Raw genomic sequence first — 57,671 nt, forward strand, 5'->3', positions numbered from 1 at the left:
ACGCTGGTCACGCTCCCGCCTGCCGCCGACGGGACCGAACGCCGCAGGCTGATCCTGACCATCCACCACATCCTGCTCGACGGTTGGTCGCTCGGGGTGCTGTTCACCGAGTTGCGCGCGCTGTACGCGGCGGGCGGCGCGGCCGACGCCCTGCCGCCCGCGCGGCCCTACCGCGACTACATCGGCTGGCTCGGCGCGAAGGACATGTCGGCCGCGCAGGACTGGTGGTCCGCGCGGTTGGCCGCGCTGAGCGGCCCGCTCATGGTGGCCGACGGCGGTTCCGGGATGGGCATCGCGGGCCGGGAGGACGCGGCGGCCGCCGAGGTCGCGCGGTTCGTCCTGGACCGCGCGGCCACCGCCCGCCTGCGGGACTGGGCGCGCGGACACGGTCTGACGGTGAACTCGGCCGTGCAGTTCGCGTGGACGCTTCTGCTGTCGCGGCTCACCGACCGCCTCGACGTCGTCTACGGCACCATCGTGACGGGTCGCCCGGAGTCGATCACGGGCGTGGACCGCATGATCGGCCTGTTCCTCAACACCATTCCGGTGCCGTTCCGCCTCGACCCGGAGGCGTCCGTCGTCGCCGAATGCCGTCGGTTGCAGAAGGAATCGGCGGCCATGCGTGACGTCGGGTACCTGAGTCTGTCGGCGGTGCAGCGCGCGGCCGGCCACAGTTCGCTGTTCGACACCATGTTCGTGTTCCAGAACGCGCCGATGGACGTGATCGGCGCGAATACGGTGGGGGAGATCACCTTCCGGCCGCTGATGGCCAAGAACCTCACCCACTACCCGCTGACCGTGGTCGCCTACGCCCACGAGGACGAGCTGACGGTGGTGGTGGAGGCCGTCGCCGAGGCGATACCGTACCTGTCCGACGACATCGGCGCGGCCATGCTGACCGTGTTGGAGCGGCTTCCCGACAGCGCCGACCGGCGCACCGACGACCTCGACGTGCTGCCCGAGGCGGCGCGCGGCCTGTCGACCCCGGAACCGGCCGATGGCGAGGCCGGGGCCACCCTGTTCGAGCTGTTCGAGCGCGCCGCCGCGGCCACCCCCGCTGCCGTCGCGCTCACCACCGGGACGGTCACGCTGACCTACCGCGAGCTGGCCGAGCGAGCCAAGGGGCTGGCCCACGAGCTGGTCGCGCGCGGGCTGGGCCCGGAGGACGTCGTCGCGGTGCGCGTCCCGCGCGACGAACGGGCGATCATCGCCGTGTTCGGCGTGCTCGCGGCGGGTGCGGCCTACGTCCCGCTCGATCCCGATCTGCCCGCCGAACGCGTGGCCTCGATTGTGCGCCAAGCGAATCCGGCGCTGGCCGTGGTCGCCGGGGGCGGGGCGGATCTCGGTGACATCCCGTTGCTGGACCTGACCGAGTTCGATCTGATCGCGCGGGCGAGGGCCGAATTGCCCGCCGTCGCCCGCGATCCCGCGCACGCCGCCTACGTCATCTTCACTTCGGGGTCGACCGGCGAGCCCAAGGGGGTGGTGAATTCGCACGCCGCCGTGGTGTCCTATTTCGCCGACCACCGCGCGCGGGTGTACCGGCCCGCCGCGGCCCGCCTGGGTCGGCCGCTGCGCATCGCGCACGCCTGGTCGCTGAGTTTCGACGCCTCCTGGCAGCCCATGATCGGGCTGCTCGACGGCCACGGCCTGCACCTGTTCGACGAGGTCGCCATGCGGGACGCGCGAGTGCTGGTCGAGGGCCTGCGCGCGCACGGCGTCGACATGATCGACACCACGCCGTCGATGTTCCGCCAGTTGGCGGCCGCCGGACTGCTCGAGGAGCCGCCCGCGGTGCTCGCCCTCGGTGGCGAGGCCATCGACACCGCGCTGTGGGCGCGGTTGCGCGGGCTGCGCGGCGTGGCCGTGCACAACTGCTACGGGCCGACCGAGACCACCGTCGAAGCCGTCGTCGCGGACGTCACCGCGCGGGCCGACCTGCACGAGCCCACCATCGGCGCGCCGACCGCGGGAACCTCGGCCCACGTGCTGGATTCGCGGCTTCGTCCGGTCCCGGTCGGCGTGGTCGGCGAACTGTATCTGGCGGGTCCGCAGGTGGCCCGCGGCTACCTCGGCCGTCCGGCGGGGACGGCGGGGCGGTTCGTGGCCGATCCGTTCGGCGCGGGCGGGCGGATGTACCGCACCGGCGACCTGGTGCGTCGCCTGCCGACCGGAACCCTGGGCTATCTGGGCCGCGCCGACGACCAGGTCAAGATCCGCGGCTACCGCATCGAGATCGGCGAGGTCGAGACGGCTCTGCGCGGCCTGCCCGGCGTCACGGCCGCCGCCGCGATCGTGGTGCGGCGCGGTGACGCGGTGACCCTGGTCGGATTCGTGGTGGCCGAATTCGGTCATATCGCCGACCCGGTGGCCGCGCGCACCCGATTGAGACAGCGACTGCCCTCCTACATGATTCCCGCGCGCCTGGTGGCGCTGCCCGAACTGCCGGTCAACGCCAACGGCAAGACCGACGTGCGCGCGCTGGCCGCCGCGGCCGACCGCGCGCAGGCAGGCGAGGGCTCCGCGGCCGCCGACGGTCCGCGCACCGAGACCGAGAAGACCTTGCGCACCGTGCTCACCGAGGTTTTCGACGGCCGGGCGCCCGGGATGGCGGAGGACTTCTTCGCGCTCGGCATGGACAGCATCGTGGCGATCTCGCTGGTCAACAAGGCGCGCAGGCACGGGCTCGCGCTCGAGGTGCGGATGGTCGTCACCGCGCCCACCATCCGCGACCTGGCCGCCGCGATCGACGCCGCCGATCGGATTCCGGCCGCGCCCGGTGACACCGAGGCGTACGGTCCGGTCCCGCCGCTGCCGATCGTGCGGTGGATGCTGGGCAGGCCGCACTACCGCAGGCTGGCCCAGCAGGTGCTGGTCGGCCTGCCCGAGGCGCTCACCGAACCGGATCTGGTGGCGGTGCTGCAAGCGGTGCTCGACGGTCACCCGACCCTGCGCGGTCGGCTGGCCGACACCGCGGACGGTCCGCGCCTGCACACTCGCGAACCGGGCGCGGTCACCGCGGCCCAGGTCCTGACGGTCGCCGAATACGACCCTGCCGCAGGTGAATTCGTGGATCTGCTGGCCGCGCGGGTGGCCTCCGCCGTCGACGGGCTCGATCCGCGCGGCGGTGACCTGGTCCGCGCGGTGTGGCTGCGCGGCGCGCCGGGCGGCGACCTGCTGGCCCTGGTCGTGCACCACCTCGCGGTCGACGTGGTCTCGTGGGGCATCCTGCTGGCCGACCTGGCCGCCGCCTGGGATCAGGTGGCGGCGGGTGCGGTCCCCAAGGCGGTCACCGAGACCACCTCCTACCGGCAGTGGAGTCGGCTCGTGTCCGAGCGCGCGTCGAGCGCCGAGGTGCTCGACCAGCGCGACTACTGGACCGCCCAGGTGAGCGCGCCCGACCCGGCGGTGGGCAGTCGGCTCCCGACCGACGCCGACACCTGGGCCACCCTGCGCCTCACTTCCGCGTCGGTCCCCGCCGAGCACACCGAGCGACTGCTCCGCGCGGGCGGCGTCGACGGTCCGCGCGAATTCCTCTTGGCCGCGCTGACGTTGACCCTGGCCTCCTGGCGGGTGGAACGCGGCCAAGACCACCGCGACGGCGCGCTGATCGGCCTGGAGAGCCACGGCCGCGCCGACGCGGTGGTCGGCGCGGACACCTCGGGCACCGTCGGGTGGTTCTCGGCCACCTATCCGGCGCGCCTCGGCGCGGGGCCGCTCGCCGTCGACGTGGCACGGGCCGAAGCGGAACCGGAAGCCGCGCGCGCCCTGCTGGATTCGGTGCGCGAGCACTTGGCCGCCGTCCCGGCGCGGGGCCTGGATTTCGGACTGCTCGACGCCGCGTCGGCCGTGCCCGATCGCGCCCCGCAGGTCGAATTCAACTACCTCGGCCGCGCCGACCTCGGCGGCGGCGGTGCGCGGGCCTGGTCGATGATCACCGATCCCGCCTTGGCCGCCGCGCTGCCGATCGCGCCGGAACCCGATCTGCCGCTGCGGTATTCGATCGGGCTGATCGCGGCCGTCCACCCCGGCGTCGCCGGGCCCGAACTGGTGGCCACCTGGCGCTGGAGCGCGGCCCTGTTCGACGCCGCCGACATCGACCGTCTCATCGAACTCTGGGAGCGCGGCGTCGCGGTCCTGGCGACCGTTCTCGGGGGGAGTCACGGAAGTGAGTAGCACCATGCAGCACAAACCGGGATGGATCAGGAAGTTCCACAAGCCGGATTCGCCGGATCGGCTGCCGCTGTTGATCTTTCCGCACGCGGGCGCGAGCGCCTCGGCGTTCCGGAACCTGTCCAAGGCGTTCAGCGAGCACTACGACGTCATCATCTTCCAGTACCCGGGCCGCCAGGACCGCGCCGCCGAAGCGCCGCTGAGCACCCTGCCCGATCTCGCGGCAGGCGCGTTCGCCGAATTCCGGCTCTCCCCGTACAACCGTGACGTGCCGATCGTCGTGTTCGGGCACAGCATGGGCGGGCTGGTCGCCTTCGAGTTCACGCGACTGGCGCTGGCCATGGGCCTCGACGTCCGCCAGCTCACCATCTCGGCCGCCGTCGCCCCCTCGCGCGCGGAATTCCGCGAGAAGACCCCCGAGGACGACGACGACCTGCTCGACCACCTGATCATGCTCGAGGGCATCGATTCCGACGTGCTCGCCAGCCGGGAGATCATGCGCCTGTCGCTGCCCGCTATCAAAGCCGACCACAAGGCGTCCGAGGCCTACACCTGCCCGCAGTCGGTGCGGGTGAACACCCGCATCCACGCCATCGGCGGCGACCGCGACCCCATCGTCTCCCTGGGCGACCTGCACGGCTGGCGGCACCACGGCGACGACGTGGAGATCACCCTGTTCGAGGGCGGGCACTTCTACTTGAACGACAACATCGGCGAACTCGCGGACATCGTCGCCGAGCAGGCGTATTCCGGGCCGACGGCATGAGCGGGCGAGGACCTGCGGTGACATCTTCGACAACAGCGTCGACGCCCGACGTCGACCACATCGTCATCTCCGGGATGGCCGTGGAGGCCCCCGGCGGCATCGACACCACCGCCGCCTACTGGGCGGCTCTGGAATCAGCGGTCGAACTGGTCGGGCCGTTCCCGCGCGACCGCGGCTGGCCGATCGAGGAGATGCTCGGCTTCGCCGAGCGCGACGGCTGGCCCGCGGTGCGCGACGCGGGCGGATTCCTGGAGCGCGCGGCCCATTTCGATCCCGCCTTCTTCGGCATCGGCCAGCGCGAGGCCATCGCCACCGATCCGCAGCAGCGGGTCGCCATGCGGGTGGCCTGGCGCGCGCTCGAGGACGCGGGCATGAATCCGGCCGCGCTGGTCGACGAGGACGCGGGCTGTTTCCTCGGCTGCTCCCCGATGGAGTACGGCCCCTCCGGCGCGCAGGTCAACGACTACAACGGTGTTCGCGTCATCGGTTACGGCCTGCTCAGCGCGGGTGGGCGGGTGTCGCATCTGCTCGGTCTGCAAGGCCCGTCGATGACGCTGGACTCGGCGTGCGCGTCCTCGCTGTCGGCGCTGCACCTGGCCGCGGCCGCGGTGCGCGACGGCGACTGCGAATGGGCGCTGGCGGGCGCGGTCTGCGTGATGGGCGCGCCCGTGGCGTTCTACGAGTTCGCCAAGCAGAACGCGCTGTCCACCGACGGCCACTGCCGGTCCTACTCCGACGAGGCTTCCGGAACCCTGTGGGGTGAGGGCGCGGGCGTGGTCGTGGTGGAGCGCGAATCGCGCGCCCGCAGGCTCGGCCACCGGGTCTACGGACGCATCCTGGCCTCCAACCACAACCACAACGGCAAGGGCAGGCCGATCCTGGCCCCGCGCACCGACGCCCAGGAACGCCTGATCCGCAAGACCCTCGCGCAGGCGGGCATCGACGCGGCCGACGTCGGCATGATCGAAGGACACGGCACCGCGACCCGCGCGGGCGACCCGGTCGAGTTGATCGCCTTGCAGAACACCTACGGCTCGGCCGAAGGGTCGGCGCCGCTGCTGGGTTCGGTGAAATCCAACGCCGGTCACGCCCAGGCCGCCGCGGGCATGCTCGGCCTGATCAAACTGCTGCTCGCGGGCCGCCACGGTCGGATACCGGCGACGCTGTTCGCCGACAACCCCACCACCCGCGTGGACTGGGAACGGTCGAGTCTGCGGCTGGCCACGAAATTGCGACCGTGGGAGGCGAAGAACGGCGTGCGCCGCGGCGCGGTGTCCTCCTTCGGCGCCACCGGCTCCAACGCGCACGCGATCATCGAGATGCCCGTCCGTGAGGAACACGATGTCTAGTTATCGACTGCCCGACGGGTCGATTCCGGTCCTGCTCTCGGCCGACACCCCCGCGGCGCTGCACGCCGAAGTCGCCGCACTGACCGCCTACCTCGCCGAACGGCCCGCGATCGGGCCGGAGCGGGTGGCGGACATGCTGTTCCGCACGCGCGCCGCGCGCAGGCACCGCGCGCTGCTCGCGGTCACCGACCGCGCGGGTCTGGACGCCGCGCTGGCCGCGGTGCGCGCCGGCCGCGACCATCCGGGCGTCTTCACCTCAACGGAGCCCGCGGCGGCGCGCAAGGTCGCCTACGTACTACCCGGACAGGGCGGTCAGCGTCCCGGGATGGGCGCGCTGTTCTACGAGCGGGTACCGGCCTACCGGGCCGAGGCGGACCGCTTCGACGCGATCTTCCGCGATCTGTTCGGCGCGTCCCCGCTGCCCTATCTGCTCGACCCCGAGACGGCCGCCGAGAACGACGCCACCACCGTGCAACCCGCGCTGTTCACGCAGATGGCCGGCCTGGGCGCGATGTGGAAGCACTACGGCGTCCCGCCCGCGCTGACCGTCGGGCACAGCCAGGGCGAGATCGCCGCCGCCTATCTGGCCGGGGTGATCTCCGATGTGGACGCCGCGCTCGTGGTGGGCTCGCGGGCGCGCGCCGTGGACGGCTTCGCCTCCGATCGCTACGCGATGGCCGTGCTGGCCGCCGATCGCGAGGAATGCGAGGACGTGCTGGCCCGTCGCTCCGGGTGGGCCCAGGTGTCGGTGGTGAATTCCCCGACGATGGTCGGCATCTCCGGCGACCGCGACACCGTCGCGGAGGTGGTCGCGGAATTCGCCGCGCGCGGACGCTTCGCCCGCGTCATCAAGGTGCGCTACCCGGCCCACACCGCCGCGCTCGCCGAATTCCGGGACGTGCTGCGCGAGGCGGTGCGCGACCGGTCGGCCGACGCGCGCTTCGCCGCATCCGAGATCGCCTGCGTCGGTGCGACACTCGGCGACCTGATCACCCCCGATCTGCCCGTCGAGGACTACTGGTTCTGGAACCTGCGCAACCCGGTGCGCTTCGATCGCGCGATCGAGGTCGCGGTGGCGCGCGAGGCCGACACTTTCGTCGAACTCGCCGAACACCCGACTCTGCGCCTGGCGGTCGAGGAGAATCTGGCCGCGCTGCGCGGCGAGCGGGCGCTGTCGGTGCACGACACCTCCGCGCGCACCGCCGTCGACCTCGCCGAGTTCACGGCGAATCTGGCGACGCTGGCGGTCGGCCACCTCGACTACCGCTGGGACGGCCTGCGGGTCGCCTCCGACGCGCCCCCGCCGCTGCCGCTGGCGGACTTCCCGCATTCGCGGATGAACGAGATCCCGCTCTACATCCCCTGGAACGAGACCAGGGGCGAAGCAGGCACGCTCGGGACCGCCGCGACGGTGGGGTCCTCAGTCGACGTGGCGGCCGGCGCCGCCGCACAGCCCGCCGCCACGGGACCGGTTGTGCAAGTGCTGGTGGAGCGGTGGTCGCGGCTGACGCGCCGCTCGATGACCGCGCCGAAGAGTCTGGGCGTGGTCGACCACACCGGCGAAGCCGCCGACTTGGCCGCCGCGCTGGTCGAGCACGGCGTCCGGCAAGGACTGGAGGTCCGGGCGCTGGACCTCGAATCCGGCGGCGTCGACGGCGCGGTGGACACCGTCGTGGTGCTGCTGCCCGCCCTGCCCGCGCTCGACGGCGACGCGGCGGCCGAGCAGGTCGCCGAATTCCTGGCGGGCCGTCGCTGGCTGTCCAAGCCCGAGAGCGGCGTCACCGAGTACTGGCTGCTCACCGTCGGCGGTGAAGCGGTGCTCCCCGAGGACGCCGCGCTGCATCCCGTGCCCGCGGCGGCCGCCGCCGGATTCCGGGTCGTGGGCGCCGAATTCCCCGGCGTCGCCTTCCGGCACCTGGATCTGGCGCCCGACGGCGCGGACCCTGCCGCGGTGGCGTCCATCGTCACCGCGCTGCACACCGCCGAGGAGACCGAACTCGCGCTGCGCGCGGGGAATCTGTACGTCAAGCGGCTCGTGGAAGCGGGACCGGACCTGTCGGCGGGGGCGTCCGCGCCCGCACACGTCCTGATCACCGGCGGCACCGGCAGTCTCGGACTCGAGTTCTGCGACCACGCGGTGCGCGGCGGCGCCCGGCGCGTCACGTTGCTCAGCCGATCCGGGGAGACCGAGCGGGTCGCCGCGCGGCTGCGGGCCGCGCGCGCCCTCGGTGACGCCGAGATCGACGTTCTGGCCTGCGATATCGGCGACCGGGACGCCGTGGCGCGGGTGGCCGAACACCTGTGCGGGGCTCCCGCCGACCTGATCGTGCACGCCGCGGCCGACAACGCCGCCATCGGCGCGCTCGAGATCACCGAGATCACCCACGCCCAGGTGCGTCGGGCGCTGTCGGGCAAGGTCGTCGGCGTCGACGCCGTCCTGGACCTGATCCCGCGCTCGGCCGACTGCGAGATCGTGCTGTGCTCGTCGCTGGCCGCCACCCTCGGCGGGCGCGGCACCATCGTCTACGCCGCCGCCAACCGCATGGTCGACGCCCTCGCCCGGCGTCGCAGGGCCGAAGGGCTGCGGTGCGTGTCGGTGCAGTGGGGGCAGTGGGCGGTCTTCGAGGGCGACGGCGGCGGCGCGGACATCGCGCAGTTGGCGCAGGTCGGCTACCTGCCGATGGCCTCGGCCGACGCGATCGCGCGCGGACTGGGCGGCCTGCGCGACAACGCCGTGGTCGCGGCGTTCGACTGGGAGCGGGGCCGCACCGTCCTCGGCGCGTTCGGCTACGGGCCGGTGCTCTCGGAACTGACCAACCCGCCGGACGTCGACCGGCCTTCCGCCTCGGGACCCGCGCGGGTCGCCGCACGCGCGGTCCCGGCCGGTGACGTGCCGGGCCGGGTGCGTCGACTGCTCGCCGAGATCATCGGCGCGGACGACGTCGACACCATCGACAGCACCAAGCCGCTGGTCGCCATCGGCCTGGACTCCTTGCAGGCGTTGAACCTGCGCAAGAAGGTGCGCGGCGCCTTCGACACCGACGTTCCGGTGGCCGATCTCATCGGCGGTGCTTGTCTGGACGACGTCATCCGGTTGATCAACGGCGGAGGGTCGGCGGCGACCGAGCCGCCGCCGTTCCCGGTGAGCGGCGTCGGGGAGTCGAGACGGTCCGACATCGCGAGCGTGGTAATCGGGTCCGGCGATTCGGCGCAGGCTCCGGTGAAAACCGGCGTCGCACCCTTGACCCGCACGGCTCCGGCGCTGCCCGCGCTGCCCACGGGAGCCACCGTCGCCGACCGCCTGGCTCGCGCGAAACAGGCCGCGCAGCACGCCGTTCCGGCCGATTTCGACGAGGGCCGGTTCCGCTCGGCGCGGCGCGACGCCGACCTGTTCGGCGCGCGCGCCATGCTCGCCGCGGTGCGACCGGCGCTGTCGGACACCGAGATCCGCGCCGTGGACGACATCGCCGAGCGGATGGCCTTCGCGCCGCGACACCGCTGGCTGCTGCGCCAGTGGTTGCGGGCACTCGCGCTGGAGGGCGCGGTCGAGGGCGACCTCGGGCGCGGCTTCCGTTACGCCGGGCCGGTGCCCGCGCCCGTCCGCGCCGACCTGTTCGAGGTCTGCGCCGATCTCGGCTATCCCGCGGCGGTGGCCGAATTCTTCCGCGCCTCCGACGAACACCTGGTCGACCTGGTCCGCGACGAGATGCGGTTGCAGGAGTTGCTGTTCCCCAACGGCGACATGGCCACCGCGGAGGGCGCCTACCGCGACAACCTGTCCAGCCGCTACCTGAATCTGGCGGCGGGGCGCGCGGTGGCGGACGTGGTGGCCGAACTGCGCGCCGACCGCGCGCCGGTACGGGTACTGGAGTTGGGCGCGGGGATCGGCGGCACCACCGACGACGTCACCGCGGCCCTGGTCGACCTGCCGGTGGACTACCACTTCACCGACGTGTCGGACTTCTTCCTGACGGCGGCCCGCGAACGCTTCGCCGACTACCCGTGGATGCGCTACGGCCTGCTGGACATGAACGCCGACCTCGGCGACCAGCCCGCCCGCGATCTCGTGATCGCGGCGAACGTCCTGCACAACGCCTTCGACATCGGGGTGACGCTGCGGCGCCTGCGCGACCTGTTGAACCCGGGTGGCGCGGTGGTGATCGTGGAGACCTGTCACGCGCACAACGAGCAGTTGACCTCGGTCCACCTGCTGATGTCGCCGGGCCGGGACCAGCCGCACGCCGGTCTGACCGATGTGCGCGCGGGCACCGACCGCATCTTCCTCACCGAGGACGAGTGGCGGCGCGAACTGGCCGCCGCGGGCTTGCGGCCCGAACTGGTGCTGCCCGCGGGCGAGCACCCGGTGGCCGCGCTGGACCAACGGGTGTTCGTGGCCCGCCGCGACCACGAGTAGTCGAGCATGTCGGATCAGCCAAGGAGTGCACTCGCGATGCCCGCGACCCACCAGCCCGTGACCCAACAGCCCGCGACCCACCAGCCCGCGACCGAACGGATCACCCGCGACGAGATCAGGGCCGCGGTCGCCGATCAACTGGGTGTCGACAGCGGCGCGGTCGCCGACCACGACGACCTCATCCAATTGGGTCTGGACTCGATCAGGACGATGAAATTGGCGGGGCGGTGGCGCAAACGCGGCAAGGACGTCAACTTCGCGCGGCTGGCCGCCGAACCCACCGTCGAGTCCTGGCACGCCTTGCTCGCCGGTGGTGACGCGCGCGCCGAAGCCGCTGTCCCCGAACCCGTTCCGGCGGACGAGGACGGCGACGACGAGCCGTTCCCGCTCGCCACGATGCAGCACGCCTACTGGATCGGCCGCTCCGAGGAACAGGAACTCGGCGGCGTGGCCGCGCACCTGTACGTCGAATTCGACGGCGGCGCGATCGATCCGGACCGGCTCGGGCGCGCGGTGGCCGACCTGGTCGCCGCGCATCCGATGCTGCGCACCCGGTTCCTGCCCGACGGACGTCAGCAGACCGTGCCGGAACCCGGTCGCCCGGTGTTCTCGGTGGTCGACCTGCGCGACCACACCCAGGAGGCCGCCGAGGCGGAACTGGCGCGACTGCGCGAGACCAAGACCCATCAGCGCCTGGCCATCGAGGACGGGCAGGTCATCGATGTGACCGTGACACTGCTCGGTCCCGACCGCGCGCGCCTGCACCTGGATGTCGACATGCTGGCGGGCGACGCGATGAGCTACCGGGTGCTGATCGGCGAACTCGCCGACCTCTACCACGGCGCGAAGGTCACCGCGCCCGGCTACACCTATCGGCGCTACCGGGCCGAACGTCCGGTCGACACCGCCGCCAGGGACCGCGACCGCGCCTGGTGGGGCGAGCGCCTGCCGGATCTGCCCGGCGCACCGGAACTCCCCACCGTCCCGGTCGCCGAACGCGTCGATCCCGAGCGGACCGTGCGCTACGACCACTGGCTCGCGCCCGAGGCCAAACAGCGGCTGATCGCGGCGGCCCACCGGCGCGGCATCACCCCGGCGATGGCGTTGGCGGCGGTGTTCGCCGAGACCATCGGCGGTTGGTCGGCGCGCACCCGATTCCTGCTCAACGTGCCGCTGTTCCACCGGGAACCGGTACATCCCGAGATCGACCGGGTGATCGGCGATTTCACCTCCTCGATCATGCTCGAGGTCGATGTCACCGAGAACCTGTCGGTCGCCGACCGCGCGCGGGCACTGCAACGCGGGATGCACGAGAGCGGCGCGCACAGCGCCTATTCCGGCCTGGAGGTGCTGCGCGACCTGGGCAGGCGGCGCGGTGAACCGGTGCTGGCCCCCGTGGTGTACACCAGCGCGCTGAACCTGGGCGAACTGTTCGCCGACCGCGTCACCGAGACCTTCGGCGAACCGGTGTGGATCATCTCGCAGGGCCCGCAGGTCCTGCTCGACGCGCAGGTCACCGAGGTGCGCGGCGGTCTGCTGCTGAACTGGGACGTGCGCGAGTCGGCGTTTCCCGCCGGGCTGATCGACGCCATGTTCGCCCACTACACCCGGGCCGTCGCGCGCCTCGGCGACGGCGACGCGGGCTGGGACGCCGAAGCGGCGGTACGACTTCCGTCCGAACAGGCCGCGGTGCGCGCCGCCGTCAACGCCACCGACGGACCGGTCAGCGGACGCTGCCTGCACCAGGGCTTCTTCGAGCACGCGGCCCGCGCGCCCGAAGCGCCCGCGGTGCTGTGGGGGCTGGGGGAGCGGGCAGGCCACTGGACCTACGGCGACCTCGCCGCCGCAGCGCTCGCCGTCGCGGGCGCGCTGCGCGAGTCGGGGGTCCGGGCGGGCGACGCGGTCGCCGTGCAATTGCCCAAGGGGCCCGATCAGGTGTTGGCGGTCCTGGGTGTGCTGGCCGCGGGCGCGACCTACGTGCCGATCGGTTTCGACCAGCCGACCGGCCGGCGCGCGGAGATCCTGCGCACCGGCGCGATCGTCGCCGCGCTCACCGTCGCGGGGGCCGACCTCGGTACGCCGATCCCGTGCCTGGACATCGACGCGGTCCGGGCGCACCCGCGTCCGCTGGCCGCACCGGAACTGCCCGACACCGAAGCCGTCGCTTACGTCATCTTCACCTCCGGGTCGACCGGGACGCCCAAGGGCGTCGACGTCCCGCACCGGGGGGCGATGAACACCATCGACGCGGTCAACGACTGGTTCGAGGTGGGCGCGGGCGACCGGGTGCTCGCGCTGTCGGCGCTGGAGTTCGACGCCTCCGTCTACGACGTCTTCGGGCTGTTCTCCGTGGGCGGGTCGCTGGTCGCGCTCGACCCCGACCAGCGCGCCGAGGCCACGACCTGGGTGGAACTGCTGCGCGAACACCGGGTCACGCTGCTCAACTGCGTGCCCAGCATGCTCGACATGATCCTGGAGATGGGCGGGGACCGGCTGGGCGATTCGCTGCGCGCGGTCACCCTGGGCGGTGACTGGGTCGGTGCGGACCTGGCTCGCCGACTGGCCGCGCAGGTTCCCGGCGCGCGGTTCGCCGGACTCGGCGGCGCGACCGAGACCTCCATCCACAACACCATCTGCGAGGTCGTCGGCGCACCGCCCGCGCACTGGACGACCGTGCCGTTCGGCGTGCCGCTGCGCAACGTCCGCTGTCGGGTGGTGTCCCCGGCGGGGCGCGACTGTCCCGACTGGGTGCCCGGGGAGTTCTGGGTCGGCGGCGCGAACGTCGCCGCGGGCTACCGCAACGACCCCGAGCGCACCGCCGAACGGTTCGTCGAGCACGAGGGCCTGCGCTGGTATCGCACCGGCGACACGGCCCGCTACTGGCCCGACGGCACCATCGAATTCCTCGGCCGCGCCGACCACCAGGTCCAGATCCGCGGCTATCGGGTGGAATTGGGCGAGGTGGAGAGCGCGTTGCGGGCCGTTCCCGGGGTGCGGCACGCCGTGGCGGCGGTGGTCGGCGGGGGCGCGCCGAAACTGGTCGCCGCCGTCGCGGGCGAGCGCATCGAGGATTTCACCGCCGTGCTCGCGGACCTGTTGCCCGCCTACATGATTCCGACCCGGGTGCGGGTGCTGGACCGGATGCCGCTGACCGACAACGGCAAACTCGACCGTCGCGCGGTGATCGCCCTGCTCGAACCGGAGACGGACGAGACCGCCGACAGCGCACCGCGCGACGATCTCGAGGCGGCGCTGATCGACCTGGTCACCGGCGTCCTCGGCGCGCGGCGGGTCGGCGTGCACGACGACTTCTTCGGCCTCGGCGGCGATTCGGTGCTGGCCACCACCTTCGTCGCGCACGTGCGCGAATGGCTGGAGGTGGACGCGCTGGTCGCCGACGTCTTCGCCAGCCGCAATGTCGCCGCGCTGGCGCGACGCCTGACCGCGCGCGAGGTCGACCGCGGGACACCGGACCGGCTCGCCACCGTCGCCAAGCTGTACCTGGAGGTCGCGACGATGACCGATGAGGAGATCCTCACCCAGGCATGACTGCGGCACCTGCTCGGCTTGGCGGCGCGGTGGCCGCAGGTCCGCGGCGAGTACGCGCCCAGGGACGGCGACCGTGCGGCGCGGACCGGCGAATTCGCGCAGGCGTGACCGGGAACCGACCGGGCGAGTGGCGTCGCCCCGTAGCCGGCCCCTAGGGTCGACCCATGATCGTGAGCGCGGGTAATCATCGTCGGGGGGCGTCGGCGCGCCGGGCCGGGCGGTCATGACGGCGCTCCCGGCGACGCCGGTGCTGGTCATCACCGTGTTCGCCTGCCTGGTGACGGCGTTGCGCATGGTGTTCGTCCGCGACAGCGTCGCCGACCGGCTGATCAACCGCGCGTTGGGGTTCGCCTCCGTGGGCATGGTCTTCCTGCTGGTGACCGCCGGATCGACGCTGCCCGTGCTGCTCACCTTGGTGGGCGCGGCACTGCGTTTCCTGACGGCGGCCGGCGTGTACGGGGTGGCGCGGGTGCTCGACGGGGCCGACCCGAAACAGGCGGGTCGCAGGCAGCGGCGCTACGACCGGATCGCGTGGAGCGTGATCGGCGGCACGGCCGCCCTCGACGTCGCCTACTTCCTCGGCTTCGTGCCGGAATCGGCGCCGCAGACCTGGTACGTCGCCTCCGGCATCCTGGCCTGTCTGCCGGTGGCGGTGGCCGGATTCCTGCTCGTGCGCGCCGGACTGCGCGAGATCCGGGCCGCCCGGACGCCGTGGGGGCACCGAGTGACCTTCTCCGCGCTCATCGGCGTCGCCGGATTCTGGATCGGCTACACCGTGCTGCTGTTCGTCCGCTATCTCGCGGGCATGCCGCCCTCGGACCCCGGAAAGTACGGGGCCACGGCCGGATTCACCTTCTTCGGCATCCTCACCGGACTGCTGGCCATCCCCTTGGCGCGCATGGCGCTGGTCCGAGCGGGCTTGGACCGCGACAGTCGCGACTGCCGCCGCCTGCGCCCCCTCTGGGCCGATCTGACCGCCGCCGTCCCACACGTCGCGCTGGCGCCCGACGAGGCCGACGTCCGCTCGGCGGCGCTGCGCCGCTACCGGATGACCGTCGAGATCCGCGACGCCCTGCTGCAACTGCGCCGGCACGCCGGAGACCTCCCGCCGCACGACCCGCGCGCGTACGCGCTGCGCGTCGTGCGCGCCGCCGAAGCCGGACTGACCGCCGCCGAGCCCGGCCACGATTCCGAACTGCGGCACCTGCTCGGCCTCGCCGACCGCTGGCCGCGCGTCAAACGCGACCACGCCGCGTTCGCGGACGGGCTCAGCGCGGTGCGGGCGTCCCGATGATGACGCTGCCCACGCTGCACTCCTCGAGTTCGTCGACGCCCGCCGCGGTGACGAACGCCGCGGTGTCGCCGAAACCCTGCGCGCACGCGCCCAACCCCATCGCGGTCGCCGCGAGGTAGAGGGTCTGCATGAGCACGCCGACGTGCTTGAGGATGACCGCGTAGGAGACCTGCTCGTAGGTCCACATGATCCGGCCCGACCGCGCGCCGAGGACCAGCAGCACCTGCGGTTCCGCGCCGTCGGACAATGTCGCCGAGGTGGATTTCACCAGGGTCGCGATCGCCGGGTCGTCGGCCGCGGCCACGGGGCGCAGCACGTGGTCGTAGGAGTCGTAGTGGTACATGCCGGGCGCGAGTCCGGCGACGTTGCGCACCACCGGATAGATCTCGAGTTCGTACACGCTGCCGCCGCTGGGATAGGGCCGCGACACCAGCACCTCGCCCTCGACCTCCGAGCGGGTGCCGCGGGTGCGGGCCGTGCGGTAGAGCAGTTCGCCCAACTGCGCCAGCGTGATCGGCGCGGCGTCGTCGAACGCGCGCGTGGACACCCGATCTTCCAGCACGGCCGTCAGCGACGGATCGCCGACCCGCAGCGCCGCCAGGTCGGGAGTCGGTAACGCGATCGGCTCGCCGGGATAGGCGGCCTTGCGGTCCGGTGGCTGCGGGTAGTGGCCCTTGGCCCATTTGGTCGGACCGAAATGCTCCCAGGTGACAACCCGCTCGCCCAGCGTGCTGCGCCGGTGGAACCACAGATCCGGCGTACTCCAACTGCGCGCGGAGAACTCCTTCTCCTCGATCTCCGGGTCGGCGACCAGGAAACCGAGGCGCAGCAGATCCTCGGTGAATCGCGTCCGCACCTCGGCGGACAGCCCCGAATCGGCCGCGTCCGGCCCGTCCAGCAGCGCCAGCAGTCGCGCGTCGTGGACGCGCACATCACACCAGGACAGCGGATGCTCCAGGACGAAGCCGTCCCGGTCACGGTGCAGCACCGCGAATTTCGACAGCGTTCCCGACCCGGCCGCGACGGTAGGTGCGTCCGGCTTCGGCCGGGCGAAGGGCGCCACGCTGTAGAGGTCGCGGCCCGACTCGCGGACCGTCACCGCCAACCAGCCCTCGGTGACCAGGCGGTCCAGCAGCGCGGTGACCGGCGCGCCGCCCGCCGCCTCGGTGAGTTCGGCGATCGTCGCGGGTCCTTTGTTCAAGGTGCGCAACGTCAGCAGTTCGCCCTTGCTCAGACCCGCCAGCTTCTGTTTGGCGGGCGGGTCGAGCAGGACCGCGGCGACGGGCGTGGTGACGCAGGTCGCCCCCGCGCGCAACGCGAGTCGGGTCTGGTCGGCGGTGATCGGAGTGGACACGGTGACGCTCTCCGCTCGCGACTACTTGGCGATCGAGACCAGCGCCGGGGTGAGCTTGTCGATGATGTAGGGCACCGACAGCGCCGTCGGCTGGTTGACCGCGGTGATCTCCAGCGTGGTCAGGAAGACCGCGGCGTTGTTCTTCACGGCGGGCAGTTCACCGAAACCGGGCAGCTGCCGGTACTTCTCGTCCATGCCGGGGGAGTAACCCGCCAACAGCAGGTCCGCGGTGATCTCGTTGAGCTTCTCGGTCGAGAGCGAGAGCCTGCCGCCGGTGGCGGGCTGGTCGCGCAGGCTCTGCGGGATGCCCATGCCCAACTGCTCGAAGACGCGCGCCGAACCGTCGTTGGGGTCGGTGAGCACCATCAGTTGCGACGGGCTGCCCAGCCAGGTGCTGGCGAAGGTCTTGCCCTTCAGGCCCGGATTGGCGGCGACGATGCCGGCGATCTTGTCGTCCACGCCTTTGACGACCGCCGCCGCCGCTTCGTCCTTGCCCAGGATCTTGCCCAGTGTCGTGACCTGGTCCTGCCACTTGCCCACGGTGTCCTTGGACAGACCCGGCACGGTCGGGGCGACCTTGGACAGGTCGTCGTAGGTCTTCTGGTCGGCGATGAACGGGTCGACCAGGATCAGGTCGGGTTCGAGCGAGGCGACCTGCTCGGAGATGTTGGCGACACTGCTGATCGAGGTGGCCGAGCCCAACTTGTTCGGCTGCCACGGCGGGGTGGCCTTCGAGGCGATCGCGACGTTGTCGATGTAGCCGACGGGTACGGTGTCCAGCGCCAGCATGGTGTCGAGCCACTGGTTGCCCAGCGCCACGATGCGCTTCGGGGCGCCCGCCACGGTGGTCTCGCCGCGCGCGTGGGTCACGGTGACCGACTCGCCGCCCGAACCGCCCTCGTCGGAGTCGGACCCGCAGCCCACCAGCCCGAGGGCCAGCGCCCCCGCCACGGCGGCCACCGCCACGCGGGCGAACCCGCGTCGGTTCCGAACAGCCTTCATCGTCGCACCCTCCTTCGTCGAGGAACGCCCTCGAACGGCCCTGCACAAGTCAGCCAAGGCTAACCTATTCGCGCGGTCGCCGGCCCGGGAGACCGCCGTTCCGCCGGGGCCTGATCAGACGGTGACCCGCTGGTCGGGCGGCAGGAACAGCGCGTCGGCGGGCGTCACGCCGAACGCGTCGTAGAACTCCGCCAGGTTGCGCACCACCTGGTTGCAGCGGAACTCGTTGGGCGCGTGCGAGTCCTGGAGTCGCTCGATCGTGGTCGCCTTCGTCTGCTTCTGCCGCCACGCCCTGGCGTGGGCGAAGAACATCTCGCGCAGATCCGGCTCGACCCCGTCGCGGCGCGCGGCGATCCGGTAGGCGGCCAGCGCGATCCGCAGTCCGCGCAGATCCGCCAGATTCTCCCCGACCGTCAACGCCCCGTCCACGTGATAGACCGCAGGGTCCAGACCCTCCGGGGTCAACTGGTCGTACTGACCGACCAGACGCGCCGTCCGCTCCTGGAACGCGCGCAGATCCTCCTCGGTCCACCAGTCGCGGCGATTGCCGTCCCCGTCGAATTTCGCGCCCTGATCATCGAAGCCGTGCCCGATCTCGTGACCGATCGTCGCGCCGACCGCGCCGAAATTCACCGCGGCCGTGGCGTCCTTGTCGAAGAACGGCGGTTGCAGATAGGCGGCGGGGAAGACGATCTCGTTGTTGGGCGGCGAATAGTAGGCGTTCACCGTCTGCGGCGACATCACCCACTCCTTCTTGTCGACCGGCGTGCCCAGGCGGGCGAACGCGCGGGCGTTCTCGAAACGGGTGATCGCGTACAGGGATTCGATCAGCTTCCCGCGCGTCACCGTGAGCCCCGAATAGTCGCGCCACACATCGGGATACCCGATCTTGACCGTCATCCGGTCGAGTTTGGCCAGTGCCGCCGCCCGCGTCGGCGGCGACATCCACGACGAGTCGGTGAAATCCTGACGATAGGCGGACAGCAGATCGTCCACCATCGCCCGGGCGCGCTGTTTCGCCTCCGGCGGGAAGTACTCGGCCACATACAGTTCGCCGAGTTCCTCGCCGAGATTCTGGTCCACCACACCGACCGCCGACTGCCACATCGGCGGCTTCTCCCGTAGTCCGCCCAGCGTTCGACCGAAGAAATCGAAGCGCGCGTCGGCGAACCGCGGCGGCAGGAACCGCGCGTAGGCGTCGGTGACGTGCAGTTTCAGGTACTCCCGCCACACCGCGATATCCACCTCGGCCCACAGCGCGCTCGCCGCGGTGACGAACGAGGGCTGCTCCACCACGATCCGCGCGAACAACTCCTGCGGCCGGTCGGTGCTGCCCGCCAGCCACCGGTCCCAGTCGAAACCCGGTGCGCTGTGGATCAATTCGGTCCAGCTCATCGGGTTGTCGGTGGCGTCGGCGTCGCGCGACCGCACGTTGTCCCAGTGCGCGGCGGCGATCCTGGTCTCCAGATCCACCACCCGCCGCGCCACCCCGGCCGGATCGGCCAGACCGACGCCCTCCGCCAGCCGCTCCAGATACGTCGTATAGGCCGCCACCTGCGGGGCGTACTCCGGCCTGCGGTAGTACTGCTCGCCCAGCCCGATGCCGGACTGGCCGATCGAGGGCACATAGGCCGAGGAATCGCGCCGGTCCACGCCCACCCCGATCGCCATCAGCCCGTCGATCGGCAGCCCCGCCATCACCCCGGCCAGCGCCGACTTGTCCGCGGCCCCGTCCACGGCGGAGTAGAAACCGGTCATCGGCGTCAGCCCCAGCCTTTCGATCTCCGCGAGGTCCAGGCGCGCGTCGTAGAGGTCGCGGATCCGCTGCCCGTTCGTCCCCGGCGCCGGGTCCTCGATTCCCTCGATGATGCCCCGCAACCGCTCCAGCGTCCGGTCGTCGGCGTCGGTGATCGCGCCCACAGCGGATTTGTCCGGCGGCAACTGGTAATCGCGCAACCAGGCCCCGTTCACGTGCCGATACAAGTCGTCCTGCGGCCGGATCGCCGGGTCCGCGCCGCCCAGATCCGCACCGGTCAGGCGCACCGGCGGCGTCGAATCGGCGGAGCACGAACCGAGCAGGGCCGCCGCCGGGGCGGCCAGGCCGAGGGCGATCAGGAATCCGCGGCGATCCAAGCGGAACGGACGACCCGGTGACGTCAACAGCGATCCTCTCCCGAGGCGCGGCGCGCGGCCGCGCATACGTGATATGACAGCTACAGCGCCACGAGGCTACCGGCGGCCAGGCCGTCGGCACGCGAGCCCGACCCCCGATTTGGGAAGGACCTGGGCGTTCACCTATGCTTGACCGGTTGCCTGCGGGAGCTGTGCCCGCGATCCGGCCGCGAACCCCCAGTGGTTCGGTACTCGAATTTCCGTTCGGACCGAAGAAACCGCTGGCAGGCGCGCGTTCGGGTGGTGACATGACCATGCCCGTCGGGTCGGCAATCCGGCGTGCTTATACGTCCAGGTCAAGGAGGCTGAAGTGATTCAGCAGGAGTCGCGACTGCGCGTCGCCGACAACACGGGCGCGAAGGAAATCCTTTGCATCCGCGTTCTCGGTGGTTCGTCGCGTCGCTATGCCGGAATCGGCGACGTCATCGTCGCCACCGTCAAGGACGCCATCCCCGGCGGCAACGTCAAGCGGGGTGACGTGGTCAAGGCCGTCGTCGTGCGCACCGTCAAGGAGCGCCGCCGTCCGGACGGTTCCTACATCAAGTTCGACGAGAACGCCGCGGTGCTGATCAAGCCGGACAACGATCCGCGCGGCACCCGCATCTTCGGCCCCGTCGGCCGTGAACTGCGCGACAAGCGCTTCATGAAGATCGTCTCGCTCGCCCCGGAGGTGCTCTGACATGAAGGTGCACAAGGGTGACACCGTGCTCGTCATCTCGGGCAAGGACAAGGGTGCCAAGGGCAAGGTCATCCAGGCCTACCCGCAGCAGAACCGGGTCCTGGTCGAAGGCGTGAACCGGATCAAGAAGCACGTCGCGAACTCCGCCAACCAGCGCGGCGCCTCCTCGGGCGGCATCGTGACCCAGGAAGCCCCCATCCACGTCTCCAACGTGATGGTCGTCGACTCCGATGGCAACCCGACCCGCGTCGGCTACCGGACCGACGAGGAGAGCGGCAAGCGGGTCCGGATCTCCCGTAAGAGCGGGAAGGACATCTGATCATGACCACCACCGAAAAAGTCCAGCCCCGGCTGAAGCAGCGCTACCGCGAGGAAATCAAGGACGCGCTGAACAACGAGTTCAACTACGCCAACGTCATGCAGATCCCCGGCGTGGTGAAGGTCGTCGTCAACATGGGTGTCGGCGACGCCGCCCGCGACGCCAAGCTGATCAACGGCGCGGTCGCCGACCTGGCGCTGATCACCGGCCAGAAGCCGGAGATCCGCAAGGCGACCAAGTCCATCGCGCAGTTCAAGCTGCGTGAAGGCATGCCGATCGGCGCGAAGGTCACCCTGCGCGGCGACCGCATGTGGGAGTTCCTGGATCGCCTGGTCTCCATCGCGCTGCCCCGTATCCGCGACTTCCGCGGCCTGTCGCCGAAGCAGTTCGACGGCAACGGCAACTACACGTTCGGCCTGAGCGAGCAGTCGATGTTCCACGAGATCGACGTCGACAAGATCGACCGCCCGCGCGGTATGGACATCACCGTGGTCACCACCGCGACCAACAACGACGAAGGCCGTGCCCTGCTCAAGCACCTCGGCTTCCCGTTCAAGGAGAACTGAGCACATGGCCAAGAAAGCACTGGTCAACAAGGCCAACGCCAAGCCGAAGTTCGCGGTCCGCGCCTACACCCGCTGCCAGCGGTGCGGTCGCCCCCACGCGGTCTACCGCAAGTTCGGCCTGTGCCGCGTGTGCCTGCGCGAAATGGCCCACCGCGGCGAACTCCCCGGCGTGCACAAGAGCTCCTGGTGAGCTGAAGCCCGGCCCCGCCGAGCACAACCGAACACCCCGAAAGCACGGACTCCCCGAGTCCGTGCTTTCGCACGTCCGGAGATCGTCGGCGGTCACTTGCGCCGCCATCCAGTCGGGTTCCCGCCGGGCGGGAATATCGTACTGGCCGCCGTCCAGACGACGCCGGGTGCGTTCCTGGATGGATGTTGGGCGAATGTGCGCAACATGGAAGGGAATTGGACCACCGGCAGCAAGGGGCTCACGCAGGTGTTCCCTTGGGTGTATCAAGCATCGTTCGGCGGATTGCCCCCGGGACGGTACGAGATCATCCAGCGGTGCGGCGACGGAACCAGCCTGCTGCGGGACCGTCAGGCCTATGTCGACATCGACGGCGGGCAGGCCGTCACCCCGGAGCAGGAGAAGCCGTTCGATCCGGGCAATCGCTCCGAGGGGACGTGCAGCGAGGAGATCGATCGGATTTTCGATGACGCGCAGATCCCCGGTGAATTGGTCGATCTGGTGGTGGGGCAGTTCAAACGGAGCATCCCGGTCGAATCCGGCTTCCAGACGCTGTGCGGTGTCATCGGCAACGACCCGGCCGCATTCTGCCGCGCCGCCCAGGCATATCTGCCGGTGGACAGCGCCATAGCCGTGGTGCGCGGAATCTTCGACGGCATCGATCGCGCACTCGGCCAACAGAATTCCGCCGGCCGCGACTGGCTGATCACCCAATGGGAAGGCGCCTGCGGACACCTCTGATCCCGGCTCAGTGGTCACCCCTGGTAGACAGACCGTGGGCGCGGAACAGATTCCGCGCCCACGGTCCATTCTCGGCTCGGCCGACGTCAGAATTCGAGGGTGGACCAGGGGATGTCGATGGGGAACGGGTGGTCGGTGCGGATCGCGGGGGAGTCCTTGGGGGACCATTTTCCGGTCAGGAGATAGTTGGCCGGATAGAGGGGGTGTACGCCCTCGGGGAGTGGGCCGTGGGTGGTTTCGAGGGCGAAGGCGCGGACCATCGCTATGGCGCTGGTTTCTCGTTCCAGGGTGACTTCCCAGTACCAGGGGATTCCCGCTCTCGCGTATCGGAACTTCTTCTCATCGATATCGGTCTGCGAGTTGGACGGGGACAGGACCTCGCCGGCCAGGAGGACATCATCGGCGCGCACGTCCTGGTAGGGGCGGGACAGGCAGCGGTGGATCAGGAAGTCCGGGGTGACGAAATCCGATTTGCCGGTGGGGCCGAAGAAGATGTTCGTTTCGGTGTGGACGCGCCAACACTGCTCCGGGTGCTGACCCATGTCGTCGCGGGCGCATCGCCGCAGGCCGCTCCACATCAGGTTGGTGAACTCCTGATGTTCTGCCGGGCCGCGCCGGACCCAGACGACTCTGCCGTCCCAGAGTTCGATGTGCTGCGCGATTTCCTCGGGCAGCTGTTCGAGCTGTTCCCAAGTCATGTGTTCGGGCAGGTCGGGACGGTCGGCTCCTGGGCGCGCCATGGACCCATGGTAGCCCTGACCATACGAGTATTTGCCGGCTCGCGCCGTCATCGTTTCGCCTTCGCGTGATGCGATCGTTCGATCGCGAAATGGACGGAGTCGTGTGATTGCGAGATGCCGGACTGTCGACGAGCGACGGTCCGGGTGCGGACGTGGGTCCGCACCCGGGGTGCGCTATTGCGAGTTCGGCGTGCAGAGGACGTAGCCGACGGCGGCGGGCAGGGGGATCAGGCCCGGGGTGCCGACGGCCTTCTCCACGGCGATGGCGCCGTATTCGTCGCCCGCGGCGTGCGCGGCCTGCGCGCCGACGACGGTCAGTGATGCCGCGGTGAGCGCGGCGAAGACGAGTGTGCGTGTGACAGACATGTATTCCTCCCCGGGCGACCGTTATCGCTGGTCAGCGCTCCCTTTGGTCCCCCGCGGAAGAATCTGGGCAACACGGCCGCGGAAGTCAAAGCCGGACGATGATGGTTCGCGGGGACGGGATCACGCCCACGATCCCCCTCGCGCGCAGTACGTTTCGGGTTACGGAGACGATTTCGCGGACGCTGTTCGGTGTCCGCGCGCGTGGTCGTGCCGCGATGTCTCCTCGACCGCGGCCCTCGGTTCCCCTTCGATCGGACCGCGAGACTTCGTGTCCGTTCTGGTCCGTTTTCGCCCGGCCCGGGCCTACCGAGCGCCGGTGCGGATATCCGATGGACGCCCCCGGGGTGCAAGTCCCGAGGGCCAGCCCCCGAAGAGACAGAGCTTCAGAAGAGACAGCCCAGAACAGAAGAGGTGACCATGACCGGTTCCGTTCTTCCCCGCCGCCGATTGGGCCGTCGGTTGCGTGAGTCGCGCTGCGCGGCGGGTCTGACCATCGCCGAGGCCGCCGAACGCATGCAGTGGAGTTTCACGATGTTGCAGCGTGTGGAGAAAGGGCAGGTGGACAAGGTCCGCGACGTCGATGTCCGGGAATTGTGTCGTATCTACGAGGTCGACCCCGACGATCTGATCGGTTTGTCCCACGAGGAAAATGCGCCGGCGTGGTGGCGGGATTTCGCGGATCTGCTGCCCGAGCGGTTCGACCTGTATCTGGGGCTGGAGTCCGCCGCCGACCGATTGGCGATCCATCAGTCGGAGGTGGTTCCCGAAGTATTGCGGACCGCTCGCTACGAGCGCACGCTCGCCCACGGGGTCCGGCCCGCCGAGTCGGCGGCGGATCTTCGCAGGTGGATGCGGCTCCGGGGATTGCGCCGCGAGCCGTTCTTCCGCGAAACAGATCCGGTGCGCGCGGAATTCGTGCTGGACGAGGCGGTATTGCGCCGGGTGGTCGGTTCGCGCGCTGTCATGGCGGCGCAATGCTCCGCGCTCGCGGAGTTTTCGTCGCGGACCAACCTGTCGATCAAGGTGTTGCCGTTCACGGCGGGGTTCCCGGCGAATCATCCGGTCGGGTCGTTCACGATTCTCGATTTCGGCAAGGACAGCGAGGACCGGCGCGTGGAGCCGACGGTGGTCCGTCTGGAGACGTTCACCACCGCCACCCTCCTCGACAAACCAAGTGCGGTCGCAGCGTACGAGAACGCCTTCGCGACAGTGGAAGCCGCCGCGCTGGACGCCGAAGCCAGTCGGGAACGCCTGGCGGAATTCGCGCGTGAATTCGCGAACGATTCCTAGCCGGCGCGCGCCTGGAGTCGTCCGGCGAAGACGGCGCACAGATCGTCACCCGTGCGCACGGGAGCCAGGTCGTCGTTGTCGAGCACCACTTTCCAGTGGCGTTCGCAGGCGACGACCGTGTTGATCAGGCGGATCGATTCGACGCCGGGCAGTTCGGTGAGCGGAAGACTGAGATCGACGTGCTCGACCGGGCATTCGAGGTTGTCCGCGAGTTTTTCCCGGACCACCGCCGCGATGTCGGAGGCGTTGGGTGCTGTCATGGATCAGACTCCTGGCGAGGACATTTCGGTGGACAGGGTGAGTTCGGCGATGGCCGAACGCCGCCATTTGCCGCTGGTGGTGCGCGGGAGCGTCGCGGGCGGTACGAGTCGCACCGTCACCACCGCCAGCGACAGCGCGCGCGACACCGCGCCGCGGATGGCCGAGACGAGCGCGGCGGCTTCGGGGCTCGCCGGGGCGTGTGCGGTCTCGGCGACGATCAGGATGCGTTCGGCCTCGGTGTCGGCGACCGCGACGCAGTGTCCGCGATGGATGCCCGCGACGTCGCGGGCGGCTTCCTCCACGTCCTCGGGAAAGAAGTTGCGGCCCTGCACGACGATCATCTCCTTGAGTCTGCCGACGATCACCAGTTCACCCGCGTCGAGCAGTCCGAGGTCACCGGTGCGCAGCCAGCCCTCGGCGTCCCGGGCGGCGACGAGTTCGCCCGCGCGCAGGTAGCCGGTGGTGACGGCCTCACCGCGCAGGCGGATCTCCCCGACGTGACCGTCCGGCAGGGGCGTGCCGTCGAGGTCGGTGATCCGCAGGTCGAGTCCCGGCACGGGAACGCCGACCGCGAAAAGTTCCCGCGCGCGCGGCGCGTCGGCGGCGACGGGGACAGCGGGCAGGCCGGGGACCAACGCGTCGCGGTCGAGGGTGATCGAGCGCGGTCGGTCCCCGGGGCGGGGAGGGTGACGGCGAGCGTCGCCTCGGCCATGCCGTAGCAGGGGGCCATGGTGGACGCGGGGACGCCGAGCGGGCCGAAGACGCGCGCGAATTCGCGGACGGTCTCCGGGCGGACCGCCTCGGCCCCGTTGAGCGCGAGTCGCCAGTGCGTCAACGGTCTTGCACCGGGCTCGAAGGCGTGGGGCGCCGCCGCGATCAAGCGGTCGAAGGAGAAGTTCGGGCCGTCGGTGACCGTGCCGCGCGCTTCGGCGAGATGGCGCAGGATCGCCTCCGGCGTCTTGACGAAGGTGAGTGGGTCGAAGACGTGGGTGTCGTTGGGTGTGAGCAGTCCGGTCATCAGGGTGACCAGGCCCATGTCGTGGAACAGCGGCACCCACTGCACCATCACGTCCGCGGGTGTCAACGCGATGTGGTCGACGATCGCGGCCACGCCGGCGAGGAACTGCCGGTGGGTGAGCGTCACGCCTTTGGGGGCGGCGGTGCTGCCACTGCTGAACTGCACGACCGCGAGGGAATCGGGGTCGACCGGGCTCGGGTCCGCGGCGGTGTCGCCGGGCGCGGCGAGATCGAGGACGGTGAGCGCCGGTACGCGTTCGGCCAGCGCGGTCGCGATCCGCAGGGCGGGTCCGCTCGCCGCCACCACCTCGACGCCACCGGTTCGGACGATCGGGACCAGTCGGTCGGCGAGGGTCTCCGCATCGAGGACCAGCGGTGGCGCGGGCAGCGTGGCGACCGCCGCGCCGGCGCCGATCGCGCCGAAGAATCCGGCGAGCCAGTGCGGTCCGGGCGGGGCCAGCAACCCGACCACCGCGCCGGAACCGACGCCGCGCGCCGCCAGCGCGCCGGTGACCGGACGCGCGAGATCGGGCAGATCACGATGCGCCACAGTGCGTCCCGACTCCACGAAGGTGACGCCGTGCGCGCTCGAGCGCAGTGCTTCCAACACGTCGACCAGGGTCCGTGCCCGCACGATCCAGGTGCTCCTCTCCGGCCGGTCCGCCGCGGACGCCGAGATGCGCTGGGCCGCAGCGGGAACACGACGCGACGCCGATTCGGTCCGGCGGTTCCACCGAAGAACATCTCACGACCTCGAACCCCGCGCGAACGGACGGGCGCGCGCACCGGGACGGACGGTGAACGCGGAGCGCCGGAGCCGGGCGGGTCGCGAGGCGGCCCTGTCGCGGGCGGCTACGCTACCGGGCACGAGCGTCACCCTGGAGAGAGAGGGTAGGCATGGCGGGGCTGTTCTTCTACAACGCGCGGGTGGTGGACGGGACCGGGCGGGAGGCTTTGCGGGACGGGGCGGTGCTGGTCACCGATGATCGGATCACCTGGGTGGGGGAGCGTTCGAAAGCCCCCGACATCGGGGAAGCGGTGTCGGTGGATCTGCGCGACAACACGATCTGCCCCGGATTCTTCGACTGCCACGTGCATTTCGCGTTGCCGGGCGGGTCGGGCAATCCCTACGACCTGATCGCGGTGCCCGCGTCCTATCGGACGCTGGCGGTGTTGGAGCGGTTGCGGGTCACGCTGCACAACGGGGTCACCAGCGCCCGGGATCTGATGGGGCTGGACGCGGGCTACCGGATGGCGATCGCGCAGGGGCTGATCGAGGGGCCGCGCCTGCAGGTGGCGCTGACCATGCTCAGCCAGACCGCCGGGCACGCCGACCTCACCCAACTGTCCGGCTTCGACCCGATGTCGTATCTGCACGGGCCGGAGACGCCGTCGCCGCTGGTCGACAGTGTGGACGAGGCGCGCAAGCGGGCCAGGCAGTTGATCGCGCTGGGCGCGGACCTGATCAAGGTGGCCTCCAGCGGCGGGGTGGCCTCGCCCAACGATCAGCCGGACTGGTTGGGGATGCGCACGGAGATAGTGCGCGCGGTGGTCGAGGAGTGCCGCGACTACGGCGGCAAACCGGTCGCGGCGCACGCCATCGGGTATTCGGGGGTGAAAGCAGCCGTCGAGGGCGGGGTCCGCAGCGTCGAGCACGGCTACGAACTCGACGACGAACTGCGCCGCCGCATGGTGGACGAGGACATCTTCCTGGTCCCGACCCTGTTGGAGACGGTGCAGGACCTCGACCCGGCCAAGACCTCGCCCGCGGCGCACGCCAAGAGCGTCACCTGGCATCGCGTCGCCCAGGAGGCCGTCGGCCGTTCCGCGGCGGCGGGCGTGCGGATCGCCGTCGGCACCGACGCGGGCCTGTCGCCCGACCACGGCACCAACCTGCGCGAACTCGGCTTGCTGGTGAAATTCGGCGGCCTCACCCCCATGGAGGCGATCGTCGCCGCCACCCGCGACAGCGCCGCCCTGTGCGGGGTGTCCGACACCCTCGGCACCCTCGAGTCGGGCAAACTCGCCGACCTCGTCGTCGTCCGCGGCGACCCCTTGCACGACATCGACTCGGTCGGCGACCCTGACAACATCCTGCTGGTCCTCCAAGGCGGCGCCCCCGCCAAGGACCGCGCGGGCTTCCTCCCCACCCCCGACTGAGCAGCGGCCTGCCTCAGAATTCGAGGTCGGCCCAGGGAATGCGGATGGGGAACGGGAAATCGATATCGATCGACGCGGAGTCCTTCGGCGTCCACTCGCCCGCCACGAGATAGTTGGCCCGGCGCAGCGGGCGGACGCCTTCGGGCAGCGTTCCGTGGGTGGTCTCCAGGACGTAGGCGCGGATGACCGCGATCGCGCTCCGCTCGCGTTCCAGGGTGACCTCCCAGTACCAAGGGATCCCCGCGCCCGCGTAGCGCGCCTTCTTCGCCTCCATGTCGGTCTGCGAGTTGGACGGGGACAGCACTTCGCCCGCCAGCAGCGTGTCGGCGGCGCGGATGTCCTGGTAGGGCGCGTCCAGGCAGCGGTAGACCAGGAAATCCGGGGTCATGAAATCGGACTTGCCGGTCGGGCCGAAGAACACGTTCGTCTCGAAGTCGACTCGCCAGCAGCGTTCGGGATGGTCGATCATGCCCGAGCGCGCGGCCCGTTTCAGGGCGCTGGTCAGGGCGAAGGTGAAGGCTTGGTGTTCGGCGGGACCGCGGCGCAGCCACACGACCCGCCCCTCCCACAGTTCGATCTGGCGCGCGATGTCCTCGGGCAGTTGTTCGAGTTGTTCCCACGTCATACGGTCGGGAAGATCAGGACGGGGGATCCGCGCGCTGGCCATGGGGTCATGGTAGCCGGGGCGAGGGGGCGGATTTGGTGGTGAGCTGGGGTTTGTCTACACTAGGGCGGTTGCCTGGGCACATCTGTGTCCGCATGTCCCTGTCGTGACGGCTTCGCGCGGTCGCGGCGGTGGGGTGGACGGCCCGGGCACGTGAGCTCTTTTGAGAACTCATTCCGGTCGGCAAGAGTCGGCCGGACCGCCGAATTGCTGTAGGCCCACGATTCGCGCCGCCGTGCTCCTCGCACGCGGGGTACGCGGATGTTGTATGGGAACCGCAGCGAGAAAGGTGTCAGGGTCGAACCATGACCATGACTGATCCGATCGCAGACTTCCTGACGCGTCTGCGCAACGCCAACTCGGCGTACCACGATCAGGTGAAGGCTCCGCATTCGAAGCTCAAGGCGAACATCGCCGAGATCCTCAAGCGCGAGGGCTACATCGCCGACTACCGCACCGAGGACGCGACCGTGGGCAAGGCCCTGGTCGTCGACCTCAAGTACGGCCCGAGCCGTGAGCGCAGCCTGCAGGGCCTGCGCCGCGTCTCCAAGCCCGGTCTGCGTGTGTACGCGAAGTCCACCAACTTGCCCAAGGTCCTCGGCGGCCTCGGCGTGGCGATCATCTCCACGTCGACCGGCCTGCTGACCGACCGACAGGCGGCCAAAGCCGGCGTGGGCGGCGAAGTCCTCGCCTACGTCTGGTAAGGGAGGACAGGACACATGTCGCGTATCGGCAAGAAGCCCATCGCAATTCCGTCCGGCGTCGAGGTGACCATCGACGGGCAGAACGTGTCGGTGAAGGGCCCCAAGGGTTCCCTGTCCCACACCGTCGCCGAGCCGATCGTCGTCGCCAAGGGCGAGGACGGCCAGCTCGAGGTCCAGCGGCCCAACGACGAGCGGCAGAACCGTGCGCTGCACGGCCTGACCCGCACCCTGGTCTCGAACATGATCGAGGGAGTCACCAAGGGCTACGAGAAGAAGATGGAGATCTTCGGCGTCGGCTACCGCGTGGCGGCCAAGGGCTCGAACCTGGAGTTCGCGCTCGGCTACAGCCACCCGGTCCCGATCGAGGCTCCCGAGGGCATCACCTTCGCGGTGGAATCGCCCACCAAGTTCTCCGTGTCCGGCATCGACAAGCAGAAGGTCGGCCAGATCTCCGCTGTCATCCACGGACTGCGTAAGCCCGACCCCTACAAGGGCAAGGGCATCCGCTACGCCGGCGAGGTCGTTCGCCGCAAGGTCGGAAAGACGGGTAAGTGATCATGGCGCAAACCGAAAACCAGATCGCCAAGCGCAAGCCGCGCGGCAAGGACGCGTCCACCACGCGTCGTCTGTCGAAGACCCGCCGTCACTTCCGTCTGCGCAAGAAGATCGCGGGCACCACCGAGCGTCCGCGCCTGGTCGTGAACCGGTCCTCGCGCCACCTGCACGCGCAGTTGGTCGACGACTCGGTCGGCAGGACCATCGCCGCCGCCTCCACCATCGAGGCCGACGTGCGTGCTTTCGAGGGCGACAAGTCCGCCAAGAGCGCCAAGGTCGGCGAGCTGCTGGCCGCGCGTGCCAAGGCCGTGGGCGTCGAGGCCGTCGTGTTCGACCGTGGTGGTCACGACTACCACGGCCGGATCGCCGCGCTGGCCGATGCCGCTCGTGAAGGTGGGTTGAAATTCTAATGAGCGCAGCTTGCGGAGCGAATCGTGAACACAGCTCTCGATTCGATGTCATCAACGGAAGGACGGTCTGATGCCGGGACGTCAGAGGCGTGACGGCGGCAACGGACCCGCCGGACAGAACGGAAACGCCCCCGAGGGCGGCCGCGACAACCGTCGCGGTGGCAACGATCGCCGCGGTGGCGGCGACCGTCGCGACAACGCGGCGGAGAAGAACCAGCTCGAGCGCGTGGTCGCGATCAACCGCGTCTCCAAGGTCGTGAAGGGTGGTCGTCGCTTCAGCTTCACCGCCCTGGTGATCGTCGGTGACGGCAACGGTCTGGTCGGCGTCGGCTACGGCAAGGCCAAGGAAGTTCCCGCGGCCATCCAGAAGGGTGTCGAGGAGGCTCGCAAGGGCTTCTTCCGCGTCCCGATGATCGGCTCCACCATCACCCACCCGGTTCAGGGTGAGGCGGCGGCCGGTGTGGTCATGCTGCGTCCGGCCTCGCCGGGTACCGGTGTGATCGCCGGTGGCGCGGCGCGTGCCGTGCTGGAGTGCGCGGGCATCCACGACATCCTGGCCAAGTCGCTCGGCAGCGACAACGCGATCAACGTCGTGCACGCCACGGTCGAGGCGCTCAAGCAGTTGCAGCGTCCCGAAGAGGTCGCGGCCCGCCGCGGTCTGCCGCTCGAGGATGTCGCTCCGGCCGGCATGCTGCGTGCGCGCGCCCAAGCAGCGGGAGGTGTCCGGTAATGGCGGACCTTAAGGTGACCCAGATCAAGAGTTCGATCGGCGCCAAGCAGAATCAGCGGGACAGCCTGCGCACCCTCGGTCTGCGGGGCATCCGCAAGTCGGTGGTCCGTCAGGACAATGCCCAGAACCGTGGGCTGATCAACGTCGTGCGCCACCTCGTGACCGTTGAGGAGGTCTGAGAAGCATGACTGTCATCAAACTGCACCACCTGCGTCCCGCCCCGGGATCCAAGACCGAGAAGACCCGTGTGGGTCGCGGTGAGGGTTCCAAGGGCAAGACCGCGGGCCGCGGTACCAAGGGCACCAAGGCGCGCAAGAACGTGCCCGCCGCCTTCGAGGGCGGGCAGATGCCGCTGCACATGCGGCTGCCCAAGCTCAAGGGCTTCACGAACCGGTTCCGCGTGGAATACCAGGTCGTGAACGTCGGCCGGATCGCCGAGCTGTTCCCGGAGGGTGGCGAGATCGGCAAGGCCGAACTGGTCGCCTCGGGCGCGGTTCGCAAGAACCAGCTGGTCAAGGTCCTCGGTGACGGGGAGATCGGCGTCGCGGTCCAGGTGACCGCCGACAAGGTGACGGGCTCCGCCAAGGAGAAGATCACCGCGGCCGGTGGCACCGTCACCGAGCTGGGCTGACGGTACTCTCGACTCGAGTGGCACCGGACGGGTGAAGGCCCGTCCGGTGCCACTGTTAGAGTTCAACTGTTGTCTGCCAAGCCACGTCATGGTTTTCGCGTCTCCAGAGTTGGACATCGCTGAAACAACCATGTCGTCATGACCATGTCGTTCGCGCCAGGAGGATCTGTGCTTTCCGCCTTCGTATCGGCCTTCCGGACTCCGGACTTACGGCGGAAGATTCTCTTCACGCTGGGGTTGGTCGCGCTGTACCGCATGGGTGCCTCGCTGCCGTCTCCCGGCGTCGACTACAAGGCGGTGCAGGAATGTATCGACCTGGTCTCCGGTGGTGATTCGCAGGGCATCTACCAGCTCATCAACCTGTTCTCCGGTGGTGCGCTGCTCCAGTTGTCGGTCTTCGCGATCGGCATCATGCCCTATATCACCGCCAGCATCATCATCCAGCTGCTGACGGTCGTCATCCCGCGGTTCGAGGAACTGCGCAAGGAAGGCCAGTCCGGCCAGACCAAGATGACGCAGTACACGCGCTACCTGTCGATCGCGCTCGCGGTGCTCCAGGCCACCGGCCTGGTCGCGCTGGCGGCGCGAGGTCAGCTGTTGCAGGGCTGCCAGCAGGACATCCTGGCCGACACCAGCGTCTTCGGCATGATCATCATCGTGCTGGTCATGACGGCGGGCGCGGCGCTGGTCATGTGGTTCGGCGAGCAGATCACCGAGCGCGGCGTCGGCAACGGCATGTCGCTGCTGATCTTCGCCGGTATCGCGGCCCGTATCCCGACCGAGGGCAAGAACATCCTGGACAGCCGCGGCGGCCTGGTCTTCGGCCTGGTGTGTGTGGCGGCGTTCGCGATCATCGTCGCGGTCATCTTCGTCGAGCAGGGCCAGCGCCGGATCCCGGTCCAGTACGCCAAGCGCGTGGTGGGTCGCAAGATGTACGGCGGCTCTTCGACCTATCTCCCGTTGAAGGTCAACCAGGCCGGTGTCATCCCGGTGATCTTCGCGTCCTCGCTGCTGTACCTGCCGAACCTGATCTCGCAGTTGACGGGGTCGGCGAGCGCGACGGATCCGAACTGGTGGCAGGAGATCATCCAGAAGTACCTGGTGAATCCCGGCAACCCGGTCTACATCGCGATCTACTTCGGTCTGATCGTGTTCTTCACCTACTTCTACGTCGCGATCACCTTCAACCCGGAGGAACGCGCGGACGAGATGAAGAAGTTCGGCGGCTTCATCCCGGGCTACCGCCCCGGTAAGCCGACGGCCGATTACCTGAATTTCGTCCTGAGCCGCATCACCCTCCCCGGCTCGATCTACCTCGGTCTCGTGGCAGTGTTGCCCAATCTGTTCCTCGACATCGGTTCCTCCGGCGGTACCCAGAACCTTCCGTTCGGCGGTACCGCGGTGCTCATCATGGTGAGCGTCGGTCTCGACACGGTGAAACAGATCGAGAGCCAGCTGATGAATCGAAATTACGAAGGGTTCCTCAAGTGAGAGTCGTTCTGCTAGGTCCGCCGGGAGCGGGCAAAGGCACCCAGGCCGTCCTGCTGTCGGAGAAGTTGGGCGTCCCGCACATCTCCACCGGGGATCTCTTCCGCGCGAACATCGGGCAGCAGACCCCGCTGGGTCGCGAGGCGCAGAAGTACATGGACGCGGGCGATCTGGTGCCCAGCGACGTGACCAACCGCATGGTCGAGGCCAGGGTGGCCGAACCGGACGCGGTGAACGGCTTCGTGCTCGACGGCTACCCGCGCACCGTGGATCAGGCCGACGCCTTGGAGAAGATCCTGGGCGATCTGGACAAGAAGCTCGACGCGGTCCTGTGCTTCGTCGTGGCCGAGGACACCGTGGTGCGGCGCATGCTGGCCCGCGGTCGCGCCGACGACAACGAGGACGTGATCCGCAACCGGCTCCGGGTCTACCGCGAGGAGACCGAGCCGCTGTTGCAGCACTACGACGGTCTGGTCGTCACCGTGGACGGCGTCGGCGAGGTGGACGAGGTCAACGCCCGCGCCCTCGCCGCGTTGGGACAGTGATGCCGCGGACCGGACAGCGCTGAGCGGCGATGGTATTCGGCCGCGGCAGGAACAAGAAGGTGGTGCCGTTCCGCACCGCCGGTGAACTCGACGCGATGGCGGCGGCGGGCGAGGTCGTCGGCCGCGCCTTGGTCGCGGTGCGCGCGGCGGCCGCTCCCGGCGTGTCGACGCTGGATCTGGACGAGGTCGCCGAACAGGTGATCCGCGAGGCGGGGGCGGTGCCCTCGTTCAAGGGCTACCACGGTTTCCCGGCCTCGATCTGCGCGTCGGTGAACGACCGGGTCGTGCACGGCATCCCGACGGCGGGCGAGGTGCTCGCCGAAGGTGATCTGGTGTCGATCGACTGCGGCGCGATCCTGGACGGCTGGCACGGCGATTCGGCGTGGACCTTCGGGGTCGGCGCGATCATCGAGGCCGACCGTCTGCTGAGCGAGGCCACGAAGCTGTCGATGGAGGCCGGGATCGCGGCGATGCTGCCAGACAACCGGCTCAGCGATGTCTCGCACGCCATCGAACTGGGCACCCGGGCCGCCGAGGAGCGGCACGGCCGCTCCTACGGCATCGTCGACGGCTACGGCGGGCACGCCATCGGCCGCGAGATGCACATGGACCCGTTCCTGGCCAACGAGGGCGCGCCGGGCAAGGGGCCGCGTCTGGTGGTGGGGTCGGTGCTGGCGATCGAGCCGATGCTGACCTTGGGCACCGTGGACACCAAGATCCTCGACGACGACTGGACGGTGGTGACCATCGACGGCAGTCGCGCCGCGCACTGGGAGCACACGGTCGCGGTCACCGAGGACGGCCCGCGGATTCTCACGCTCCGTCCGGAGTGATCCGGGCCGGCCGGTGTTCAGGGTCGGCCGGTCTTGCGGAAGAACAGCACGTGGTCGTGGTCGATGAGCGGCATGGTCTTGCGGACCTGGCGGATGCCGCCGCTCGGTAGGTAGGTCAGGTTCGCGAAGCCCTGGGTGTTGCCGAAGGCCGAGCGCACCTTCGTCTCGGTGGCGAAGTGCGCGCCGTAGGCGGCGAGCATGCCGAAATCCAGGGGAGCCAACGGTTCGTCGGTGCCGACCTGGCCCGCCGGGCGGCCGAGCGCGGCGTACTGGGTGGCCTTGCCGTCGTCGTAGCGGCACAGTTCGTAGGACATGTTCGCGGTCGCGGTCACGGTGAACACCGGCCAGCGGGCCGAGAGTCGACGGGCCAGCGGGTGCCGTCCGGTCGGCGACAGTTCCCAGTTCATGCTCATCACGGTGACCCAGCCGCCGTAGGACAGTTCGATGAGCACCACGTCGTCGCCGAGGGTGGCCGAGGTGTTGAGTTCGGCGTCGCCGATCACCCAGTCGTCCTCGTCGGCGGTGAGATAGGTGCCGCTGTCGACCAGTTCGATGTCGTCGGCGGCGTAGGCGGCCACGATGGCCGCGCGGACCAGGTTGATGGCGTCCTTGTCGGCGCAGCGCACGCCGAGCGCGCCGAAGGTGGTGCCGATCTCCACCGGCGCCGAGGGCGGGTCCGGGTCCTCGCCTGCCACCAACGGGCGCAGGCCGACGAGCGCGAGTCGCCAGTTGATCTCCTCGACCGTGGACAGGTCGCCGGACTTGTGCATGATCTGCTGCTGGGTGAGCCTGCCCGCCTGTTCCAAGGTCCGGCATTCCAGTTCGACCAGTGCGTTGTAGGACTTCGGGGTGAGGTCGAGGTCGCGGATTCCGCAGGCGCGCAGGCGGATCGCCATCGCCGTGGAGGTGAAGGCGGCATAGCGTTCGCGATACATCGAGATCGCCTGCTTGCGGGAGCGCCCGACCATCAGCGTGCGCAGCAGGGTGCTCAGGCTCTGAAGGTATTTGCCCGCCAGTTCCGGGTTGGCGGCGGCGAGTTCGCCGCGGATGCGGGCGGCGTCCTCGGTGGCGGCGACGGCCGCTTTCTGGTCCAGTCTGCCCAACCACACGCCGCATTTGCCGAGGCAGTCCGCGCACATTCCGGCCACGGCCGGGTCACTCTGGGCCGCGCGCAGGTAGACCGAGCAGGCGCCGCGGATGGTGCTCGCGGCCAGTTCCCGGCGATTGGTCAGCCGGGTGGCCTGCTCGAAGATCCGCAGCGCTTCCTGGAGTTCACCGGCCGAGCGGGCCGAGACGTTGCCGTTGGCGAACCAGTGCAGTCGCAGTCCGACCGCTTCCTGCGCGGGGGCCAGCGACTCCAAGGTCCGGTCGCGGCGGGCGGCGGCGTCCGTCTTGGTGGCGATCAGGGCTTTGGCCAGCTCGACCAAGGTGGCGGCCAGCGTCAGCTCGTCTTCGATCGTGCGGCTTCTGGCCACGCTGCGATCCGCCGCCACTTGCCGCTCGAGCGCGCTCAGTTCCATCGCGAACCCAACTCCCGCATCACCTTCCACATACGGTCGTCGAGCGGCCGCATTCGTGCTCCGGCCGAGTCTGCCATATCGGGCGGCCACACGCCCACGGCTCGGGCGAGCGGACGCCTCAGTTCTCCAGTAGCAGGGTGACCGGTCCGTCGTTGACGAGTTCGACGTGCATGTGCGCGCCGAACCGGCCGGTCGCCACCCGCGCGCCGAGTTCGCGCAGACTCGTGACGAACAGGTCCATCAGCGGGTCGGCGACGGCGCCGGGCGCGGCTTTCGACCAGGAGGGCCGCCGCCCCTTGGCGGTGTCGCCGTAGAGGGTGAACTGACTGACCGCGAGGATCGGCGCTCCGGTGTCGGCGGCGCTGCGCTCCCCGTCCAGGACGCGCAACCGCCACAGTTTGTCGGCCAGCGCGCGGACGCCCGCCTCGGTGTCGGTGTGGGTGAAGCCCACCAGCGCGAGCAGACCTTGCGGATCGGGATCGATGCGACCGACCTCGTCCCCGTCGACGGTGACCCGGGCGGCCGTGACGCGTTGGACGAGTATGCGCATCCGGTGATGGTCGCACGCGGGCCGCGGGATTTCGGTCGCGGGCGGTGTGCTCGCCCTTCCGCGTGCCCCGGTGACAGCGCTGTCCGGTACATGCGGTGCGCGGATATGAGTCCTCACAGCCGATTGCGGTGCGTGTACCGATCGGAAAAAGTACGCTCGGGTACGGTGCGGGGAGGTGGAACTCGGGTCACGTTGCGTCGAATTTGCCTGTGCGACATGTGGTATTCATCCTGGTACGGTGTCGTTGACCGACGAGTCGGGAGGTTCGATGGTCAACGAGCGGCTGAACGCCGACATGCTGACGATGCTCGACGGACTGAACGCGCAGATGCGCGGTATCGCCGAGCTGCAATTGAAGCGGTCCAAGTTGACCGCCACCGCGGACGCGTGCGAGCAGCGCATCACGGTCACGGTCAACGCCGACGGCTTGTTGATCGAGACGAAGTTCGCCGACGACATCGCCGAGTTGACCTACGACGAGATCGCCGAGGGCATGACGGCGGCGGTCCAGCAGGCCGCCGCCGAGGTGATGCGGCGCGGCAAGGAGTTGATGGAGCCGCTGCGCACGGAGCGCACCCGTCTGCCGAAACTGTCCGACATCATCGAGGGCGCACCGGATCTCGGCTCGCTGATGCCCAAGACGCCGCCCACACCGACCAACCGTCGCGATATCGACGCGGTCGACGTCGGGGAATCCGATGGTTCCCGGCGTTCGATGATCTCCGACGACGACTGATCGGTTCGGGCATGGTTTTCTCCGCGGGGGCACTGGTTCGGAATACGCACGATGAGGTCGAACACGCCATGACACAAGCACTGTCGACGCGGCACGCCACCGCTGGGAGCACACGATGAGCACCGATACCGCCGCCCCGCCCGAAACCCCTCCCGAGACTCCCGCCGACACCACGGTGACCTCGGACTGGCCGCCGTTGCTGGAGGCGGCCAACACCGGTCTGCTGAAGTTCGACGAGCAGGTCGTCAAGGACGCGACCGCGGCGGCGGCCCAGTTGATCGTCAACTTGGAGGCGCTGGCGGAGGAGGTGTACACCAACGGGTTGCACCGCATGGGCGCGTTCTCGTTGTTGCAGTCCTCGCGAGAGCTGGCCCAGGGGTACAGCAAACACGGCGCGGCCCTCTACGACGGCCTCATCGCGCACCGGGACATGGTCCAGGAGCAGTACGAGACGTTCGTCGCGGCGGGCAAGGCGTTCAGTGCCGCCGAGGTCGACAGCTCGGTGAATTTCGACAAGTTGAATCCCGACTACGCGGCGCGCCCCGCGGATTCGACCACGGTCGAGGCGCATTCGGGCGGCAAGAGCTACGGGGTGCTGCCCGCCTTCCCGGGCCAGTCGTTCGGTGGCGCCACCGACACGATCACCGTGACCATCGAGAATGCCGAGAATCTGAGTTTCGAGCAGCTCAAGGACTTCGGCATTTCGATCAACGCCGCGCCCGCGCTCACCGCCGCCGGAACCTGGCAGTGGATCGCCCGCGAACTCACGACGAGTCTGCAGGAGTACGCCGACAAGATCTTCGAGTTGCGCAACGAGTGGGAGGGCGACAGCGCGGATCAGGCGGTCGAGGCGGTGAAGAAGTACAAGCACGACTCCTCGGATTTCATCGAGGCCGTCGACGCCACCGGTCTGAGCCTGGACTACACCTCCCAGTGGTTGCAGATCACCAAGTGGGAGATGCCGCCGATCCACGTGTCGAAGAAGCCGACGGCGTGCAGCGACCGGACCGGCAAGTACCGGCAGCGGTTCAAGAACTACTACGAAGAGGGCATGAAGCGGACGCTGACGGCGATTCCGGCGATCGTGCTCCCGGGGACGAAGACCGCCTCCGACGTGAACGCGCCGGGCGGTGATCAGGACGGCGGCATCGGGACGACCAACAATCCCAACGATCCGAGCTCGCACATCTGGTCGCCCTACGATCCGGCCAATCCCAACGGCTACAACTACGACCCGAATTACAACCCCTTCGGGAACCAGAACGGCGGCTACGACCCGTATGGCCAATACGGCGACCCGTACGGGCTGACCCAGCCCGCCTTGCCGGGCGGTTACAGTCCGGGCGAGATCCCGCGCAGTCCGAACGAGGACGTCACCGGTGGCGGCCCGGGTTCACCCGGCGGCGGCGAACAGGGCGGCGCGGGCGATCAAGCGGGACTCGAGCAGGCTTACCAGCAGGGTTACGACGCCGGCTACCAGGAAGGTTCGACCTCGCAACTGGCGTCGGCGGGCCAGGAAGCCTTGCAGGGCCTGGGCGGGTTGACCGACCCCGGCGGTGCGTCAGGGGGGCTGGGCGGCGGTGACTCGGCGCTGGGCGGCGGCGATCCCGGCGCGGCGGCAGGCGGTCTGCCGGGTCTGGGCGGTGGCGGCCTCGGCGGCGGTTCCCAGGGCGGTGGCGGCGGCGGACGCTCGCCGGGCCAGAGCGGCGGGCAGAGCGCGCAGCAGCCGAATCTGGGCGACTTGCTGGGCGGTGCGCTCGGCGGGCAGGAGAGCGACACCGGGGGCGCCGCCATGCCGGGCATGCCGGTCTCGAGTCTGGATCCGCGCGGTTCGCTGGGCGGCGGTGCCGGCGGCGGTCTGGGCGGCGGCAAGCCGTCCGCGGGCGCGGCCGGTCAGAACGGCCAGAAGACGCCCTCGCTGAACGATCTGCTGGGCTCGCTCGGCGGTTTGCAGGACGCCGAGGTGCCGGGTTCGCCGGGCGAGACCTTGGGCGAGCGCCTGCGCAGCGTGCTCGACCCCACCGGCGCGCACAGCGGGGACCCGCTCAACCCCTCGGACGGCGGTCTGCTGGACGCGCTGGGTAACCCGATCGGGGGTCAAGGCGGCGCGCCGTCCCTGCTCGATCTGCTGACCTCGGCGGGCCAGGACGCGTTGCAGTCGTTGGGCGACGCCATCGGCAACGGACTCGAGGCGTTCGGCGACTTCACCGAGGCGCTGACCGGTGTCGATCCCGTCGAGGGCTTGGCCTCGCAGTTGCGGGACCTGAGCCAGACGCCCGGACTCGAGGGCTTGGGCGCGTTGGCCGATCAGATCGACCCCGAGGGCGCGCTCGCCGCGCTCGAAGGCGGGGGCGGTGGCGGTGGTGGCGGCGGTGGCGACCTCAGCAGCGCGGCGCTCGCAGGCGGCGTCGGCGACGGCGGCCCGGCACTGGATCAGCCGCGTCAGCCGGACCGCTTCCCGCGCGCCGCGCTGCCCGCCGAGGCGGCGGCCTACGGCATGCCGATGGATGCGGCCTCCGCGGCGACGCAGGGCCAGCCCGGCCAGCCCGGCATGGCCGGATCTCCCGGCGCGGGGGCCGGGCAGGGCGCGGCCGGTGGCGCGGGCGGTTACAAGCGGCCGAAGTTCCTGACCTCCTCGGATTTCATCGACGAGGCGCTGGGCGACACCCCGTTCCGCGTGAAGCCGGTGATCGAGCCGTGAGCGCGGTGTCGTGAGCTCCTGGAGTTTCACCGACCTGGAGTTCAAGGTGCTCTGCGATCTGCGCCGGGAGGGCGAACTGCCCGTTCCGTTCGTCTGGACCAGCGACATCCCGGGCCTGGACGAATACGAACGACAGTGGCGGGAGGTCAGCGCCGAGTTGACCTACCGCATCGACAGCGCACTCGAAGCGTTGCTCGACGCCTTCACCCACCCCGATGTGGTGGTGGGCGCGCAGGTCTGGTCGGACACCGATTTCGACAACCCGGACAAGCGCATCCGGGTGCACGCGGGCACCCGCGGTTCCCGCGCCTACCTCATCGAACAACTCCCGGGCCGGACCGTCCAGCACGCGGGCGGATTCACCATCCGGCCGGTTCAGCCGCGCGGTATCGGCGAGGCCATCGCCGCCCTGCTGCCCTCGGCGCCCGCGGGCAAGCGCGGGCCGGTGGTCATCGACCTGGACGAACCGCGGCCGACGGACAGTTTCGGCTTCGGTTCCGGTTCGCTGATCGCCGACGAGGACGAGGTCGGGTTCAGCAGCAAGCGGTTCTTCGACATCGACGCGGTGTCGACGGGATCGGTCCAGGTCGTGCAGGGGCGTTCGAAATACGGTCCGCGTGGGATCAATCGGGCGGGCCGGGTCTGGCGCGACCTCGCGGGCGACGGCCGCTACGTGATGCCGCTGCATCATCCCGCACCGGAGGCGGTCGGCATGAGTTCGGTCGCGATGACCGACTGGATCGACGGCGAGATCGCGAGCATCCTCGAACGTATGGACACCTTCGAGGAAGTCGACCAGTGATCCGCGGGCCGATCGGCGCGCGATGACCAACGAGCACACCAAAGCCGAGCTGACCTCGATCCTGAGCGAGGTCAAGGACCAGTTCCGCACCATCGCGCGGATCCAGTCCGAGCGCGCCGATCTCGTCGGCACCGGGTCGGTGCTGCGCAACAGGGTCACGGTGACGGTGAACGCGGACGGCACGGTCATCGAGACGAAATTCGGTGTCGGCATCGAGGATCTGAGCTATTCGGAGATCGCCAGGGCGGTCACCGATGCCGCGCAGCGCGCCTCGGAGGATCTGGCGCGGCGGAACGCGGAACTCATGGAACCGATGCAGAACCGGCGCGCCCGACTGCCGAAACTGTCGGATCTGATCGAGGACATGCCCGATCTGCGGCTGCCCGACCCGCCGAAACCCTCGCTGGCGCCGCCGGGTTCGGTCGATCGGGCGGCGACCGGGCCGGCCGAGGAGATGCGCTACGACGACGTGGAGGACATCTCCGCGCAACCGGAACGTCGCATCACCGACACCGGATGGTGAGCTGAGCGCGGTGGCGGCGCGGATCGTGATGCCGAACAATGCGGTAGGTCCGCTGGTTTCGAGTGGATGAACAACGCGTGGTCCGGCACGGAGGAGGCGGCGGTCGGTGACGAATCCAGGGGATCGACCCGAAGGGTATCCGGGAGACCCGGTCGACGGTCGAGGTGACGGCGGGCTCGCGGGTGCGGCCGATCCGGCGTCGACGCCGGACGTCGGGTTCACCCTGGGCGGACCGAGTTCGCGCGACACCGCCGGACCCGCCTCGCCCGTCGAAGGAGCAGCGACAGCCCCCGAATCCCCGGACGCCGAATCCCCCGTCGACATCCAGGACGTGGTGCGCGAACTGGGGCGAAGTCTCGCGCGTGAACTGGCCGCGGCGGCCCCGGCGGGCTGGGTGCGACTGTCCGCGGTGTTCGCGGTGACGGTCGTGGCAGGCGGCGGACAGGTGCTGCTGGTCGACGAGAACGAGCAACTGCTGCGCCTGGACGCGCCGCAGAGCGCGCTGGACCTGGTCGCCCGATTGCGGGACGTGTCCGCCGAATTCGGTGACGGGCCGTGGTGGCGACTGCTGCTCGAACTGCGGGTCGACGGTCGCCTCGAGATCGACTACGACTACGGCGACGAACCGTTCCCCGATGACCAGTTGTTCCCGCCGGAGGCGTATCTGGCGGATCTGCGAGCCTATCCGCGTGATCGGGTGCCGTTGTGGCTGGCCGCCTATGTCGGACACGACGAACGTCAGTCCCGGCCCGCGAGCGAGGCGGCGGTCCGGGCGCGCGCCGATCGCGCGGCGGGGGTGCGCGCCGTGCGGTCCGACCAGGATTTCCCCGATCTGGTGACGTTGTGGGCGCGCTGGGCGGTGATGTCGGCGGCTTTCGTCGCGGCCGGGTCGGAGTGGGGTCCGCGCCTGCTGCCGTCGCTGGGGTGGTTCGAGGGCGCGCGACGGTCCGGTTCGACGCTGTACCTGCTGCCCGGTGACCGCGCGGTGCTGTCCGGCGGCGTCTGGAACGCCCCGGAGTTGGAGGCCGCCTACCACGACGAGCGGCCGATGCCCGCGCTGTACACGGGAGCGCCCGCGTGGGTGGCCAACCCGGTGCTGAATCCGCGGGCGGGCAGCGGTCTGCTCTCGTTCTGCTACTGGTGGGAGGGCGGGCGCTGGTATCGCGGCGAATCACCCGCGGGCCACGAGATCAGCGACGCCGTCCCCGGCATCTGGTCCGCGCGCACCGTGGAACAGGTGATCGGCAGTCTGGTGGAGAACGACGCCGGGCGAAGCGCCGCCGTCGCGGAGTTGGTGGCGGCGGCCGAAGCCGGTCTCGTGGGTCGGGACCATCTGGCCGCCGTGTTCGGGAACCGGCTGTCCACCTCGGCCGACCAGGGTGCGGACGCGGCGTCCTCCGGCGACACCGACGCGGAAGAGGCCATCGACGCCGCCCTGTACCAACTGACGTTGGCGGGTGTGGCCGCGCCCGATCCGATCCCGATCCCCGACCGCGATGCCGTCGAACTCGTCCGCGCCCACCTGCGCGAATCCGAGGCCGACGGTGCGGGCTACCCGTCGGAGTCGTTGCGCGCCGACCGCATTCCCTTCGGCTGGGTGGTGTACGCGCCGACCGGGCCGGAGGAGCTCGCGGTCGGCCGCGCGCTGTTCTACGTCGCCGACGACGGTGTGCTGGAACGTTCTTCGTCCTCGATCGCGCCGTCGGTGTACGCGCGCGGCTTCGAGGAGCGCTATCTGGCCAGAGCGGGGTCCGGCGCGCGGTGAGCGCGAGCCGGGGGTAACCCGTGGTTAAAGCAGCGTTCACATCCGCGCCGTCCAGTGGCCGCCGCGCCGCCGCGATCGCTTGCGCGGCAGCGCGATCGGCAACCGATCGACATAGTGCGCCCCCCGCGTCGGCGGTAGAGTCGAACTGCGCGGAATGTGATGTTCCCGGTGTTGTCGTATTCGATCAGGAGCGCGACCGATGAACCCAGGCCCACCGCCCGGCAACCCGTTTCCTTCGCTGAAGGACTACACCAAGGGGCACCCGGAGGGATCGAAGGACGCCTTGGAGTTCCAGCCCGATGTGGCGCTGCGACTGGGGGCCGCGGCCGAACAGGTGATCATGGGCATCGGCGCGCTCAAGCAGTACGTCGCGGACATGACCGCCGGGTCTCCCGTGTCCCATCTCGGTTCGGGTACGGCGTTGGGGCGCAAATTCGGCGCGCAGGCCGGTGATCTGGACAAGATCCTCGACGACCACAAGAAGATCCTCGCCGACATGATCGACACGTTCATCGCGGCCGGAAAAGCCTACGGCGACATGGACGGCTTCAACGCGGCGCTGCTGGACAACGTGAGCAGCAATCCGAAGGACATCTGGGAGATGGGCGAGCACCAACCGCCGCCGACCACGCCGAAACCGGCGTTCTCGACCGATCCGAACAAGAAGTTCGCCGACATCAACGGTGAACTGTTGGGACTGGGCGCCTTCCACCCCTCGACGATCATGGGGGAGAGCGCCGACGGCATGAGTTGGCTGGACCTGTACCAGGTGGGCAACTCGATCCGGCTGAACAAGTCCGTGCAGACGCTGTCCGATCAGGGGGGTACCTGGCGGTGGATGGCCGGCGAAGTCGATCGCGTCTTCGTGGATTTCGTCAACAACGTCGATTCGGTGACGGTCGACCAGTGGAAAGGGCCTGGCCGTGAGGTCGCGGTCGCGGCCGTGAAGTCCTACGCCGCCTCCGTGCCCAAGTTGTCGGCCGCGGTCAAGGGCTTCGGCGACCTGCTGACCTACACCTCGGGCTGGCTGGACGCCACCCAGGTGTCGATGCCGTATTCGGCGGAGAATCCCGCGGGCACCCTGTACGCGAGCGGCGTGAGCATGTACAGCGGCTACGTCTCGACCAACTACTCGGTCGCGCAGGACCAGACGCCGACCTACCGGGAGAACTTCCGCAAGACCTATCTCACCGGCCTGCCGCAGACGGCCTCGCACGTGCCGGTGCTGCCGCCCGCCGCGGGCGCGTTCGGTCAGATCCCGTCCGACCCCTACAAGCCGGCGGGCGGCGACCAGGGCGGCGGCGGCAATCAGGGCGGCAACCAGGGCGGGGGCGGCCCGGGCGGCGGCAGCCCGTACCAGGGCGGCGCTCCGGGCGGCGCACCCGACGGGCAACAGTTGGCGGCGGCGCACCAGGAGAATCCGGCCACGGCGCAGTGGGCCGAGGAGATCGCCCAATTGGATTCGTCCACCACCCAGGACGGTCAGCCCGTGGTCCCCGGGGCGCTCGATCCCGCGGGTCAGCAGGGCGGCGGTGGTGGCGGTGGCGGTGGTCTGCCCGGCTCGTTGTCGCAGTTGGCGGGCATGCCGGGGCAGTTGGCCGGTCTGCCGGGCCAGATCTCGCAGGCCCAACTCGCCGGGGAGCAGGTCGGGACGCCCGAGCAGCAGATCATCTCCTCGGCCGCGCAGCAGTTGTCGGCGGCCGCGCAGCAAGGGCTTCCGCAGTTGTTGCAGACGCTGCAACAGCTCGCGCAGACCCTCTCGCCGGCCCAGTTGCAGGAGGCGTTGAAGCGCGCCGGATTGTCGGACATCCCCGGGCTCGACCTGTCGGACCCCGCGAAACTAGACGAGCTCATGGCCGCGGCCGGACTCGAGGGCGCGGGCGTTCCCGGCGGTGGCGGCGGGGGTGGCGGCCTCCCGGGTGGCGGTGGCGGCGGTATCGGCGGCGGCACGTCGCAACTGCCGAACGCCCCGCAGGCCTCGAAGCTGTTCCCCCGGGTGGCGGCGCTCGCGCCGATCACCGCCGAGGGCCAGTTCGAGGGCAGTCGTGCGGGGCTGGCCACCGCGGGCACGCCGGGAACCCCCGGCACACCGGGCGCTCCGGCGGCAGGCGCGGGCGCCGGGGCACAGGGCGGACGCGGCGGTGAACATCGACGGCCCACCTACCTGGAGTCGTCCGAACATCTCGAGGACGCGCTCGGTGACGCGCCGGTGGTGGTCCGCCCGGTCGTCGAACGATGACGCGGAGTTGGACGTTCACCGACCTCGAGTTCGTGGTCCTGTGGGATCGCCTGCGCGAGGACCGGTTGCCGCATCCTTTCGTCTACACCACCGACATCCCGTACGAGGACGATTTCCAGCGCGAATTCGTGCGGGTGCGGGATCGACTGCTGTCCGTGCCCGATCCGGCCCTGGACGAGGCGCTGCGCGACATCGCCCGCCCGGACATCGCGATCCGGGTGCTCGGGGTCTCCGGCACGACGCCCGACGATCCGGCGGGCGGTCTGCGACTGTTGGCGACCAGGCGGGAGAGCCGCGGTCACCTGCTGACGCAGTTGCCCGGCCGGACCCTGGAGCACAGCGGCGGCTTCACCATCGTGGAGTGCGACGCGCTGCGCCTGGCCGACGTGGTGGCCGACGCGTTGCCGGAATGCCCGGCGGGTCAAGGCCCGCCGCTGAGCCTGTCGGCCCCGGCCGAGCCGGACGAGGAATCCGATGTGCGACTGTGGGACAGCCACGACGAACCGGTCGACGCGCGGGCGAACGCCTTCCTGAACGTCGGGCCCGAACGCGCGGGCGTGATCGAAATCGCACAGGGGATCTCCCGTTTCGGTCCGCGCGGACGTACGGTGCGCCATCTGCACTGGCGCGACCATCCCGACGACGGCCGCTATGTCATCACGCCCGGACAACCGGCGCTCGCGCGCGGAGCCGATCGCGCGGGGCTGGTCGCGGCGATCAACACCGAACTCGTCGCGGTGGTCCGGGCCATCAAAGACGAACGCGTATGAGAGGGCACGAGGTGGACACGTTCGACGCCGCTTCCAGATCCGGCGCGATCACCGTCGAGACCACCGAACGCGGTCTGCCGGTGCGCGTCACGGTGGAGCAGGACGAATTGCGCCGTGACCCGGCCGATCTCGCGGCCGAGGTGCTGCGGTTGTGTCGGCAGGCCGCGGGACGCGCGGGCGCGGCGCGACGCGCGCGGTTGGCCGAGGCCGGTGTCGGGCGCGACCTGCTCGCGCTGACCGGCCTGCCCACCTTCGAGGAGATCGAACAGCGCGAACTGCTGGACGAGCAGGATTACGAGGTCGAACCGCAGAGCTGGCTGAGGCCGCTGTGACGGGGCCCGAGCACGCGTCGTCCCTGCCGAGCGATCCCGGGGAACTGGCGAATTCCTTGATGGATCAACTGGTTGCACGCGCGCAACGCAATCTTGACCGGATGCGCGATCTCGGCGACCGGATGGCCGCGATCCGGGTGACGGAGACTTCGCCCGACGGGGCGGTGACGGTCACCGTGGACGGAACCGGAGCGTTGCTGGACCTGGAACTCGGCGCGGCGATCCGGGAGTGGACGCCCGCGCGTTTCGACGAAGTGGTCGTCGGGACCGCGCAGCGTGCCGCGGCGGCGGCATTCGCGCGGCACGCGGAACTCGTCACGGAATTCAACGAATCACTTTCCGGCAAAACCGGTGAACTGTGAGAGATTAGCGGAGAATTCGCGCGTCGCCCGCTCGTATCCGGGGTGATCGGGCGGCGCGGTGATTCTAGGTGGAACAGCTATTCTCCGCGACCGCAGCGGTTTTCGTGTCATCTCGAATTAACTTCATCATTGTGTCATCCGCTGTTAAGCTGCTGGGACGCGAAATCTCCGCCGGGTCTGGTCCAATGGATCGGAGGCTTCAGCGGCCCGGCATCATTCCCAATGCAGTTATCGTGCAGAGGTATTCATGGGCGACTTGACAGCAGTACCCGAAGCGATCCGCGCCTACGGCGACGCGTCGGCGGCGGCGGCGACGCAGACCTTGGCCGCGGCCTCGGCGAATCAGGCGGCGGCGATCGCCGCGGCGGTTCCGGTGTTCGGACTCATCGGCGGTGATTTCCTGGCGACCTACGCCTTCGCGCAGGCCACGCATCTGACCTCGGTGGGGGAGTTGGCCGCCGTGCACGCGGGCACCGCGCTCACCGCGCACGAGAGCGCGCTGACCTATCAGGCCACCGACCTGGAGAACGCCGACGAGCTGGGCGTGATCGGTAACGCCTGATGGGCTCCCCCCTGGAACAATCGATCGTCGACATGCTGCGACAGAGCGCGCTCGGCGCCGTCGTCGACCGACCGGTCGACGACGTGCTGCGCGAGATGGGGCTGCCGGGCCTGCCCCAGTTGCCGCCCATGCCGCCGCTGCCGCAACTCCCGCCGTTGCCACCCCTTGACCTGACCGCGCTGGCCAAGCCGATCACCGAACTGGCGAGCAGTTTCGGCAGCGGCAAACTCCGCGGCGGACCCGGGATCGACCCGATCCAGGTGCTCACCCAGGTCACCACCGTCCTGCAGACGGTCTCGCAGTTGAGTTCCACCGCGATGCAGGCGGTCGCGCCGCTGTGGCAGGGCGCGGGCGCGACGGCCGCGAACGCCAAAGCCGCCACGACCGCCGCCGACACGGCCGCCGTCTCGGGGCAGGGCGCGCGGATGACGGTGGGCAGCACCAGCGCCGCGGGCAGCGTCTTCACCGGCAATGTGCTGATGACGGGCGTCACCGCGAAATTCCTGGCTTCGCTGGCCGCCGCCGGGCCGTTCCTCGGCACGCCCGCGGGCCAGGCGTTCCTGGTCGCGATGACGGCCGAGACGTTGTCCGAGGCCCTGGCGATCGTGGCCAAGACACGCGCGGAACTGACCGCGCACAGCGCCGCGATGGCGCGCAACGGCGAGAAGGTCCCCGTCACCGACGCGCCCAAAGGCGTGCCGGGCACCGCCGAGAAGGTGCTGTCGATGGGCAAGACGCCGGTGCGTCAGGTCGCCTCGGCCGCGCAGTCCCCGCTGTCGGCGGCCAAGACGTTGGGCAGTCCGGCGGGCGCGACCGATCCGAGCAGTTATGTCAGTCAGGCGCTGCAACTGGTGCAGTCGCTGGTGCAGATCGGTTCCACCGGCGCGCAGGTCGCCGCGCAGGTGGCGGCCCCGCACCTGGACGCCGCGCCGGTCGCGGGTCTGCCGATCGCCGCGCCCACCCCGTCGCTGGGCGGCGTGTCCGCCGTCGCGGGCGGCGGGGCGGCCTCCGTCGGCGCGGCCCCGGCCCAGCCGATCCCGTTGCAGGAAGCCCGCACCATGACCGTGGCGACCGGCGGGCCCGCGGGCGTCACGCCCGGCGGTGTCACGACGGCCGCCGCGGGCGGTCTCGCCTCCAATCCCGGGATGATGCCGATGGCGCCGGGTGCGGCGGGCGCGGCAGCGGCCACCCGCGCGGCGGGCGCCGACGGCGTGCTGCGCACCGATCTGGTCACCGCCGAACACGGCAACGCGGTCGTCGGACCGCTGGCCGGGGTGTCGGTGCCGGTGGTCGGCGCGGCCGAGACGGTCACCGCGACACCCGACATCGACCCGGAATCTCCCGACAAGGCCCTCACCCTCTAGGAGTTCGCCATGGAATTCGATCCCGTCGAGGCGATGCGCGTCGCCACCGAACTGGACTCCCTCGCCGATCGGCTCGAGGCCGAACTGCGCTCGGGCGCCCCCGCCCGCGCGGTCGCGGCCCCGGGGCTGGACGAGGTGTCGCTGCGGGCCGCCGCCACCCTGCAAGAGGTGTCGGGCTCCTTCGACACCTCCGCGGATTCGGGCATCCTCGAATTGCGCAGGCTGGCCGCGAGTCTGCGGTCGCAGTCGCGGGAACTGTCGCTCATGGACAGCGCCAACGCGGCCGACCTCGGAGCGATGGCCTGATCCATGGTCGAACCACCTGAGGCCGGATTCACCGGTGTGGTCTGGGAGGCCAGACCACCCGAGCGGCTCGCGCACGAGCTGACCACCGGACCGGGGTCGGCGCCGTTGGGCGAGGCCGCGGCCGCGTGGGGCCGGGTGGCGGCGAGTTTCGCCGCGGCCGTGGTGGACTACGACCGGATCATGCTCGCGGTGCGGGGGCACTGGCGTTCGGGCACCAGCGACGCCGTGCTGGCCCGCATCTCGACGATGCGGGACTGGCTGGCCGAGACGGCCGCGGCCGCGGCCCGCAACGCCGAACACGCGGGCAGGCAGGCCGCCGCCTTCGAGATCGCCCGGCTGTCCATGCCGCACGTCGCCGAGATCGCGGCGCTGGAACAGGCGTTACGCACCTTGAAGGCGGTCGGGGCCTCGCTCGGTTCGCCCGTGGTCGGGGCGATCGCCGACCACGAGACCGAACAGGATCTGGCCAAGGCCACCGCGGCGCGGGTGATGCGCACCTACGAGGCGGCCACGCTGCCGTTGTCGGAGTCGTGGGGGCAGACCGACCCGCCCACCTTGTCCACCCCCGAGGCGTACGAGGCCGAACAGGCCGCCACGCGTGCCGCGACCACCGCGAGCGCGCTTCCGGCGCTGTCCGCGATGCCCGCCATGCCGGTCATCGGGCCGATCTCGGTGCCCCGGGTGCTCTCCGGCGGGCAGGTCCACAGCGTGTCGCAGACCTACATCCGCCCGGAGGTCACCCCGGTCCAAGCTCCGGTTTCCACCGGCACGTCCGCCGGACAGTCCCTACCCCCGGCGGCCGCACCGCTCGCGGCGGCGGCCGCCGCCGACGAGGAGGAGCGGCGCGCGGGCGCGGCGACTCCGCGCGTCGGCCCGGCCGCCGAACTGGATGCCGGAATGGCCGCCGCGCCCGCGGTGCTCGGCGGGCACGAAACCGCCGTGGGCACGCAACGGGCCGGGACGTAGGGGTTCGCCGTGGCTGCTGTGACGAACGACGCGGTGCTCGTCGTCTGCGATGTGCTCGGAGTGCAGACCCTGCCGACCGTCCTGGACGTCGGGCCGCGGCAGGACCGCGTGGCGGATTTCGCCGACGCCCGCGCACAGGCGTTGCTCGCCCTGCGCGACGCGGGCCTGGTCGACGCGCACGACGACGTGGACGCCGATCTCGGTGCGGCACTGTACATCCTGGCCGCACCGGAACGCGAGATCGCGGCCAGGGTCGTCACCGAGACGGGCGTCCGGCGGATCTGTCTGGCCCGCCGTGGCGCGGGGCACGCGATCGCCGTGCGCGAGGGCGACGACCTGGATATCACCACCACCTGGGCCGAGGAGGACGGCGCGGCGCTGGCCCGCCCGATCCTGGCCGCTCTCGGGGCCTGTCCGCCCGCGGACATCCCGACCTTCAGTCTTCCCGCCGACGAATTGGCCCGGCGATTCGACGGCGCGGAATCGGGACCCGACTTCACGGGGGTCCCGTACGAACTCGGTGTCACCGACAAGGCGGCGATCGAGTTCGGCATGGCCATGGCCGAGTGCCGTGCGCACGCCGAGATCGTGGCCTACCTCCACGAGGACGGGGTCACCACCAGATCCTCCGGGGCCGTGGCGGTGTTCGACACCGCGCGGGGAAGGATCGCGGCCAGTCCGGGGACGGCCGCGGACCTGCGGGTCTGGACCACCGTCACACCGGGTTCCGATCATCGTGTCGCGCAAGCGATCTCGCAGCTGGTCGGGACACTGCCCGGGGGAAGGTGGATGCCCTAGCTCGCGCGTCGGACGAGCGCTTGCGAAGTCGCCGTTCCCCCATCCACCAACGACTAATGCGATACCAGTCACGAATGAGAAAGAGGCAGATCCATGGCCCCACGCGTAAGTAATGAAGAAGCCCTCGTCAAGGGCGCAGAGAACGAGATGGCCGGTTCGGTCGCGCAGATCAAGAGCACCCTGGCCCGGGTCACCGACGCCGTGGCCTCCGCCAAGCGCGGCTGGGAAGGCACCGCCAACCTCGCTTTCGACAAGGCCTCCGACGGCTGGAACGGCGAAGCCGAGCGGCTGAACACGATCCTCGATCAGTTGACGACCCTGGTCGGCGAGGGCAACACCTCCTACCAGAACCTCGACACCACCAACGAGGGCGACATCAACGCCCTGGCCGCGCAGGGCGGCAGCCCCGCCCTGACCAACCTGGTCTGATCCGGCCCGGACTTCGACCGACCCACGAGAAAGGTCACTCATGCTTTACGACGGTTCAACCCTGGCCACCCTCTCCGAGGAACTGCGCACCCTGCGTTCGCAGTTGATCGCGGAGTCCAACAACTTGCAGGGCGCCGCGAGCCGCCTGCAGACGGCGTGGGAGGACAACGACGGTCTCGCCGAGTTCAAGCGCGTCAAGAACAACTGGGATCTCGAGTTCGGCACCGAGGGTTCCGGCGCCGCCGAGGTCGACACCACCATCGGCAAGCTCGACGCCCTGGCCCAGGCCGTCGACAGCGCGATGGCGGCGGCGCGCGGCGCCGACGGCAAGGTCGCGCAGTCCTTCGGCGGCTGATCCGCCCGACACCACGGAACGGCCCGTTCGATCCTCCGATCGGACGGGCCGTCTCGTTTCGAGGGGATCAGACCGGCGCGGGGGCCTCGGCCCCGACGTAGCGCAGTTCCTCCGGCGTCGCGACCATGTGCACGGTCGTCTCGCCGGAGGTGGTCCGCACGGTCACGCGGTTGGCGGTCTCCTCGTCCTCGACCAGCGTGACATCCGGCTCGAAGCCGGCGATCGCCGCGGAATCGTGCGCGCGCAGCACCACGACGGTCGCATCGGAATAGTGCCCGCTGGGCGGTATCCCGTCGAATACGACCATGGTCGCGAAACGGTAGGAACCGGCCTGCTGTGATCCCGCCGACCACGTGGCCAGCGTCAGAGCCTGTGGCGTGTCGACGTATTCGAGCATGGGCCGCCATTCGTCGTGGCGGGTGGTGTGCACGACCACGCTGGCGTCCAACGCGATCGCCCGCAGGATGACCTGTTTGGCGACCAGCGGCGAACCGATGATCTCGACGCGGTGCACATGCCGTCCGACCAGCGGCAACGCCACGCCCTGCCCGGATTCGTCGGCCCCGATCAACTGGCCGCAGCCCGCGATCGGCATCGGCACGTCGTCCAGCGCGTCGGGCTCGCCGAGGTAGCGCTGCAACGGCAGGGTGGGCACGCCCGCGCCCACCGGCAGACTGAACAGCAGGGCGCGGCGCTGTTTGCCGGGCAGTGGCCGCAGTCCCGCCGAACGCAGGTCGACCGGGGCGTCGCGGGTGGTGAATCGCGCGGTCGCGGTGACCGCGATCGGCGCGGGCTGCGCGGATCGGCCGTGTTCACCGTGGTCGGCGCGCTGCATCCGCACGGTGACGGTGGTCGCGACGGTGGGGGTCGACCAGATCTCGGCGATGCCGCGCGGTTCGAGCGCGGCCGGGGTCATCCGGTAGCTGGTGTGGTGGATGTCGTCGTGGACCAGACTGTGCGGCGTCTCGGTGAGTTCGTCGGTCGGGACGCCGTTGGTGAGTTGGCCGACCGCCTGGGTGATCTCGGCCGCCGAGAGCACCGCGGCCGAGAGTCCGCGCGCGGCCAACCGGTTGGCGACGCGGCGGGTGGCGACGATGGCCGCGCGCAGGGTGCCGGTGGCCCCGCCGCCGCGGCTCTCGACCGCCCCCGCGTTGGCCAGCGGGTCCAGGCGCAGCACCACCCACACCGTGCGGTGGGCGACGGCGGGCAGCGGCCCGAGGATGCTCTCGTAGGCGCGGGCGACCGCGCCGGTCCCGGAACTGCGCGATCCGGTGCTGATGACGTCGATGGCCGCGAGTCGGATGTCGAACTGGTCCAGGCAGCGCGCGATCTCGGGCAGCGGGAGCATGTCGTCGCCGAGCAACGCGGTGGGGCTGAGTCGGGCCACCGTGCGCGGTTGGGCCTCGATGCGCAGCATGGTCAGCAGGCGGGCCCCGTCCCAGCGCATTCCGTAGACGCCGCCCTCGGGCAGCGGGACGTCGAACGGCGCGTGTTGAACAACCGAGGAATTATTGCGGAACGATTGCCACCGGAACGTGAATTCGCGAGCGATCCAGGCGGCCAGATTGATTCGGCGAAATGGCGTCAGTGCCGCCGCGACCACCACGACGGCCACGATCACCGGCACATACCATTGCGCGACGAATATCCGCACGAGGAAGGCGAATACCGCCGCCACCACCAGGGACGGCACCACCAGCCGCAACGGCAGCACCCGGTCCAGCCAATAGTCGTTCGACCGTAAACGCGTTGTCGGCGCGAACGTATCGGAATTGTCGGACGGACCGCCGGATGCCCCGTGCGCGGTGGAGGTCATGCGCTCATCATGGACCGAACTCGCCGGGGTTCGCTACTCTGAGCCGAGCGTGATCGTCGGCGATCGCGTATTCGAGGTGGTTCCCGACCACCGTGAGTTCTCGAGTACGGAGGCGTGCGTGCCCGCGCAATTGACCACCCGCGCCCAGGTCAACGGTTACCGATTCCTGCTCAAGCGCTACGAGCACGCCCTGGTGCGCCGCGATGTGCGGATGCTGCACGATCCGATGCGCTCGCACGTGCGCTCCCTGGTGGTGGGCGCGGTGCTGGGCATCCTGGTGGTCGCGGGCGCGGCGATCATGGCCTTCCTGCGACCGCAGGGCGCGGTGGGCGACGCCAAGATCGTGATGGCCAAGGACTCCGGCGCGCTCTACGTCGTGGTGGGCGACACCCTGCATCCGGTGCTCAACCTGGCCTCCGCGCGGTTGATCTCCGGTTCGACGGCCTCCCCGTCCACGGTCAAGGACAGCAAGTTGACCATGCCGAGAGGTCCGCTGCTCGGCATCCCCGGCGCACCCGCCGCCCTGCCGGGTTCGGCCGACGGCGACCGGGCCGTCTGGACCTTGTGCGACAAGGTGCCCTTGTCGGCCTCGGGGACGGCAGCGGGGGCGCGCGGCGTGAGCACCACCGTCATCGCCGGTGCGTTGGACGACTCCGCGGGCAATGCCCGCCCGATCGGCGCCGACCGTGCCGCGCTGGTCACCCACGCGGGCAAGACCTACCTGGCCTACGACGGCAAACGCGCCGAACTGGACCCGAAGGATTCGGTGCTGATCCGCTCGCTCGGCCTGGCGGGCCGCACGGCCGCCCCCGTCGGGAGCGCGCTGCTCAACTCCCTGGAACCGGTGCCGCCGCTGGCCGCCCCGCGCATCGACCGACTCGGCGAACCCGGTCCCGGCAAGCTCGCGGAGATCCCGGTCGGCGGTCTGATCCGGGTGCGCGGCGTCGGGGCCGAGGAACTCTACGTCGTGCTCGCCGACGGCGTGCAGTCGGTGAGCCCGTTCGCCGCCGAGGTCATCCGCAACGCCAATTCCCAGGACATGGACGACATCAGGACGGTGCCGCCGGACCGCATCGTCGGCGTCCCGGTCGTCGCCGGACTGCCGATCCAGTCCTTCCCCGGCCCGATCCCGACGCTGCTGTCCGCCGACGAGGATCCGGTCACCTGCGTGTCCTGGTCGCGCGGCAAGGACGACGCGAGCGCCGCCGTCACGATGCTGGCGGGCCGGGAACTGCCGCTGCCCGACGGCGTGAACCCCGCGGTGCCCGCGAGCGCGGACGGGTCCGGCGACCGGATCGATGCCGTCTACGTCAAACCCAGCAGCGGCGAATTCGTGCGCTCGATCGGCATGACGCCGGGCGCGATGGCCAGCGGCCCGCTGTTCTACCTGGCCGACACCGGTATCCGCTACGGCATCCCGGACGCGGCGACCGCGCAGATCCTCGGCCTCAACGATCCGAAACCGATGCCCAAGCCGATCATCGAGGCACTGACCCCCGGCCCGACCCTGTCCAGGCAGGACGCGCTGATGAGCCACGACAGTCTGCCGCAGTGCCCCGATTCGGGCGCGCAGGCCGCGACCTGCGCGCAACAGGTGGCCGCGCCCGCCAAGTGACCGGCGCGGCCGCCGCTCAGCGCAGCGTGGCCAGCACGCCTTCCAGCGCGTTGCGCATGTCGGCGGCCTCGATGCGCATCAGCACCTCGGCGTCCACCTGCGCCAGATCGATGGATTCGTCGGTGGCCAACCGGAATTCGCGCTCCTCCTCGGCCGCCTCGATGACGTTGCGGATGAACCGGCCGTTGCCCGCGAGGTCGACGGCGCGCCGCTTCTCACCGCTCTGGTCGACCACGCTGCGCTCGTAGAGCGCGGCGCAGGCCACCTCGAGTTGACGCTGGGCGTCCGCGGAGACCTCGGAATCGCGTTTGCGCGCGATGAATTGACCGATGCGGCCCAGTTCCTCGGGGGTGTAGGAGTCGAACTTGACCCGCTTGGCGAAGCGCGAGGCCAGACCGTCGTTGGCGGCGAGGAAGCGATCGATCTCGCCGTCGTACCCGGCGATGATCACGATCAGTCGGTCGCGGTCGTTCTCCATCCGCGCCAGCAGGGTGTCCACCGCTTCGCGGCCGAACGCGTCGCCGCCGGACAGGCCGGTCTGGATCAGGGTGTAGGCCTCGTCGACGAACAGCACACCGTCCATCGCGGAATCGATCAGCGCGTTCGTCTTGATGGCCGTACTGCCCAAATGCTCGCCGACGAAATCCGCGCGCTTGGCCTCCACGAGTTTGTCGGTTTTCAATAAACCCAACCCGCAGTAAATTTTCGCCACCACGCGGGCGATCGTCGTCTTACCGGTTCCCGGCGGGCCGGTGAACGCCAGGTGTTGTCCACGTGGCGTACTGGCCATTCCCTTGTCGGCGCGAATCGTCGCCAATTGCGCGCTCGCCTGGAGTTTGGCCACCTGGGTCTTCACCCCGGCCAGGCCGATCTGCTCCTCGAGTTCGGCGCGCGCGGTCTCGAGCAGGCGCTTGGCGCGGTCGCCGCGCTCCTCGCTCTCGATCTGCTCGGCGGTGGGCGCGGAGGCCGGGTCCCAGCGGTCGGTGCGCGCGTCGATGAGTTCCTTGGAGGTCACCGTGATCCGGTACTTGCGGTCGCGCATGGCCAGGGTGTTGGCCTCGAAATCCGGCGCCTCGGAGAAGACCTTCTCGAACAGCGCCTGGGCCTCGTCCTCGCGGCCCATCTCGCGCAGGCACAGGCCGCGGCAGAACCGCGCGGTCGTCGCCGCGGTCGGGATCGGGCCCGTCTCGGCGGCCTCCATCCGCCGGATCGCCTCGCCGAACAGGCCGAGTTGCGCGCACGCGGTGCCGACCATGACGTGCGCGCCCGACGCCAGATAGTTGTCGTCCCAACCAGGCGAACCCGCCAGCACCGTCATCACATCGGGCCAGCGCTGGGTCGTGTAGTGCAGCAGGCCGCGCACGTACGCGCAGATCCGGTCGTCGATCTCCTTCTCCGCGGTCGAGACCTGACCGGCGCGGAAGGCGTCGAGTTCGTCGAGGACCCGTTCGGCCTCGTCGTATTCGCCCTCCGAGATCAACTGGCCCGCCTGGGCCAACCAGATCTCGGTGTAGGTGGCCAGCGGGTAATCGATGTACTGGCCCACCACGAACCGGCCCGACAGCGCCCGCGGGCCAAGGCCGAGGCGGCGCTGCTCGCGGTAGAGCGTGCTGGTACTGGTCTTGTACAGGTTGAAGATCACCTCGCCGGTGATCTCGCCCGCCGCGGCCCGGCCCAGCCAGGCGTCGCACATGCCGGGGTCCCACTCCGTCGCGCGCTGGAAGGCGAGCTTGGCGTAGTCCAGGTCCCGCACCGACTCCTGGCCATCGATAGCCATGCCCAATGACAAGACGCCCGCGTCGAAGGCACGCTGTGCTTGGCGGTTACCGCTCATGCAGGTGAACCCCTAAAACCTGTGAATTGTGCTATTTCTCGCTCAGCATACCGGCTGCCGTGCGCACGATTCTTCGATAAATTGTGACCGCCGCAGTACACCGAGAGCTGTGATCGTAGGGAGTTCTGCAACCCGTGACGGAATCGTCCACCGCCGGCCCCGTGGCCGTCGACCCCGAATTGTGCCGCGTCTCGGTGATCGGAGGGAACACCCAACTCGACGTCGGCCTGCCGGCGACCGTGCCGATCGTGGCGTACATCACCGATCTCGTCCGGTTGATCGATTCCCGCAACCCGGATCTGTCCGAGAACGACGACGGCGCCCCGCCGACCACCCAGCACTGGACCCTCGCCCGGGTCGGCCGCGA

Annotated in this window: 52 protein-coding genes and 2 pseudogenes (2 of these 54 running past the window's edge); 40 read left to right on the plus strand and 14 right to left on the minus strand. The window is 70.0% G+C overall.

Going from position 1 to position 57,671, the window contains the following annotated elements; all coding sequences use genetic code 11:
* From ON30_RS04410 to ON30_RS04435, 6 genes are all read left to right on the plus strand, one after another.
* On the plus strand, window positions 1–4,176 hold the 3' portion of the coding sequence (locus ON30_RS04410) for a non-ribosomal peptide synthetase (protein WP_040704386.1). The gene continues 354 nt to the left of window position 1, outside the view; only the last 4,176 of its 4,530 coding nucleotides appear in the window; its start codon lies beyond the left edge, outside the window; it ends in the stop codon at window positions 4,174–4,176.
* A gap of 4 nt (window positions 4,177–4,180) precedes the next feature.
* Entirely contained in the window at window positions 4,181–4,939 is a 759-nt protein-coding gene (locus ON30_RS04415; RefSeq protein ID WP_040704387.1) for a thioesterase II family protein, read from the plus strand.
* The gene (locus ON30_RS04420; protein ID WP_051028927.1) at window positions 4,936–6,288 is read left to right on the plus strand and encodes a beta-ketoacyl [acyl carrier protein] synthase domain-containing protein; all 1,353 of its coding nucleotides are present in this window, start codon (window positions 4,936–4,938) and stop codon (window positions 6,286–6,288) included. Before ON30_RS04415 ends, ON30_RS04420 begins: the two co-directional genes overlap by 4 nt.
* Window positions 6,281–10,702: a nocobactin polyketide synthase NbtC gene (nbtC, locus tag ON30_RS04425; protein ID WP_051028928.1), complete on the plus strand. Its 4,422-nt coding sequence runs from the start codon at window positions 6,281–6,283 to the stop codon at window positions 10,700–10,702. The genes ON30_RS04420 and nbtC overlap by 8 nt, the downstream gene beginning before the upstream one ends.
* A 36-nt stretch (window positions 10,703–10,738) precedes the next feature.
* Window positions 10,739–14,251, plus strand: a complete 3,513-nt coding sequence (locus ON30_RS04430) for a non-ribosomal peptide synthetase (protein ID WP_051028929.1) — start codon at window positions 10,739–10,741, stop codon at window positions 14,249–14,251.
* Window positions 14,252–14,474: 223 nt separating this feature from the next.
* Window positions 14,475–15,545 (plus strand): DUF6545 domain-containing protein, encoded by a 1,071-nt coding sequence (locus ON30_RS04435; protein ID WP_040704390.1) that lies wholly within the window; start codon window positions 14,475–14,477, stop codon window positions 15,543–15,545.
* Here ON30_RS04435 and ON30_RS04440 read toward each other — a convergent pair.
* The 3 genes from ON30_RS04440 to ON30_RS04450 all read right to left on the minus strand — a co-directional run bounded on the left by ON30_RS04440 (window position 15,520) and on the right by ON30_RS04450 (window position 20,061).
* Window positions 15,520–16,899, minus strand: coding sequence for a SagB family peptide dehydrogenase (locus tag ON30_RS04440; protein ID WP_040704392.1), 1,380 nt, complete (start codon window positions 16,897–16,899; stop codon window positions 15,520–15,522). The genes ON30_RS04435 and ON30_RS04440 overlap by 26 nt on opposite strands.
* Before the next feature lie 21 nt (window positions 16,900–16,920).
* Complete coding sequence (locus ON30_RS04445) at window positions 16,921–17,901, minus strand: ABC transporter substrate-binding protein (RefSeq protein WP_040704394.1); 981 nt, start codon at window positions 17,899–17,901, stop codon at window positions 16,921–16,923.
* A gap of 114 nt (window positions 17,902–18,015) precedes the next feature.
* A complete protein-coding gene (locus ON30_RS04450) occupies window positions 18,016–20,061 on the minus strand; it encodes a M13 family metallopeptidase (RefSeq protein ID WP_051028940.1) in 2,046 nt (681 codons plus the stop codon).
* 322 nt (window positions 20,062–20,383) lie between these two features.
* Here ON30_RS04450 and rplN point away from each other — a divergent pair, with 322 nt between their 5' ends.
* From rplN to ON30_RS04475, 5 genes are all read left to right on the plus strand, one after another.
* The gene (gene rplN / locus ON30_RS04455; protein WP_040704397.1) at window positions 20,384–20,752 is read left to right on the plus strand and encodes a 50S ribosomal protein L14; all 369 of its coding nucleotides are present in this window, start codon (window positions 20,384–20,386) and stop codon (window positions 20,750–20,752) included.
* A 1-nt stretch (window position 20,753) separates the two neighbouring features.
* Complete coding sequence (gene rplX / locus ON30_RS04460) at window positions 20,754–21,071, plus strand: 50S ribosomal protein L24 (RefSeq protein WP_040704398.1); 318 nt, start codon at window positions 20,754–20,756, stop codon at window positions 21,069–21,071.
* 2 nt (window positions 21,072–21,073) lie between these two features.
* Window positions 21,074–21,637, plus strand: a complete 564-nt coding sequence (gene rplE, locus ON30_RS04465) for a 50S ribosomal protein L5 (RefSeq protein WP_040704399.1) — start codon at window positions 21,074–21,076, stop codon at window positions 21,635–21,637.
* 4 nt (window positions 21,638–21,641) lie between these two features.
* The gene (locus tag ON30_RS04470) at window positions 21,642–21,827 is read left to right on the plus strand and encodes a type Z 30S ribosomal protein S14 (RefSeq protein WP_014981705.1); all 186 of its coding nucleotides are present in this window, start codon (window positions 21,642–21,644) and stop codon (window positions 21,825–21,827) included.
* A gap of 195 nt (window positions 21,828–22,022) precedes the next feature.
* A complete protein-coding gene (locus ON30_RS04475; RefSeq protein ID WP_040704400.1) occupies window positions 22,023–22,565 on the plus strand; it encodes a hypothetical protein in 543 nt (180 codons plus the stop codon).
* Window positions 22,566–22,651: 86 nt separating this feature from the next.
* On the opposite strand, the gene ON30_RS04480 is transcribed toward ON30_RS04475, so the two are convergent.
* Both ON30_RS04480 and ON30_RS04485 read right to left on the minus strand, forming a co-directional pair.
* Window positions 22,652–23,305 (minus strand): Uma2 family endonuclease, encoded by a 654-nt coding sequence (locus ON30_RS04480; protein ID WP_051028930.1) that lies wholly within the window; start codon window positions 23,303–23,305, stop codon window positions 22,652–22,654.
* Between the two features lie 174 nt (window positions 23,306–23,479).
* Entirely contained in the window at window positions 23,480–23,671 is a 192-nt protein-coding gene (locus ON30_RS04485; RefSeq protein ID WP_040704401.1) for a hypothetical protein, read from the minus strand.
* Window positions 23,672–24,088: 417 nt separating this feature from the next.
* On the opposite strand from ON30_RS04485, the gene ON30_RS04490 reads away from it, so the two are divergent.
* Window positions 24,089–24,961, plus strand: a complete 873-nt coding sequence (locus ON30_RS04490; protein ID WP_040704544.1) for a helix-turn-helix domain-containing protein — start codon at window positions 24,089–24,091, stop codon at window positions 24,959–24,961.
* On the opposite strand, the gene ON30_RS04495 is transcribed toward ON30_RS04490, so the two are convergent.
* From ON30_RS04495 to ON30_RS04500, 4 genes and pseudogenes are all read right to left on the minus strand, one after another.
* A complete protein-coding gene (locus tag ON30_RS04495) occupies window positions 24,958–25,221 on the minus strand; it encodes an acyl carrier protein (RefSeq protein WP_051028932.1) in 264 nt (87 codons plus the stop codon). The two genes, ON30_RS04490 and ON30_RS04495, sit on opposite strands and share 4 nt — an antisense overlap.
* 3 nt (window positions 25,222–25,224) lie before the next feature.
* Window positions 25,225–25,587, minus strand: a complete 363-nt coding sequence (locus tag ON30_RS37140) for a hypothetical protein (RefSeq protein ID WP_169334872.1) — start codon at window positions 25,585–25,587, stop codon at window positions 25,225–25,227.
* 135 nt (window positions 25,588–25,722) lie between these two features.
* Window positions 25,723–25,779 (minus strand): annotated as a pseudogene (locus ON30_RS42185) (hypothetical protein); the annotation flags it as partial.
* A gap of 89 nt (window positions 25,780–25,868) precedes the next feature.
* Window positions 25,869–26,873 (minus strand): annotated as a pseudogene (locus ON30_RS04500) (AMP-binding protein); the annotation flags it as partial.
* Between the two features lie 263 nt (window positions 26,874–27,136).
* Between ON30_RS04500 and ON30_RS04505 the strand changes: the two are divergent.
* Complete coding sequence (locus ON30_RS04505; protein ID WP_040704402.1) at window positions 27,137–28,399, plus strand: metal-dependent hydrolase family protein; 1,263 nt, start codon at window positions 27,137–27,139, stop codon at window positions 28,397–28,399.
* Between the two features lie 13 nt (window positions 28,400–28,412).
* On the opposite strand, the gene ON30_RS04510 is transcribed toward ON30_RS04505, so the two are convergent.
* Window positions 28,413–29,066 carry a Uma2 family endonuclease gene (locus ON30_RS04510; protein WP_040704405.1) on the minus strand — a complete coding sequence of 218 codons (654 nt, stop codon included), beginning with the start codon at window positions 29,064–29,066 and terminating at the stop codon, window positions 28,413–28,415.
* A gap of 302 nt (window positions 29,067–29,368) precedes the next feature.
* Here ON30_RS04510 and rpsH point away from each other — a divergent pair, with 302 nt between their 5' ends.
* From rpsH to map, 9 genes are all read left to right on the plus strand, one after another.
* Complete coding sequence (gene rpsH / locus ON30_RS04515; RefSeq protein ID WP_040704406.1) at window positions 29,369–29,767, plus strand: 30S ribosomal protein S8; 399 nt, start codon at window positions 29,369–29,371, stop codon at window positions 29,765–29,767.
* Window positions 29,768–29,782: 15 nt separating this feature from the next.
* Entirely contained in the window at window positions 29,783–30,322 is a 540-nt protein-coding gene (gene rplF, locus ON30_RS04520) for a 50S ribosomal protein L6 (protein WP_040704408.1), read from the plus strand.
* Between the two features lie 2 nt (window positions 30,323–30,324).
* Window positions 30,325–30,732: a 50S ribosomal protein L18 gene (gene rplR / locus ON30_RS04525; protein WP_040704547.1), complete on the plus strand. Its 408-nt coding sequence runs from the start codon at window positions 30,325–30,327 to the stop codon at window positions 30,730–30,732.
* Between the two features lie 70 nt (window positions 30,733–30,802).
* Window positions 30,803–31,462 carry a 30S ribosomal protein S5 gene (gene rpsE, locus ON30_RS04530; RefSeq protein WP_040704410.1) on the plus strand — a complete coding sequence of 220 codons (660 nt, stop codon included), beginning with the start codon at window positions 30,803–30,805 and terminating at the stop codon, window positions 31,460–31,462.
* Window positions 31,462–31,641, plus strand: a complete 180-nt coding sequence (gene rpmD / locus ON30_RS04535; RefSeq protein WP_040704412.1) for a 50S ribosomal protein L30 — start codon at window positions 31,462–31,464, stop codon at window positions 31,639–31,641. The genes rpsE and rpmD overlap by 1 nt, the downstream gene beginning before the upstream one ends.
* Before the next feature lie 5 nt (window positions 31,642–31,646).
* On the plus strand, window positions 31,647–32,093 hold the full coding sequence (gene rplO / locus ON30_RS04540; protein WP_040704413.1) for a 50S ribosomal protein L15: 447 nt from the start codon (window positions 31,647–31,649) through the stop codon (window positions 32,091–32,093).
* A gap of 168 nt (window positions 32,094–32,261) precedes the next feature.
* A complete protein-coding gene (secY, locus tag ON30_RS04545) occupies window positions 32,262–33,584 on the plus strand; it encodes a preprotein translocase subunit SecY (RefSeq protein ID WP_040704414.1) in 1,323 nt (440 codons plus the stop codon).
* On the plus strand, window positions 33,581–34,126 hold the full coding sequence (locus ON30_RS04550) for an adenylate kinase (RefSeq protein WP_040704415.1): 546 nt from the start codon (window positions 33,581–33,583) through the stop codon (window positions 34,124–34,126). Before secY ends, ON30_RS04550 begins: the two co-directional genes overlap by 4 nt.
* Window positions 34,127–34,155: 29 nt before the next feature.
* The gene (gene map, locus ON30_RS04555; RefSeq protein WP_040704416.1) at window positions 34,156–34,959 is read left to right on the plus strand and encodes a type I methionyl aminopeptidase; all 804 of its coding nucleotides are present in this window, start codon (window positions 34,156–34,158) and stop codon (window positions 34,957–34,959) included.
* A gap of 17 nt (window positions 34,960–34,976) precedes the next feature.
* Here the strand turns inward: map and ON30_RS04560 are convergent, their stop codons facing one another.
* Window positions 34,977–36,479 carry a hypothetical protein gene (locus ON30_RS04560; RefSeq protein ID WP_040704417.1) on the minus strand — a complete coding sequence of 501 codons (1,503 nt, stop codon included), beginning with the start codon at window positions 36,477–36,479 and terminating at the stop codon, window positions 34,977–34,979.
* A gap of 118 nt (window positions 36,480–36,597) precedes the next feature.
* A complete protein-coding gene (gene dtd / locus ON30_RS04565; RefSeq protein WP_040704418.1) occupies window positions 36,598–37,029 on the minus strand; it encodes a D-aminoacyl-tRNA deacylase in 432 nt (143 codons plus the stop codon).
* Window positions 37,030–37,267: 238 nt separating this feature from the next.
* Between dtd and ON30_RS04570 the strand changes: the two genes are divergently transcribed.
* The 16 genes from ON30_RS04570 to ON30_RS04645 all read left to right on the plus strand — a co-directional run bounded on the left by ON30_RS04570 (window position 37,268) and on the right by ON30_RS04645 (window position 52,039).
* Window positions 37,268–37,765, plus strand: coding sequence for a YbaB/EbfC family nucleoid-associated protein (locus ON30_RS04570; protein WP_051028934.1), 498 nt, complete (start codon window positions 37,268–37,270; stop codon window positions 37,763–37,765).
* A 115-nt stretch (window positions 37,766–37,880) separates the two neighbouring features.
* A complete protein-coding gene (locus ON30_RS04575; RefSeq protein ID WP_040704419.1) occupies window positions 37,881–40,466 on the plus strand; it encodes a PPE domain-containing protein in 2,586 nt (861 codons plus the stop codon).
* 10 nt (window positions 40,467–40,476) lie between these two features.
* Window positions 40,477–41,268 (plus strand): ESX secretion-associated protein EspG, encoded by a 792-nt coding sequence (locus ON30_RS04580; protein ID WP_040704421.1) that lies wholly within the window; start codon window positions 40,477–40,479, stop codon window positions 41,266–41,268.
* Window positions 41,269–41,290: 22 nt separating this feature from the next.
* Complete coding sequence (locus ON30_RS04585; protein WP_040704423.1) at window positions 41,291–41,791, plus strand: YbaB/EbfC family nucleoid-associated protein; 501 nt, start codon at window positions 41,291–41,293, stop codon at window positions 41,789–41,791.
* 106 nt (window positions 41,792–41,897) lie between these two features.
* The gene (locus ON30_RS04590) at window positions 41,898–43,556 is read left to right on the plus strand and encodes a hypothetical protein (protein ID WP_245553936.1); all 1,659 of its coding nucleotides are present in this window, start codon (window positions 41,898–41,900) and stop codon (window positions 43,554–43,556) included.
* Between the two features lie 199 nt (window positions 43,557–43,755).
* A complete protein-coding gene (locus ON30_RS38335; RefSeq protein ID WP_040704425.1) occupies window positions 43,756–45,795 on the plus strand; it encodes a hypothetical protein in 2,040 nt (679 codons plus the stop codon).
* On the plus strand, window positions 45,792–46,565 hold the full coding sequence (locus ON30_RS04600; RefSeq protein ID WP_040704426.1) for an ESX secretion-associated protein EspG: 774 nt from the start codon (window positions 45,792–45,794) through the stop codon (window positions 46,563–46,565). Before ON30_RS38335 ends, ON30_RS04600 begins: the two co-directional genes overlap by 4 nt.
* Window positions 46,562–46,897, plus strand: a complete 336-nt coding sequence (locus ON30_RS04605; protein WP_040704427.1) for a hypothetical protein — start codon at window positions 46,562–46,564, stop codon at window positions 46,895–46,897. Before ON30_RS04600 ends, ON30_RS04605 begins: the two co-directional genes overlap by 4 nt.
* Window positions 46,898–46,956: 59 nt before the next feature.
* Entirely contained in the window at window positions 46,957–47,259 is a 303-nt protein-coding gene (locus ON30_RS04610) for a YbaB/EbfC family nucleoid-associated protein (protein ID WP_040704551.1), read from the plus strand.
* Between the two features lie 247 nt (window positions 47,260–47,506).
* Window positions 47,507–47,821 carry a type VII secretion target gene (locus tag ON30_RS04615; protein WP_040704428.1) on the plus strand — a complete coding sequence of 105 codons (315 nt, stop codon included), beginning with the start codon at window positions 47,507–47,509 and terminating at the stop codon, window positions 47,819–47,821.
* Window positions 47,821–49,185, plus strand: coding sequence for a hypothetical protein (locus ON30_RS04620; RefSeq protein WP_040704429.1), 1,365 nt, complete (start codon window positions 47,821–47,823; stop codon window positions 49,183–49,185). The genes ON30_RS04615 and ON30_RS04620 overlap by 1 nt, the downstream gene beginning before the upstream one ends.
* Window positions 49,186–49,194: 9 nt before the next feature.
* Window positions 49,195–49,491 carry a PE family protein gene (locus ON30_RS04625; RefSeq protein WP_040704430.1) on the plus strand — a complete coding sequence of 99 codons (297 nt, stop codon included), beginning with the start codon at window positions 49,195–49,197 and terminating at the stop codon, window positions 49,489–49,491.
* Window positions 49,492–49,494: 3 nt separating this feature from the next.
* Window positions 49,495–50,457 (plus strand): PPE domain-containing protein, encoded by a 963-nt coding sequence (locus ON30_RS04630; protein WP_040704432.1) that lies wholly within the window; start codon window positions 49,495–49,497, stop codon window positions 50,455–50,457.
* Between the two features lie 9 nt (window positions 50,458–50,466).
* Complete coding sequence (locus ON30_RS04635) at window positions 50,467–51,255, plus strand: ESX secretion-associated protein EspG (RefSeq protein ID WP_040704434.1); 789 nt, start codon at window positions 50,467–50,469, stop codon at window positions 51,253–51,255.
* A gap of 93 nt (window positions 51,256–51,348) precedes the next feature.
* Window positions 51,349–51,684, plus strand: a complete 336-nt coding sequence (locus ON30_RS04640) for a WXG100 family type VII secretion target (RefSeq protein WP_083911138.1) — start codon at window positions 51,349–51,351, stop codon at window positions 51,682–51,684.
* 40 nt (window positions 51,685–51,724) lie between these two features.
* Window positions 51,725–52,039 (plus strand): hypothetical protein, encoded by a 315-nt coding sequence (locus tag ON30_RS04645; protein WP_040704436.1) that lies wholly within the window; start codon window positions 51,725–51,727, stop codon window positions 52,037–52,039.
* 67 nt (window positions 52,040–52,106) lie between these two features.
* Here the strand turns inward: ON30_RS04645 and eccE are convergent, their stop codons facing one another.
* Window positions 52,107–53,855, minus strand: a complete 1,749-nt coding sequence (gene eccE / locus ON30_RS04650; protein WP_040704438.1) for a type VII secretion protein EccE — start codon at window positions 53,853–53,855, stop codon at window positions 52,107–52,109.
* 49 nt (window positions 53,856–53,904) lie between these two features.
* Between eccE and eccB the strand changes: the two genes are divergently transcribed.
* On the plus strand, window positions 53,905–55,470 hold the full coding sequence (eccB, locus tag ON30_RS04655) for a type VII secretion protein EccB (protein ID WP_306307317.1): 1,566 nt from the start codon (window positions 53,905–53,907) through the stop codon (window positions 55,468–55,470).
* A 16-nt stretch (window positions 55,471–55,486) separates the two neighbouring features.
* On the opposite strand, the gene eccA is transcribed toward eccB, so the two are convergent.
* Entirely contained in the window at window positions 55,487–57,304 is a 1,818-nt protein-coding gene (eccA, locus tag ON30_RS04660) for a type VII secretion AAA-ATPase EccA (RefSeq protein ID WP_040704440.1), read from the minus strand.
* A 134-nt stretch (window positions 57,305–57,438) separates the two neighbouring features.
* On the opposite strand from eccA, the gene eccD reads away from it, so the two are divergent.
* A protein-coding gene (gene eccD / locus ON30_RS04665) for a type VII secretion integral membrane protein EccD (protein ID WP_040704442.1) crosses the window boundary here: on the plus strand, window positions 57,439–57,671 show its beginning. 1,243 nt of this gene lie beyond the right edge of the window; the window shows 233 of its 1,476 coding nt (coding positions 1–233); it begins with the start codon at window positions 57,439–57,441; its stop codon lies beyond the right edge, outside the window.

It is taken from the genome of Nocardia takedensis NBRC 100417 (genome assembly GCF_000308695.1).
In the GTDB taxonomy this organism is placed as follows: Bacteria; Actinomycetota; Actinomycetes; order Mycobacteriales; family Mycobacteriaceae; genus Nocardia; species Nocardia takedensis.

Coding starts and splice junctions, on each gene's coding strand:
- rpmD (WP_040704412.1), top strand. CDS start 31,462: ATGGCGGACCTTAAGGTGACCCAGATCAAGAGTTCGATCGGCGCCAAG.
- ON30_RS04505 (WP_040704402.1), top strand. CDS start 27,137: ATGGCGGGGCTGTTCTTCTACAACGCGCGGGTGGTGGACGGGACCGGG.
- ON30_RS04630 (WP_040704432.1), top strand. CDS start 49,495: ATGGTCGAACCACCTGAGGCCGGATTCACCGGTGTGGTCTGGGAGGCC.
- rplR (WP_040704547.1), top strand. CDS start 30,325: ATGGCGCAAACCGAAAACCAGATCGCCAAGCGCAAGCCGCGCGGCAAG.
- ON30_RS04620 (WP_040704429.1), top strand. CDS start 47,821: ATGGGCTCCCCCCTGGAACAATCGATCGTCGACATGCTGCGACAGAGC.
- rplF (WP_040704408.1), top strand. CDS start 29,783: ATGTCGCGTATCGGCAAGAAGCCCATCGCAATTCCGTCCGGCGTCGAG.
- map (WP_040704416.1), top strand. CDS start 34,156: ATGGTATTCGGCCGCGGCAGGAACAAGAAGGTGGTGCCGTTCCGCACC.
- ON30_RS38335 (WP_040704425.1), top strand. CDS start 43,756: ATGAACCCAGGCCCACCGCCCGGCAACCCGTTTCCTTCGCTGAAGGAC.
- eccA (WP_040704440.1), bottom strand. CDS start 57,304: ATGAGCGGTAACCGCCAAGCACAGCGTGCCTTCGACGCGGGCGTCTTG.
- ON30_RS04420 (WP_051028927.1), top strand. CDS start 4,936: ATGAGCGGGCGAGGACCTGCGGTGACATCTTCGACAACAGCGTCGACG.
- ON30_RS04625 (WP_040704430.1), top strand. CDS start 49,195: ATGGAATTCGATCCCGTCGAGGCGATGCGCGTCGCCACCGAACTGGAC.
- ON30_RS04485 (WP_040704401.1), bottom strand. CDS start 23,671: ATGTCTGTCACACGCACACTCGTCTTCGCCGCGCTCACCGCGGCATCA.
- ON30_RS04470 (WP_014981705.1), top strand. CDS start 21,642: ATGGCCAAGAAAGCACTGGTCAACAAGGCCAACGCCAAGCCGAAGTTC.
- ON30_RS04600 (WP_040704426.1), top strand. CDS start 45,792: ATGACGCGGAGTTGGACGTTCACCGACCTCGAGTTCGTGGTCCTGTGG.
- rplO (WP_040704413.1), top strand. CDS start 31,647: ATGACTGTCATCAAACTGCACCACCTGCGTCCCGCCCCGGGATCCAAG.
- ON30_RS04480 (WP_051028930.1), bottom strand. CDS start 23,305: ATGGCGCGCCCAGGAGCCGACCGTCCCGACCTGCCCGAACACATGACT.
- rpsH (WP_040704406.1), top strand. CDS start 29,369: ATGACCATGACTGATCCGATCGCAGACTTCCTGACGCGTCTGCGCAAC.
- ON30_RS04430 (WP_051028929.1), top strand. CDS start 10,739: ATGCCCGCGACCCACCAGCCCGTGACCCAACAGCCCGCGACCCACCAG.
- ON30_RS04585 (WP_040704423.1), top strand. CDS start 41,291: ATGACCAACGAGCACACCAAAGCCGAGCTGACCTCGATCCTGAGCGAG.
- ON30_RS04495 (WP_051028932.1), bottom strand. CDS start 25,221: ATGACAGCACCCAACGCCTCCGACATCGCGGCGGTGGTCCGGGAAAAA.
- ON30_RS04435 (WP_040704390.1), top strand. CDS start 14,475: ATGACGGCGCTCCCGGCGACGCCGGTGCTGGTCATCACCGTGTTCGCC.
- ON30_RS04445 (WP_040704394.1), bottom strand. CDS start 17,901: ATGAAGGCTGTTCGGAACCGACGCGGGTTCGCCCGCGTGGCGGTGGCC.
- ON30_RS04490 (WP_040704544.1), top strand. CDS start 24,089: ATGACCGGTTCCGTTCTTCCCCGCCGCCGATTGGGCCGTCGGTTGCGT.
- eccE (WP_040704438.1), bottom strand. CDS start 53,855: ATGACCTCCACCGCGCACGGGGCATCCGGCGGTCCGTCCGACAATTCC.
- ON30_RS04510 (WP_040704405.1), bottom strand. CDS start 29,066: ATGGCCAGCGCGCGGATCCCCCGTCCTGATCTTCCCGACCGTATGACG.
- ON30_RS04645 (WP_040704436.1), top strand. CDS start 51,725: ATGCTTTACGACGGTTCAACCCTGGCCACCCTCTCCGAGGAACTGCGC.
- ON30_RS04640 (WP_083911138.1), top strand. CDS start 51,349: ATGGCCCCACGCGTAAGTAATGAAGAAGCCCTCGTCAAGGGCGCAGAG.
- nbtC (WP_051028928.1), top strand. CDS start 6,281: ATGTCTAGTTATCGACTGCCCGACGGGTCGATTCCGGTCCTGCTCTCG.
- ON30_RS04615 (WP_040704428.1), top strand. CDS start 47,507: ATGGGCGACTTGACAGCAGTACCCGAAGCGATCCGCGCCTACGGCGAC.
- ON30_RS04415 (WP_040704387.1), top strand. CDS start 4,181: ATGCAGCACAAACCGGGATGGATCAGGAAGTTCCACAAGCCGGATTCG.
- ON30_RS04575 (WP_040704419.1), top strand. CDS start 37,881: ATGAGCACCGATACCGCCGCCCCGCCCGAAACCCCTCCCGAGACTCCC.
- dtd (WP_040704418.1), bottom strand. CDS start 37,029: ATGCGCATACTCGTCCAACGCGTCACGGCCGCCCGGGTCACCGTCGAC.
- ON30_RS04610 (WP_040704551.1), top strand. CDS start 46,957: ATGGATCAACTGGTTGCACGCGCGCAACGCAATCTTGACCGGATGCGC.
- ON30_RS04560 (WP_040704417.1), bottom strand. CDS start 36,479: ATGGAACTGAGCGCGCTCGAGCGGCAAGTGGCGGCGGATCGCAGCGTG.
- rplX (WP_040704398.1), top strand. CDS start 20,754: ATGAAGGTGCACAAGGGTGACACCGTGCTCGTCATCTCGGGCAAGGAC.
- ON30_RS04605 (WP_040704427.1), top strand. CDS start 46,562: ATGAGAGGGCACGAGGTGGACACGTTCGACGCCGCTTCCAGATCCGGC.
- rplE (WP_040704399.1), top strand. CDS start 21,074: ATGACCACCACCGAAAAAGTCCAGCCCCGGCTGAAGCAGCGCTACCGC.
- rpsE (WP_040704410.1), top strand. CDS start 30,803: ATGCCGGGACGTCAGAGGCGTGACGGCGGCAACGGACCCGCCGGACAG.